At 67.5% G+C, this 56,170-nt stretch carries 49 protein-coding genes, 1 tRNA gene and 1 pseudogene (2 of these 51 running past the window's edge); 26 read left to right on the top strand and 25 right to left on the bottom strand.

Going from position 1 to position 56,170, the window contains the following annotated elements; all coding sequences use genetic code 11:
- The 4 genes from SH203_RS11030 to SH203_RS11020 all read right to left on the bottom strand — a co-directional run.
- A protein-coding gene (locus SH203_RS11030; protein WP_087120976.1) for an LON peptidase substrate-binding domain-containing protein crosses the window boundary here: on the bottom strand, positions 1–152 show its start. Its footprint begins 505 nt before the window's first position; only the first 152 of its 657 coding nucleotides appear in the window; its start codon is at positions 150–152; its stop codon lies beyond the left edge, outside the window.
- A gap of 16 nt (positions 153–168) precedes the next feature.
- Positions 169–1,071, bottom strand: a complete 903-nt coding sequence (gene trxA, locus SH203_RS11025; protein WP_087121017.1) for a thioredoxin — start codon at positions 1,069–1,071, stop codon at positions 169–171.
- Positions 1,072–1,325: 254 nt separating this feature from the next.
- On the bottom strand, positions 1,326–1,607 hold the full coding sequence (locus SH203_RS15340; RefSeq protein ID WP_143275722.1) for a hypothetical protein: 282 nt from the start codon (positions 1,605–1,607) through the stop codon (positions 1,326–1,328).
- A gap of 115 nt (positions 1,608–1,722) precedes the next feature.
- Entirely contained in the window at positions 1,723–2,235 is a 513-nt protein-coding gene (locus SH203_RS11020; protein WP_087120975.1) for a prolyl-tRNA synthetase associated domain-containing protein, read from the bottom strand.
- 37 nt (positions 2,236–2,272) lie between these two features.
- Here SH203_RS11020 and SH203_RS11015 point away from each other — a divergent pair, with 37 nt between their 5' ends.
- Positions 2,273–3,040 carry a DUF6065 family protein gene (locus tag SH203_RS11015; protein ID WP_087120974.1) on the top strand — a complete coding sequence of 256 codons (768 nt, stop codon included), beginning with the start codon at positions 2,273–2,275 and terminating at the stop codon, positions 3,038–3,040.
- A 58-nt stretch (positions 3,041–3,098) separates the two neighbouring features.
- On the opposite strand, the gene SH203_RS11010 is transcribed toward SH203_RS11015, so the two are convergent.
- From SH203_RS11010 to SH203_RS10985, 6 genes are all read right to left on the bottom strand, one after another.
- Positions 3,099–3,668 carry a hypothetical protein gene (locus SH203_RS11010; RefSeq protein WP_087121016.1) on the bottom strand — a complete coding sequence of 190 codons (570 nt, stop codon included), beginning with the start codon at positions 3,666–3,668 and terminating at the stop codon, positions 3,099–3,101.
- 100 nt (positions 3,669–3,768) lie between these two features.
- The gene (locus tag SH203_RS11005; protein ID WP_087120973.1) at positions 3,769–4,401 is read right to left on the bottom strand and encodes a LysE family translocator; all 633 of its coding nucleotides are present in this window, start codon (positions 4,399–4,401) and stop codon (positions 3,769–3,771) included.
- A gap of 46 nt (positions 4,402–4,447) precedes the next feature.
- The gene (locus tag SH203_RS11000) at positions 4,448–5,050 is read right to left on the bottom strand and encodes a hypothetical protein (protein ID WP_087120972.1); all 603 of its coding nucleotides are present in this window, start codon (positions 5,048–5,050) and stop codon (positions 4,448–4,450) included.
- Positions 5,051–5,133: 83 nt separating this feature from the next.
- Entirely contained in the window at positions 5,134–5,601 is a 468-nt protein-coding gene (locus SH203_RS10995; protein ID WP_087120971.1) for a hypothetical protein, read from the bottom strand.
- Between the two features lie 81 nt (positions 5,602–5,682).
- Positions 5,683–6,453 carry a metallophosphoesterase gene (locus SH203_RS10990; protein ID WP_087120970.1) on the bottom strand — a complete coding sequence of 257 codons (771 nt, stop codon included), beginning with the start codon at positions 6,451–6,453 and terminating at the stop codon, positions 5,683–5,685.
- Between the two features lie 13 nt (positions 6,454–6,466).
- Positions 6,467–7,255 carry a nucleotidyltransferase family protein gene (locus SH203_RS10985; protein ID WP_087120969.1) on the bottom strand — a complete coding sequence of 263 codons (789 nt, stop codon included), beginning with the start codon at positions 7,253–7,255 and terminating at the stop codon, positions 6,467–6,469.
- A gap of 291 nt (positions 7,256–7,546) precedes the next feature.
- Here SH203_RS10985 and SH203_RS10980 point away from each other — a divergent pair, with 291 nt between their 5' ends.
- Positions 7,547–8,596 (top strand): ribonucleotide-diphosphate reductase subunit beta, encoded by a 1,050-nt coding sequence (locus SH203_RS10980; RefSeq protein WP_087120968.1) that lies wholly within the window; start codon positions 7,547–7,549, stop codon positions 8,594–8,596.
- A gap of 10 nt (positions 8,597–8,606) precedes the next feature.
- Here the strand turns inward: SH203_RS10980 and SH203_RS10975 are convergent, their stop codons facing one another.
- Positions 8,607–9,095 (bottom strand): hypothetical protein, encoded by a 489-nt coding sequence (locus SH203_RS10975; RefSeq protein ID WP_087120967.1) that lies wholly within the window; start codon positions 9,093–9,095, stop codon positions 8,607–8,609.
- A gap of 153 nt (positions 9,096–9,248) precedes the next feature.
- Between SH203_RS10975 and SH203_RS10970 the strand changes: the two genes are divergently transcribed.
- Positions 9,249–9,512 (top strand): hypothetical protein, encoded by a 264-nt coding sequence (locus SH203_RS10970; protein ID WP_087120966.1) that lies wholly within the window; start codon positions 9,249–9,251, stop codon positions 9,510–9,512.
- 13 nt (positions 9,513–9,525) lie between these two features.
- Here SH203_RS10970 and SH203_RS10965 read toward each other — a convergent pair whose 3' ends face one another.
- Positions 9,526–10,998 carry a sensor histidine kinase gene (locus tag SH203_RS10965; protein ID WP_087120965.1) on the bottom strand — a complete coding sequence of 491 codons (1,473 nt, stop codon included), beginning with the start codon at positions 10,996–10,998 and terminating at the stop codon, positions 9,526–9,528.
- A complete protein-coding gene (locus SH203_RS10960; RefSeq protein WP_087120964.1) occupies positions 10,995–11,744 on the bottom strand; it encodes a TVP38/TMEM64 family protein in 750 nt (249 codons plus the stop codon). The genes SH203_RS10965 and SH203_RS10960 overlap by 4 nt, the downstream gene beginning before the upstream one ends.
- A gap of 126 nt (positions 11,745–11,870) precedes the next feature.
- On the opposite strand from SH203_RS10960, the gene rpmH reads away from it, so the two are divergent.
- The 4 genes from rpmH to yihA are packed head-to-tail and all read left to right on the top strand — an operon-like array spanning position 11,871 to position 14,884.
- Entirely contained in the window at positions 11,871–12,005 is a 135-nt protein-coding gene (gene rpmH, locus SH203_RS10955; protein ID WP_003164000.1) for a 50S ribosomal protein L34, read from the top strand.
- 31 nt (positions 12,006–12,036) lie between these two features.
- Positions 12,037–12,441 (top strand): ribonuclease P protein component, encoded by a 405-nt coding sequence (gene rnpA, locus SH203_RS10950; RefSeq protein ID WP_087120963.1) that lies wholly within the window; start codon positions 12,037–12,039, stop codon positions 12,439–12,441.
- A complete protein-coding gene (gene yidC / locus SH203_RS10945; protein ID WP_087120962.1) occupies positions 12,438–14,234 on the top strand; it encodes a membrane protein insertase YidC in 1,797 nt (598 codons plus the stop codon). The genes rnpA and yidC overlap by 4 nt, the downstream gene beginning before the upstream one ends.
- Positions 14,231–14,884, top strand: a complete 654-nt coding sequence (gene yihA / locus SH203_RS10940) for a ribosome biogenesis GTP-binding protein YihA/YsxC (protein ID WP_087120961.1) — start codon at positions 14,231–14,233, stop codon at positions 14,882–14,884. The genes yidC and yihA overlap by 4 nt, the downstream gene beginning before the upstream one ends.
- A 271-nt stretch (positions 14,885–15,155) precedes the next feature.
- On the opposite strand, the gene SH203_RS10935 is transcribed toward yihA, so the two are convergent.
- Positions 15,156–18,017 (bottom strand): pitrilysin family protein, encoded by a 2,862-nt coding sequence (locus tag SH203_RS10935; protein ID WP_087120960.1) that lies wholly within the window; start codon positions 18,015–18,017, stop codon positions 15,156–15,158.
- 205 nt (positions 18,018–18,222) lie between these two features.
- Here SH203_RS10935 and SH203_RS10930 point away from each other — a divergent pair, with 205 nt between their 5' ends.
- On the top strand, positions 18,223–19,461 hold the full coding sequence (locus SH203_RS10930; protein WP_087120959.1) for an argininosuccinate synthase: 1,239 nt from the start codon (positions 18,223–18,225) through the stop codon (positions 19,459–19,461).
- On the opposite strand, the gene SH203_RS10925 is transcribed toward SH203_RS10930, so the two are convergent.
- The 4 genes from SH203_RS10925 to SH203_RS10910 form a co-directional block, all read right to left on the bottom strand.
- Entirely contained in the window at positions 19,458–20,747 is a 1,290-nt protein-coding gene (locus SH203_RS10925) for a sorbosone dehydrogenase family protein (RefSeq protein WP_087120958.1), read from the bottom strand. The genes SH203_RS10930 and SH203_RS10925 overlap by 4 nt on opposite strands.
- 45 nt (positions 20,748–20,792) lie before the next feature.
- The gene (locus SH203_RS10920) at positions 20,793–21,596 is read right to left on the bottom strand and encodes an ABC transporter ATP-binding protein (protein WP_087120957.1); all 804 of its coding nucleotides are present in this window, start codon (positions 21,594–21,596) and stop codon (positions 20,793–20,795) included.
- Positions 21,597–21,643: 47 nt separating this feature from the next.
- Entirely contained in the window at positions 21,644–22,963 is a 1,320-nt protein-coding gene (locus SH203_RS10915) for an acetyl-CoA hydrolase/transferase family protein (RefSeq protein ID WP_087120956.1), read from the bottom strand.
- An 80-nt stretch (positions 22,964–23,043) separates the two neighbouring features.
- Positions 23,044–23,817, bottom strand: coding sequence for a phosphatase PAP2 family protein (locus SH203_RS10910; protein ID WP_200808902.1), 774 nt, complete (start codon positions 23,815–23,817; stop codon positions 23,044–23,046).
- A gap of 273 nt (positions 23,818–24,090) precedes the next feature.
- On the opposite strand from SH203_RS10910, the gene SH203_RS10905 reads away from it, so the two are divergent.
- Together SH203_RS10905 and SH203_RS10900 are read left to right on the top strand one after the other, a co-directional pair.
- Positions 24,091–25,980, top strand: a complete 1,890-nt coding sequence (locus SH203_RS10905) for a ribonucleoside-diphosphate reductase subunit alpha (RefSeq protein WP_087120955.1) — start codon at positions 24,091–24,093, stop codon at positions 25,978–25,980.
- A gap of 173 nt (positions 25,981–26,153) precedes the next feature.
- Positions 26,154–27,014, top strand: a complete 861-nt coding sequence (locus SH203_RS10900; protein WP_234989469.1) for a lipid A-modifier LpxR family protein — start codon at positions 26,154–26,156, stop codon at positions 27,012–27,014.
- Between the two features lie 7 nt (positions 27,015–27,021).
- On the opposite strand, the gene SH203_RS10895 is transcribed toward SH203_RS10900, so the two are convergent.
- Positions 27,022–28,773: a gamma-glutamyltransferase family protein gene (locus tag SH203_RS10895; protein ID WP_087120954.1), complete on the bottom strand. Its 1,752-nt coding sequence runs from the start codon at positions 28,771–28,773 to the stop codon at positions 27,022–27,024.
- A 164-nt stretch (positions 28,774–28,937) separates the two neighbouring features.
- Between SH203_RS10895 and SH203_RS10890 the strand changes: the two genes are divergently transcribed.
- Together SH203_RS10890 and SH203_RS15785 are read left to right on the top strand one after the other, a co-directional pair.
- Positions 28,938–29,014 (top strand) — tRNA-Arg (locus SH203_RS10890).
- Between the two features lie 129 nt (positions 29,015–29,143).
- Complete coding sequence (locus SH203_RS15785; RefSeq protein WP_234989468.1) at positions 29,144–29,581, top strand: hypothetical protein; 438 nt, start codon at positions 29,144–29,146, stop codon at positions 29,579–29,581.
- A gap of 12 nt (positions 29,582–29,593) precedes the next feature.
- Here SH203_RS15785 and SH203_RS15780 read toward each other — a convergent pair.
- The 3 genes and pseudogenes from SH203_RS15780 to SH203_RS10875 form a co-directional block, all read right to left on the bottom strand.
- A pseudogene (locus SH203_RS15780) lies at positions 29,594–30,652 on the bottom strand (recombinase family protein); the annotation flags it as partial.
- Positions 30,653–31,142: 490 nt separating this feature from the next.
- A complete protein-coding gene (locus tag SH203_RS15970) occupies positions 31,143–31,397 on the bottom strand; it encodes a sigma-70 family RNA polymerase sigma factor (protein WP_087120953.1) in 255 nt (84 codons plus the stop codon).
- Positions 31,394–31,798 (bottom strand): hypothetical protein, encoded by a 405-nt coding sequence (locus tag SH203_RS10875; RefSeq protein ID WP_087120952.1) that lies wholly within the window; start codon positions 31,796–31,798, stop codon positions 31,394–31,396. Before SH203_RS10875 ends, SH203_RS15970 begins: the two co-directional genes overlap by 4 nt.
- Positions 31,799–32,002: 204 nt before the next feature.
- On the opposite strand from SH203_RS10875, the gene SH203_RS10870 reads away from it, so the two are divergent.
- The 10 genes from SH203_RS10870 to SH203_RS10825 all read left to right on the top strand — a co-directional run bounded on the left by SH203_RS10870 (position 32,003) and on the right by SH203_RS10825 (position 48,374).
- Complete coding sequence (locus tag SH203_RS10870; protein ID WP_087120951.1) at positions 32,003–32,233, top strand: helix-turn-helix transcriptional regulator; 231 nt, start codon at positions 32,003–32,005, stop codon at positions 32,231–32,233.
- 216 nt (positions 32,234–32,449) lie between these two features.
- A complete protein-coding gene (locus SH203_RS10865; protein ID WP_087120950.1) occupies positions 32,450–33,793 on the top strand; it encodes a DNA cytosine methyltransferase in 1,344 nt (447 codons plus the stop codon).
- Positions 33,794–33,804: 11 nt separating this feature from the next.
- Positions 33,805–35,520, top strand: coding sequence for an AAA family ATPase (locus SH203_RS10860; protein WP_087120949.1), 1,716 nt, complete (start codon positions 33,805–33,807; stop codon positions 35,518–35,520).
- Positions 35,517–36,779, top strand: a complete 1,263-nt coding sequence (locus SH203_RS15330) for a hypothetical protein (protein WP_143275720.1) — start codon at positions 35,517–35,519, stop codon at positions 36,777–36,779. Before SH203_RS10860 ends, SH203_RS15330 begins: the two co-directional genes overlap by 4 nt.
- Before the next feature lie 389 nt (positions 36,780–37,168).
- Positions 37,169–41,926: a DUF3320 domain-containing protein gene (locus SH203_RS10850; RefSeq protein ID WP_087120947.1), complete on the top strand. Its 4,758-nt coding sequence runs from the start codon at positions 37,169–37,171 to the stop codon at positions 41,924–41,926.
- A gap of 396 nt (positions 41,927–42,322) precedes the next feature.
- Positions 42,323–43,831 (top strand): DUF4173 domain-containing protein, encoded by a 1,509-nt coding sequence (locus tag SH203_RS10845; protein ID WP_087120946.1) that lies wholly within the window; start codon positions 42,323–42,325, stop codon positions 43,829–43,831.
- Positions 43,832–43,833: 2 nt separating this feature from the next.
- Positions 43,834–44,556 (top strand): response regulator transcription factor, encoded by a 723-nt coding sequence (locus SH203_RS10840; RefSeq protein ID WP_087120945.1) that lies wholly within the window; start codon positions 43,834–43,836, stop codon positions 44,554–44,556.
- On the top strand, positions 44,553–46,127 hold the full coding sequence (locus SH203_RS10835) for a HAMP domain-containing sensor histidine kinase (protein ID WP_087120944.1): 1,575 nt from the start codon (positions 44,553–44,555) through the stop codon (positions 46,125–46,127). The genes SH203_RS10840 and SH203_RS10835 overlap by 4 nt, the downstream gene beginning before the upstream one ends.
- Before the next feature lie 160 nt (positions 46,128–46,287).
- On the top strand, positions 46,288–46,713 hold the full coding sequence (locus SH203_RS10830) for a TadE/TadG family type IV pilus assembly protein (protein ID WP_087120943.1): 426 nt from the start codon (positions 46,288–46,290) through the stop codon (positions 46,711–46,713).
- Entirely contained in the window at positions 46,710–48,374 is a 1,665-nt protein-coding gene (locus tag SH203_RS10825) for a TadG family pilus assembly protein (protein ID WP_087120942.1), read from the top strand. Before SH203_RS10830 ends, SH203_RS10825 begins: the two co-directional genes overlap by 4 nt.
- Positions 48,375–48,397: 23 nt before the next feature.
- Here the strand turns inward: SH203_RS10825 and SH203_RS10820 are convergent, their stop codons facing one another.
- The gene (locus SH203_RS10820) at positions 48,398–49,753 is read right to left on the bottom strand and encodes a M23 family metallopeptidase (protein WP_200808901.1); all 1,356 of its coding nucleotides are present in this window, start codon (positions 49,751–49,753) and stop codon (positions 48,398–48,400) included.
- Between the two features lie 322 nt (positions 49,754–50,075).
- Here SH203_RS10820 and SH203_RS10815 point away from each other — a divergent pair, with 322 nt between their 5' ends.
- The 3 genes from SH203_RS10815 to SH203_RS10805 all read left to right on the top strand — a co-directional run bounded on the left by SH203_RS10815 (position 50,076) and on the right by SH203_RS10805 (position 54,002).
- Positions 50,076–53,333: a YdbH domain-containing protein gene (locus SH203_RS10815; protein WP_087120940.1), complete on the top strand. Its 3,258-nt coding sequence runs from the start codon at positions 50,076–50,078 to the stop codon at positions 53,331–53,333.
- Between the two features lie 91 nt (positions 53,334–53,424).
- Positions 53,425–53,613 (top strand): YnbE family lipoprotein, encoded by a 189-nt coding sequence (locus SH203_RS10810; protein ID WP_087120939.1) that lies wholly within the window; start codon positions 53,425–53,427, stop codon positions 53,611–53,613.
- Positions 53,614–53,642: 29 nt separating this feature from the next.
- On the top strand, positions 53,643–54,002 hold the full coding sequence (locus tag SH203_RS10805; RefSeq protein ID WP_087120938.1) for a DUF1318 domain-containing protein: 360 nt from the start codon (positions 53,643–53,645) through the stop codon (positions 54,000–54,002).
- Positions 54,003–54,105: 103 nt separating this feature from the next.
- Here SH203_RS10805 and SH203_RS10800 read toward each other — a convergent pair whose 3' ends face one another.
- Complete coding sequence (locus SH203_RS10800; RefSeq protein WP_087120937.1) at positions 54,106–55,218, bottom strand: DNA cytosine methyltransferase; 1,113 nt, start codon at positions 55,216–55,218, stop codon at positions 54,106–54,108.
- A gap of 103 nt (positions 55,219–55,321) precedes the next feature.
- Here SH203_RS10800 and SH203_RS10795 point away from each other — a divergent pair, with 103 nt between their 5' ends.
- Positions 55,322–55,780, top strand: coding sequence for a COG3650 family protein (locus SH203_RS10795; protein ID WP_087120936.1), 459 nt, complete (start codon positions 55,322–55,324; stop codon positions 55,778–55,780).
- A gap of 4 nt (positions 55,781–55,784) precedes the next feature.
- Here the strand turns inward: SH203_RS10795 and SH203_RS10790 are convergent, their stop codons facing one another.
- Positions 55,785–56,170, bottom strand: partial view of a LytTR family DNA-binding domain-containing protein gene (locus tag SH203_RS10790; protein WP_087120935.1) — the 3' portion only. Its footprint extends 379 nt past the window's final position; only the last 386 of its 765 coding nucleotides appear in the window; its start codon lies off the right edge, out of view; its stop codon occupies positions 55,785–55,787.

Here is a 56,170-nt window from a genome sequence, read left to right as displayed (position 1 = left end):
TCGCCCGCCATGGCGTCGTCCACCATGTTCAGATAGCGCGGCTCGAAGATGTTCAGCGGCAGTTGTCCGCGCGGCAGCAGAATGGTCCCGCCCAGTGGGAAGACCGGGATCACCTGCGGCAGATCGAGCGCCCTGACATAGCCCTGCGGCATGAAGTCCCCGATTCGTTTACGAAAACAGGATGGACGACAGGCGACGCCGGCCGTCCTTGGACACGTCGGAGGTCAGGCCGGCCGCCTCGAAGATGACCAGCAGCTGTTTGCGCGCCGCCTGCTCGTTCCATTCGCGGTCGGCCTTGACGATGGCCAGCAGATTGTCGACCGCGCCCTTGAAGTCGCCGGCCGCGCTTTGCGCCTCGGCCAGGTCGAAACGGGCCTGATGGTCGTCGGGATCGGCCGCGACCCTGGCTTCAAGCTCGGCGGTCGCGCCGGAGGGCGCTTTGGACGCCAGGGCCAACTGGGCGCGCACGCTCTGGACCGCAGGCTCCTTGGAGTCCTGCGGGGCCATGGCGATGGTCTGGGCCGCCTGTTCGGGGTCGCCGCCCGCCAGATAGACCCGCGCCATGCCGGCGATGGCCTTTTCGTTCTCGGGCTCGATCGACAGGACGTGGGCGAAGGCCTGGGCCGCGCCGCCGAAATCGTTCAGGCCCAGCGATTCCTCGCCCAGTTCCAGCAGTTGCGCGGTTTCGGTCGACCCGCCCTGACCGCCCGTCAGCTTGTCGATGAACGCCTTGATCTGGCTGTCGGGAACGGCGCCCTGGAAACCGTCGACCGGCTGGCCGTTGACGAAGGCATAGACGGTCGGGATCGACTGCACGCGCAGTTGGCCCGCATAGGCCGGGTTGGCGTCCACATCGATCTTGACCATCTTCACCGCCCCCTTGGCGGCGCGCACGGCCTTCTCCAGCGCCGGCCCCAGCGTCCGGCACGGCCCGCACCAGGTCGCCCAGAAATCGACGATGACCGGCTGATGCTTCGACGCCTCGATCACGTCGGTCATGAAGGAGGCGTCCGTGCCCTCCTTGATCAGGTCGCCGGCGTCGGGGGTCAGGGTCGGGTCGAGCAGGGTCATGGCGAGGTCCGCGCAGAGATCGGTCAGGTTCAACGGTTCAGATGGCGTCGGGATGCGCCCGCATCAAGCGGCGATTTGGTCGCGCCGGGATTTCAGACGGCCGCTGCGAAAAACACCGTCTGAATCGTCTGAATAGTGCGAAATCCCCCCGCCGCTCGTCCGATGCATCGACCGTCGGTTACGAGATGGGGCGGCGGCGCTGATCGTCAAGCTGAGGTTGGGTGCTTCTGATACGGGCGCTTAGCGGTCCTTGGTCAGCTAACGCCAAGCTCTTTCGGGAAGCCGGTCTCAGTTGTGCCTGCGTTCTGGATCATCCGAGACAACGCTGATCGTGTCAGCGTGTCAGCCATATGCCGGTTGATGGTCACCAATCGGCTCCGAGCATTTCCGTCAGCGTCAAAAAGCTGGAATGCCAGACGTTCTCCCGTCGCCGCCTGAATGTGAGGCTCGCAGCTGGGGAAGTCATTTTTGAGCGTCCGCAACAATGCTGTTCGGAACTGCGGTGTCGCAACGCTCGGCGTGATCGGTAATTTCATTCGCCAATGATCTTTCAGCTTCCAAAGGTCCGCAACGGGTCGAACCACGTCATGAGCTTCACGGCTCAAGGCTGACATCGCAAATGCAGGTGGGGCGCGCCAACAGCGTTTTCGATCAGTCCAACGCCCCGAAGTCCACCACCACCGGCTCCCGCCCCAGCAGTTCCAGCACTCGCCGGAAAGCCGCCTGATCCAGCGCGGTGGTCGCCGTATTGGTCAGGGGATGGAAGTTGACGATGTCGGCATCCCACAGGCGCTGGTCCAGCACGAAGGTCACGCGGCGGTCGGTGTCGTTGATCAGGCCGAGCGCCGTGACCGAGCCTGGGCGGACGCCCAGCGTCTCCCACATCAGGGTCTCGTTGCCGAACGACAGTCGGCCAGAGCCCATGACGCCGGTCGCGCGCTTCAGGTCGATCACCGTGTCCTGACGCGCCGAGATCAGCCACAGCCGGCCCTTGTGATCCTTGAGGAACAGGTTCTTGGTGTGGGCGCCGGGCAGGTCGGCCTTGAGGTCCAGGCCCTCCTCGACGCGGAAGACGGCCCGGTGGTCGTGGGTCGTGTGGGCCACGCCGTTCGCCTTCAGCCAGTCAGTCAAGGTTTCGCGGTCGAAGGCGGGTTCGGTCGTCATGGTTGAGCCATTGGATTTGGGGCGTTAGGACAGGGTCATGGTCGATACCGTGCAGACGCGCCCGCTGGAACTGGAATGCTATCCGATGACGGCCCGGCCGCCGGATCTGGTGCCCGGCCGCCAGTCGCGCAACTGGATGGACGCCTTCATCAGCCGCCACCCCTATCGCTGCCTGCCGCTGAACATGGCCAATACCACGGGGTGGGAAATCCTGTGCCCGTTCGGCTTTTCGGCCGAGTGGAACGGCGGCCCGCGTCAGGAAGACATCGTCATCACGCCGGATCGGCCCCAGCACGATCTGGACCATTTCGTCACTTCGCACTTCTCGCGCGGGGTCATGACCATGCATCCCCAGTATCTGTTCCGCACGCCGCCGGGCTGGGGGATGATGTGTTCGGGCTCGCCCAACCATGTGAAGGACGGCATCCAGCCGCTGGTCGGCCTGATCGAGACCGACTGGCTGCCCTTCCCCTTCACGATGAACTGGATCTTCACCCGGCCGGGCCGGATCACCTTCGAGAAGGGCGAGCCCTTCTGCTTCATCAATCTGATCGAACACAAGAAGGTCGAACAGTTCCAGCCGATCATCCGCACGCTGGAATCCAACCCGGTGATGAAGGGTCAGTTCGAGGCCTGGAACCGCGCGCGCACCGACTTCAACCAGCGTCTGGCCGGCGGCGATCCCGACGCGGCCAAGGAGGCGTGGCAGCGCTATTACTTCAAGGGCGAGGTGCCGGAAAACCTGGGCGCCGCGCCGGCGACCCACTCCAACAAGCGCCGGTTGAAGTCGCCGCGGGTCGGATAGACGAAAGCCCTCTCCCACCGGGAGAGGGCTTAAAGCGTCAGGCGGTGAAACCGGTCGCTTACGAGGTCGGGCGCGTGACCTGCGGGCCCAGGTTCTGGATCACCTCGCGCGCATCGAACGCATTGGGGTCGTTGGCGGGTTTGGCGCCCCGGCCCATGACGATTTCGGCGTTGGCCTCGAAGCGATCGACCTGACGCACGTCGAAGTCGCTGGCGCCCCAGCCCCAACGGTCCCACGGGCTCCAGAAACCGCTGCGATAGTAGCGCCACGACGGACCCCAGTAGGGGCCATAGAAGCTGTTGTAGCGCGAGTAGAACGGATCGGGCGTGGCGACGTAGCGGGTGTCGCGATCCGTGGCGCGATTGACGGTGGCGAACCAGTCATAGCCGCTTTCGGCCGTCAGCTCGGCCGAGCGCAGCAGCAGGCCCATCTCGACCTGATCGCGCGAGGTGACGGAATTGCCGGCGAAGCTGACGCGGAAACGGTTGTTCTCCAGCCGCTGTTCGGCATAGCCGCCGCGCTGGCCGTTCAGGCCGGCGGGCTGGTACGGCGTCGCGGTGGCGCAGGCCGCAAGGGCCAGCCCCGCCGCCACCGTCATCGCCAGGGTCTTCAAAGGTAGGGCTTTCATGACATCAAACTCCTTGATCGCCCATTCGGGCGCGCTGACGGCTGAACGGAGCATGAACGGCGGCGTTCGTCCCTCAATCTAGGACGAAGCGGGGCGGCGTCTAGAGCCTTGCGACGATCAGGACCGCCGCCGTCATCAGAAGCCCGCCGACGAAGACGCCGAACCCCTTGCGAAAACGCGGCTGCTGCATCCGCCGCGACAGGGCCGCGCCGGACAGGGCGTAGGCGCTCATCGACATCATATCCATGCCGATGACGGCGACGGCGAACAGGGCCATCTGCGGCGCGACCGGCCGGCTGACGTCCACGAACGGCGGCAGGACGGCGGTGAAGAACAGGATGGCCTTGGGGTTGGCGATCTGGACCGCGAAACCGTCGATCAGGGCGCTGCGGCCCCGGCGAACCACGACATGGTCGGGCTGGGCGGCGGTGGCGAAGGCGCCGCGCAGGGCCTTGATCCCCAGCCAGGCGACATAGAGGGCGCCCAGGACGGCGACGACCTTGAAGGCGGCGGGAAAGGCCTTGACCAGGGCGCCCAGGCCCAGCGCCGCCGCGCCGAACCACACCAGGGTCGCCGCATTCATGCCCAGCACCCCGACCAGGGCCGAGGCGCGACCCTTCTCCACCCCGGTCGCCACGGCGAACAGATTGGCCGGGCCGGGCGTGACGGCCATCACCGCCATGACGCCCAGGAAGGTCGAATAGAGGTGCGGATCGACGGGCAGGGCGGACATGCGACGCGATGTCGCCGCTCCGCCCGCCGCGGTCAAGCCATGGGGGTCAGGCGCCCGGACGCCGGGGCGTTGCGGGCGGGGCCGCAGGCTCGGGCGGCGCCGGGGCCGCCGGCGCTTCCTGGGTGTCGACGGTGACGACATCCGCCGCCTGGTCCAGCGCATACTGGGCGATGAGGCCGTAAGTGACCATCTGCTCGGGATCGGGATTGGACCAGGCGCCGTTCTGCGCGATGCCGGTTCCGACGACGGAGCCGTAATGGGCGCCGTCTTCGATGGCCTGTTTGACCTCGGGGTCGTTCATGGCGTTCGCCACCAGGGCGTCGACGTCGATGTCCTTCAGCGCCTCGGCCGCCATTTCGCCGGCGTGCCTGGTCGTCTCGGCGGTGAAGGCGGCCACGTCGGGGGCGTATTCGCCCCACAGGGCGGCGATCCGGCTGCCGCGCTCCGCCTCGCTCAGACGGGGATCTTCGGACAGGGCCTCGGCGCGCTTGCCGAACTCTTCCATCCGCGCCTCGAAGGCGGTGGAGGCGGCTTCCAAACGGGCCTCGGCGGGGGTGGGCGACGTGTCCTGCGCCAGGGCGGCGGCGGGCGAGGCGAGGGCCAGCACGGCCAGAGGCAGGGCGGCCCCGAGGCCGAGAAGACGGATCATGGGACAGCTCCCTTGGAATGACCCGTGCAAACTCTTCTCTCGACCGCCCCGCCTCAAGTGAAATCGCGGTAAGGCGCCGTCGCCTACTGCGGCTGGGCCGGGGCGGGCGCGGCGGCGGCCTGTTCCACCTTGGACCGCACCATGGCCGGGATGGATTTGATCTGGGTCGCGGCGACGGCCATCTGGTCGGCCGGGGCGCCCTGGGCGACCGCGAAGGTCTCAAGCTCGGTGGCGAAGGTGTCGGCCTGACCCTGATAGCGGGCCTGCAGGGCGTCCAGATCGGTCTTGGCCTTGGCCTTGTCGGCCTGGGCGCCGGCGGTCTGCATTTCGGAGGCCATGGTCTCCATCGCCGTCTGGAACGCCTCGGCCTTGGCTTCGAACGCCTTTTCCTCGGGGGTTTCGGCGCGGGACTGGGCCGGCGCCGGCTGGGCGGCCGGTGCGGCCGGGGCCGGGGCCGCCGGGGTCTGGGTCGCCGGGGTCTGGGCGACGGCCAGGGCGGGTCCGCTCAGGACCAGGGCCGCCGCGACGGCGGTGCAGGACAGAAGACGCATGGGGGAAACTCCGGGTGGGGCCGCCTTGGGCCGCAGGGGGCCTGACGTCAGGCCCGGACCCCTCACCCTGAACCATAAGGTTCAGATTTCAAAGACCCTATAGGGCGTGTCGCCCAGGGTTTTCAGCACCGGCAGGGCGACATTATAGACCGGGACGCCCCGGTTGGTCCGCCCTTCCGGCCCGCCGCGATGGGCGTGGCCGTGGACCACCAGGCTGACGTTGTCGTAGCGGTCGATGGTCTCCGCCAGACGCGACGAGCCCAGGAAGGCGTGAATCTCGGGCGGCTCGCCCGTCACCGTCTCGACCACCGGCGCATAGTGCAGCAGCACCACCGAGCGTTCTGTGCGCAGCTTTCGGATCGAGTTTTCGAGCAGATTGGCGTCCTCGACCGCCTCCTGCACGAACCGCTTGATCGAGGCCTCGCCGAACGAGGAGAGCATATAGCGGCCGAAGCCGCCGACGAATCCCTTGCCGCCGGCGAAGCCCACGCCGTCGATCTCATAGGCCTCGCCGTTCAGCATCCTGACCCCCGCGTCGGTCAGCATACGCTCGACCTCCTGCGGCTGGCCGCACTCATGTTCGTGATTGCCGAGGACGCCGACCATGGGGATGGTGCAGAGCTTCAGGTCCTCCAGCAGCCGCTCCACCTCCGGCGTCTTGCCGTAGTTGGTCAGGTCGCCGCACAGGCACAGGACGTTGGCGTCATCCGACACCCGTTCGAACAGGTCTCGATAGGGGCGTTCGCTGGTCTCGCCGACATGCAGATCGCCGACGGCGGCGACGCGCATCTTGCGCGCAGGGCCGGGCTCAAGGCCGGGCTGGGGCGTCTGGGGGGCGGTGGCGTCTGTCATGCGGCCGGTCCTTTCAGTGGCCCAGGTTGACGGGATCGTGGCGTTCCTCCAGCCCCTTGCCGACCACGTCGCCAAAGCCCCATTCGGCGACGTCGGCGACATAGTCTCGCGGGCTGAACAGCCGGCCACGACACACCCTCACGCGCGGCGCCGGCAGGTCGACCTGGGCCGTCAGGCGGGCGACCAGCTCTTCCATCAGCCAGCGCGGAATCCGGTCTCGTTCGGTCGGATAGGCGAAGCGGAAGTTCAGCAGATGCGCCGCCAGCACCTCCCAATACAGGTCCATCTGGTCCAGCAGGCTCTTCCAGTCGATGGCGTCGGACTGTTTCAGGATGACGTGGTTCACGTCCGCGCCGTCATAGCGATAGCGGTCCTGGATGAAGACCTTGGACAGGATCAGGGCCGTGGGCGGGGTGATCTGCACCTGATGGCCATAGACGGTGATCCGGTCCTCGCCGAACCAGCTGTCGGACACGGCGATCGTGCCGTTGGACATGGCGAAGATCACGTCGAAGAAATGGGTCTCGTCCTTCCAGACCTTGGCGATCCACCGCTCGTCCTCGACATCGGTGCGATAGCCGTGCTTCTGGAAGAAGGCCAGGATGCGGGGGTAGTCGCCGGGCTTGCAGAAGACGTCCAGATCCTTGGTCGGGCGGCGGATGCCGGTATAGGCCGTGACCGCATAGGTGCCTGACAGCAGGAAGGGGATGCCGCTCTCCTTCAGCAGGCGCAGGCTTTCCTCGTAGAAGGCCAGGGCGTCGGCGGGCGGTTCGAACGTCGGTTCGGCGATCACGTCGGACATCGGCTGCACCCTCCTGGCGAAGGCAGGGGAACGACGACCCCCGGTCCCGGTTCCGGCCCATTCCCTGTGGCGACGACATCGGGATCGCCCGGCCCTTGCGCGTCAGGGCGGCGTCCGATCGGGCCGCCCGAATTTCGTCCCCAGCCTCCTCCCCAGGAATCTCGCGCCAAATCCACTAGATGTAGCGGGTAGGACAATTTCGACCGCAAAATAGAGCGATTTCGGCTTGGCGCCGGGGGCGGGCGGACGCATGGTGAATGCGTCTTTGGAATCGCTCTCAGGTCCAGTTCGATGAACGCTCCCGCCTCGATCATCCTCCCGGAACGCGCCGGTCTTCTGACCCCGTCCGTCGCCTACAAGCCCTTCCGCTATCCGTGGGCGTTCGACATGTGGAAGAAGCAGCAGCAGGTCCACTGGATGCCCGAAGAGGTGCCCCTGGGCGAGGACGTCAAGGACTGGGCCTCGACGCTGAACGACGGCGAACGCAATCTGCTGACCCAGATCTTCCGCTTCTTCACCCAGGCGGACATCGAGGTTCAGGACAACTACATGGAACGCTACGGCCGGGTGTTCAAACCGACCGAGGTGAAGATGATGCTGGCCGCCTTCGCCAATATGGAGACGATCCATATCGCGGCCTACGCCCTGCTGCTCGAAACCATCGGCATGCCCGAAAGCGAGTTCGGCGCCTTCATGGAATACGAGGCCATGCGGGACAAGCACGACTATATGGGTCAGTTCGGGGTCGATTCAGACGCCGACATCTGCCGGACCCTGGCCATGTTCGGCGGCTTCTCCGAAGGGGTTCAGCTGTTCGCCTCCTTCGCCATGCTGATGAACTTCCCGCGCCAGAACAAGATGAAGGGCATGGGCCAGATCGTGTCCTGGTCGGTGCGTGACGAGAGCCTGCACTGCGAGGGCATCATCAAACTGTACCACGCCTTCAACAAGGAGACGGGCGCAGTGACCCCCTCGGTGGCCGACGACATCGTCGACTGCTGCAAGACGGTGGTGAACATGGAGGACAAGTTCATCGACCTGGCCTTCGAAATGGGTTCGGTCCAGGGCATGACCCCCGAGGACATCAAACAGTACATCCGCTTCATCGCCGACTGGCGCCTGCGCCAGCTGAAGCTGCCGGAAGTCTATGGCGTGAAGGAAAACCCCCTGCCGTGGCTGCAGTCGCTGCTGTCGGGCGTCGAACACGCCAACTTCTTCGAGGCCCGCGCCACCGAATATTCCAAGGCGGCGACGCAAGGAAACTGGCACGGCGCCGACGGCGTCTGGACCGAGTTCGACCGCATGATGGCCCGTCGCGACATGAGCCTGGTCGCGGGCTGACGCTCAGGCCCTAGCGCGCCGGTCCGACCGGCGTGCCGCAGGCCGAACGCACGCCCGACTGGCACAGACGCACCTGTTCGCGCCAGGCGGCGTAGTCGCGGTCGTACTGCTCCTGGGCCGCGCGGGTGGCCTCGGCGGCGGCGCGCGCCTGTTCCTCGGCCTGACGGACGGCGATGTCGCGACGGGCCACGGCGGCGTCGTATTCCAGCCGCGCCTCGGCTTCGGTCTTGTCGGCCAGGGCGTTCCGGGCCGCGATCTCGTCGTTCAGGGCGCGGGTGGCGCGCAGCTCCTCTTCGGTCTGTTTGTCGTCGCCCGCGCGGTGATAGGCCTCGCCGCGCGCCTTCAGCAGGGCCTCGCGATCCGCCGGATCGGGCAGGGGGCGCTGGTCGCGATAGGCGTCCGGGCCGACATAGGGCTGGGTCTGAGACGCTGTCTGGGCCAATGCGGGCGACGCCGCGACGGCCAGGGCCAGAACCATCAGCGAAGGGCGAAGGGTCATCGATCGTCTCCGTATAGAAGGGCCATTGCTCCCGGCAGCTTGGCCATATCTCGTCCGATGGGACAACGCCGCACGCATGAAAAGGTGGCGCGTCCCCCCGCTTCGCGGCATGGTCCCGCCAGAGCCTTCCCGACCTTCGATCAGAGACGACGCATGATCCTCAGCACCTCGTCCGGCGACTTCCCCATTCCCGCCGAAGTCGCGCGCCTGCTGCCCAATGTGCCGGCCCTGCCGGATACGTCGGCGGCCGATGCGCGGTTGCAGATCGAGGATTTCCGTCACTGGCTGGACGCCTCGCCCGAACACGCCATCGACTATGAGCGGCTGCGGCGCTGGCATCTGGTGCAGGACGAACTGGCCGCCCAGGCCAAGGCCGAGAACCGCGCCTTCGTCGTGTCAGACGACGGACTGGAATAGGCGCCGACCGCCTTCAGGACGGCAGGCGCAGCTCGAAGACCGCGCCGGCCCCCTCCGCTTCGACCAGCCGCAGATCGCCGCCGTGCAGGGCCGCCAGCTCGCGCGAGATGGTCAGGCCCAGGCCGGTCCCGTCCGAGGTCTTGGAGCTGACGAAGGGTTCGAACAGGCGTTCGGCCAGACGCGGCGGAATGCCCGGCCCGTCGTCGGCGATGCGGATCACGCAGAAGCCGTCGTCGCCGAAGGCGCTGACGGTGATGGCGCCTCGGCCGCGCCGCTCCGGCGGGCGACCGGGGTCGGCCTCGATGGCCTGACGGGCGTTGCGCATCAGATTGACCAGGATGCGATACAGCTGGTCCGGGTCCGCCTCGACCGCGAACCGGGCGGGCAGCTGTTTGACCAGTCGCACGCCCTCGGGGTCCAGTCCGGCGTCCTCGGCCGCCAGGGTCAGGGCCTTGGTCAGGACGACGCGGGTCTTCTGCGGCACCGGCTCCTCGCTCTTGCCGTATTCCAGCACGTTGCGCGACAGGCTGGCGGCGCGGCTCAGGGCCCGTTCCAGACGCGGCAGGGCCTTGGCCACCTGGGGGTCGGCGGACGACGCCAGCCGATCCGACGCCATCTGGGCCGAGGTCAGCATATTGCGCAGGTCGTGGTTGATCTTGGCCACCGCCTCGCCCAGCGCCACCAGACGCGCGCGCGAACGCAGGGAGTGGCGCACCTCCTCCTGCATCCGGCTCAGCTCGCGCTCGACCCGGCCGATCTCGTCGTGCCGGTCCGACGGCGTCTCGGCCTCGCTTTCGGGATCGGCGGCGAACCGCTCCATCGAACGGGTCACGCGCCGCAGCGGGCGCAGCACCAGAAGCGCCAGACCGCCGTAGAGCAGCGCCCCGGCCGTCGCCGAGACCAGCAGCGACACCAGAAGGCTGTTCAGCAGAAAGGCCTTCAGCTCCAGCTTCAGCGGCTGGGCCGGGGTGACGATCTCGATGAAGTCGCCCGAGCGATAGCGCGGCTTGGCCTGGACCCGGAGCGAACGGTCGGGGTGGCCGAACAGGGTGCGCCACGGGTCGGTCAGCCGCGCCCAGCTGTCCTGCTGGCGCAGGTCGATCAGTTCGGGCGCGCGGGGCAGGTTGGGGGCCTGCAGCAGCAGGCGCCGCACCCCCTGTTCGGTCAGGGCCACGGCCTGGACCCCGCCGATCCGCATCAGCTCGGCCGCCGTGTCGTCCTCCACCGCGCTATAGGGCAGGGCCTCGACCCCGACCGAGGCCAGTTCGGCGGCCTGCAGCCGGTCGCGCAGCCAGCGTTCGTGGAAAGCCGCCAGGTTCGGCCCCATGATCAGGGCCTCGACCGCCAGGGTGAAGGCGACCGTCAGCAGCAGCAGCCGCGCCGACAGCCCGTCCGGCGCGCGGGGCGTCAGCCGCTCGCGCCAGGTCGCCGCCTGTTCGGGCGACAGGTTCAGCCGCGCGGCGATCCGGTCGAACAGGGCGCTCATGCCGGCTTCTCCGCGATCCGCCGCGCGCGGATCATCTGGAAAAGCTTGATGCCGATGGGCAGCAACAGCGACAGGAAGACCACCCCCATCAGCGGCCAGAAGAACTGATGCAGCAACAGCGGCAGGTCCGGCCGCACCCCCGCCCGCAACAGATCGCCCAGCTGCGATCCGATCCAGGTGTAGATGAAGGTGGACGGCAACAGGCCGATGAAGGTGGCGATGACGTAGGGCCTCAGCGGCACCGCCATCATCCCCGCCGTGGCGTTGACCAGGACGAAGGGGACGCTGGGGATCACGCGCAGGGTGAACAGTGTGGTGAAGGCGTTGCGGTCGATTCCCTTGGCCAGCCGGTCCATGAAGCCGGCGTCGGCCTCGAACTTGGCGCGCAGCCACGAACCGATCGAGGTGCGATAGACATAATAGATGACGACCGACCCTATGGTGGCCCCCGTCGACTGGGCCAGGGCGCCGACATAGGGGCCGAACATCATCCCGCCCAGCAGGGTCAGGAAGACGGGCCCCGGAATGGTCGAGGCGGTGGCCAGGGCATAGACGGCGACGAAGGCCACGAGCGCGATCCACCAGTGGTCCTGGGCATAGGCCTGAAGGTTCAGCCCGTGTTCGCGGATCAGGTCCATCGACAGATAGCGGTTCCAGCCCAGGGCGAAGAAGGCGACCACCAGGCCGGCGATGGCCGCGAGCGGCGCCAGCCGCAGGGCCCACTCCTTCGCCGTTCGTTTCGCCATAGGTCCGTCATTCCCGAATTGCCGACCGAGCGTTGACTCGCGCGATCATGCGACTTATACGCCCGCCCTTCCTGCGGCGGACGCCTCTTGCCCCGTCGCCCAACCTTTTAACGTCAGGAGCCGACCGTGAAGCGGACCTATCAGCCGTCGCGACTCGTGCGCAAGCGCCGTCACGGCTTCCGCAGCCGGATGGCCACCAAGAACGGCCAGAAGATCGTTGCGCGCCGTCGCGCCAAGGGCCGCAAGCGCCTGACGGCGTAAGCGGCTTATCGCGTCCCGGTCTTTCGGACGCATGAGCGACCCTTTACAGATCAAGCGTCTGTTGCGGCGGCCCCAGTTCCTGGCGGCCGCCAAAGGCGTTTCCGAGGCGCGCGGCGCCGTGGTGATCCAGCGGCTGGAACGCGGCGACGGTTCGCCGCACATCGGCCTGGGCTTCACCGCCACGAAAAAGATCGGCGGCGCCGTGGTCCGCAACCGCGCCAAGCGCCGTCTGCGCGAGGCTGCGCGGGCCATGCTGGCCCATCACGGCGTGCCCGGCAGCGACTATGTCTTCATCGCCCGCATGGGCACGACGGAGCGCGCGTGGGACCGTTTGCTTGACGACGTGAAATCCACCCTTACAAGGCTGGCGACACCCAAGGCCGACCGGCCTTCGCCCGCCCGCGCCCCCTCCGGCCAGGACCGCCAGATTCCATGAAAAACGAGAACACGCGCAACACGATCATCTTCATCGTGTGCTCGGCCCTGATCATGGGGATCTATTATTTCGCCGTCCTGCGCCCGCAGGCCGAGCGGCGGGCCATGCAGCAGGCGGCCCACGCCGAACAGTCGCAGACGGCCGAGAACGCCGCCCGCACGGCGATGAGCCCGCAGGGACCGACCTTCGTCACCGACCGCAGCCAGGCGTTGAGCAGCGCCGCGCGGGTGCCGATCCAGTCGGGCACGCTGAAGGGGTCGCTGTCGCTGCAGGGCGGGCGCATCGACGACCTGTTCCTGACCGACTATCGCGAGGTTCAGGACAAGCCCCAGCCGGTGGAGCTGTTCCGCCCGCAGGGGATGCAGAACGCCTATTTCGCCCAGTTCGGCTGGACCGGCCCGAACGTGGCCGGCGGCGTGCCGGGACCGAACACGGTGTGGCGCCTGACCAACGGCTCGACCCTGACCCCGACCACGCCGATCACCCTGACCTGGGACAATGGACAGGGCCTGCGCTTCACCCGGGTCATGTCGGTGGACGACAAATACGTCTTCTCGATCCAGGACACGGTCCAGAACCTGGGGACGCAGCCCATCACCATCGCCCCCTACGGCAGCGTCCAGCGCCAGGGCGTGCCGCCCGCGGCCGGTTCGTCCCACATCGTCCACGAGGGCGCCATCGGCACCTTCGGCAAGCCGGGCGACTACCGGACCGAGCAGAAGAAGTACAAGGACTGGCTGAAGGAGCCGCGCATCGAGAACGCCTCGACCGGCGGCTGGCTGGGCATCACCGACAAATACTGGCTGGCGGCCCTGCTGCCCCAGCAGAACGAGGCGGTCGAGACCGAATTCCGCGTGCGCGGCGAGGGCGCGGCCCAGCAGCTGGAAGCCAATCTCCTGGGCACGACCCGCACGGTCCAGCCGGGCGCAACCGCGACCGAGACCCAGCGCCTGTTCGCCGGGGTCAAGCGGGCCGAGGTGCTGAAATCCTATGAGCAGAGCCTGAACCTGCCGCGCTTCGTCTATGCGATCGACTGGGGCATGTTCTGGTTCCTGACGCGGCCGATCTTCTGGATTCTGGAAAATGTCTATGGGCTGGTCGGCAGCTTCGGCGTGGCCATCCTGGCGCTGACCGTCATCGTCAAACTGGTCATGTTCCCGCTGGCCAACAACGCCTACGCCTCGATGTCCAAGATGCGGAACCTCCAGCCCAAGATGGAGGAGATCAAGAAGAAGTTCAAAGACGACCCGCAGAAGCAGCAGCAGGAAACCATGGCGCTGTATCAGCGGGAGAAGATCAATCCGGTCGCCGGCTGTCTTCCGCTGGTGCTGCAGATTCCGGTCTTCTACGCCCTGTACAAGGTGCTGACAGTCACCATCGAAATGCGCCACCAGCCGTTCCTGGGCTTCATCCACGACCTGTCGGCGCGCGATCCGTCGTCGATCTGGAACCTGTTCGGCCTGATCCCGTGGGACCCGGCGGCGGCGCCGCTGATCGGCGGCCTGCTGGCCGGTCCGCTGCACCTGGGCCTCCTGGCCATCGCCTACGGCCTGACCATGTGGCTGCAGACGGCGATGAACCCGCCGGCGGCCGATCCGGTCCAGCGTCAGATTTTCCAGTTCATGCCGCTGATCTTCACCTTCATCATGGCGCCGTTCGCGGCGGGCCTTTTGATCTACTGGGCCTGGTCCAACGTCCTGACCATCCTGCAGCAGTACGTCATCATGCACCGCTACAAGGCCGAGAACCCCATCGACGCCTTCTTCGCCCGCTTCAAGAAATCGCCGGCGTGATCGAAGAGACCGAGTTCACGCCCGAGGACATCGAGGCCGCGCGCATCCTGTTCGCGCGGCCCGCGACCTTCGTCATGGGCGCGGCCAAGATCGAGCAGCTGCCCGATCCCGACCTGCCCGAAATCGCCTTCGCCGGTCGCTCCAACGTGGGCAAGTCCAGCCTGATCAACGGGCTGGTGGGGATGCACAAGCTGGCCCGCGCGTCGAACGAGCCGGGCCGCACGCGCGAGGTCAACTTCTTCGATCTGGACGGCCGGATGCGTCTGGTCGACCTGCCCGGCTATGGCTGGGCCAAGGCGTCCAAGACCACGGTCAAGAAGTTCCAGGACCTTGGCCGCGACTATCTGCGCGGGCGGGTGACGTTGAAGCGGGTCTATCTGCTGATTGACAGCCGCCACGGGCTGAAGAACGTGGACGCCGAGGCGCTGGACGCCCTGGACATGGCCGCCGTCAGCTATCAGATCGTCCTGACCAAGGCCGACAAGCTGAAGAAGGGCGAGGGCGAGAAGGTGCAGGAGGCCACGCTGAAGGCCATCTCCAAACGCCCCGCCGCCTTTCCCGTGGTCGCACTGACCTCGTCGGAAAAGGGTCTGGGCCTGCCCGAACTGCGCGCCGAGATCATGCGCACGACCGACGCGACGCTGGACTGAACCCTTCCGCCGTCATGGCGTGACCAGCCGCCTGCGGCGGCAAGATGTCTTTCATCACAACGGGCACGGCGATCGCACGACGCACACGACGGGCGTCTGGTTTCGTCGTGCCCGCCGTGCATCCGTTGTGATCGTCGTGATGAACCCGGCCACAGCCAAAGCCCGCTGACGCGGGAAACGCTGAATCGGTCGCCGCCGCCTGACGCCATAGACAAATGAAAAGGCCCGGAGATCGCGCTCCGGGCCTTCGTCGTTTCCGGCTGTCCGCGCCCTATTGTGCGGCGGGCGCGGCCGAGCGGACCTCGACCGGGATGCCAAGGGCGTCCAGCTGCGGCTTGACCACCGAGGCGTCGCCGACCACCACCCAGACGAAGCGGGACGGGTCGATGGCGGCCTTGGCGGCGGCGTCCAGTTGGGCGGCCGTCAGGGCGTTGGTGCGCGCCGCGACCGTCTCGGGATAGTCGTCGGGACGACCCAGGAGGGCGTTCTGGCGCATGGCCCCCAGCACGGCCGACGAGGTCTCGTAGCTGCCCGCCAGACGGCGCGTATTGCCGTTGATCGTGCGTTGCAGCTCCTCGGGCGTCACGCCCTTGCCGCCCGACAGGAAGTCGTTGAACTGCTGGTTCAGGGCTTCGATGGCCGGGCCGGTCTTGTCGGCCTGGACCGGGGCGGTGACCAGATAGGGCACGCGACCGGCGAACGAATTGACCGAGGCGTTGACGCCGTAGGACCAGCTCTTGGTCTCGCGCAGGTCCGAGTTGATGCGCGAGAGGAAGTCGTTGCCCAGCACATTGTTGGCCGCGTTCAGCACCAACAGATCGTCCGTGCCCGAAACGCCCAGAACCTCGCCGCCCATGATGTAGGACTGGGGCGATTGCGGACGGTCGATCAGCACGATCTTGGGCGTTGCGGCCGGGATGGGGGCCGAGAAGTCCTTGACCGGCTTGGCCGCTGCAGGCGGCACCCACTGGCCGAAGGCGGCGTCCAGAATCGGGGTGATCTCGGCCAGCGGCTTGTCCGAGACGACGAACAGCTTGGCGTTGTCGGGGCGAATCCACTTGGCGTGATCGGCGCGGATGTCGGCGTCGGTGATCGCCTTGACGCTGGCCTCGTCGCCCGCGCCGCTGAACGGACGGCCGTAGGGGCTGGCCGTTCCATAGATCAGTTCCGGCAGGGCGCGGCTGGCCAGGGCGGCCGGCTGGGTGCGTTCGGCGGCGATGCGCGACAGGCGGCTGGCGCGCAGCCGCTCCAGCTCCGCCGGGGCGAAGGTCGGGCGTCGCACCACATCGGCCATCAGCGCCACCGACGGCTGAAGGTTCGGCGTCAGGGCCGACAGCTGGATCACCGAACTGTCCATCGTGGCGCCGGTGGTGATGGTGGCGCCCAGGGCTTCCTGCGCCTCGGCCAGCTGCGTGGCGTTCCGGCCGCCGGCGCCCTCGTCCATCAGGTCCAGCATCAGGGTCTGCAGGCCCAGTTTGGAGCGGTCGTCGGCCGCCAGACCCGCGTCGAAGTCGAGCGCGATCCGGGTCGTCGGCGTGGCGTCGCGACGGGCGTAGATCACCTCCATCCCGTTCGACAGGCGGGTGCGCTCGACGGCCGGGAAGTCGACGTTGGCGACCTGGCCGATCTCGGGCCGGGCCATGCGCGTCTTGCGCTGGATCTCCGGCGCCGGCGTGTGGTTCGCGCCCGACGGGGCGGCCGCCGCCTCCTGATAGGCCTCGCGCTCGCCCGGCAGGGTCGTCAGCGTATAGGCCGGACGGGTCAGCCACTTCTGCATGGCGGCCTTGACCTGGGCCGGCGTGACGGCGGCGTAGGCGGCCAGCTGCTTCTTGTAGAAGTCGGGATCGCCGGCATAGAGCTGGCCCTCGGCCAGCGCCGTGGCCTTGCCGCCGAAGCCGCCGACCTGTTCCAGGCCCTGGATGCGGCGCGACGCATATTGGGTGACGACGCGGTCGATCTCGTCCTGGGTCGGGCCGTCGGCGATCAGGCCGTTCAGGATTTCACGCATCCGCGCCTCGACGGCGGCCGGGTCTTCGCCCGGCTTGACCATGGCGCTCATCTCGAAGATGCCGACGCGATGGAAGGCGCTGTTGCCGGCGCTGACCGAAACGGCCGTCTGCTCGCCGCGCACCAGTTCGTTGTCCAGGCGCGACGACGCCAGGCCGCCCAGGACCGAGGCGGCGACGCTGAGCGGCACGGAGTCCGCGTCCAGCATTCCCGGCACGGCCCAGCTGACCTCGACCTGGGCGTTGGACACGCGGTCGCGGGTGGTTTCGTTCAGCGGCGCGGCCAGGGTCGGCACGGGCGCCTGGGCCGGATTGTTGACGGGACCGCGCGCGATGGGGCCGAAATATTTGTCGGTCAGCTCACGCGCCCTGGCGGGCGTGATGTCGCCGGCCAGCACCAACACGGCGTTGTTCGGGCCGTAGTTGGAGGTGAACCAGTCGCGCACCGTCTGCATGGACGCGGCGTCCAGATCGGCCATCGAGCCGATGGTCGAGTGGCGATAGGGGTGGCCTTCGGGGAACAGGGCCTCCAGCTGCTTGTACTGGTTCAGGCCATAGGGCTGGTTGTCGCCCTGACGCTTCTCGTTCTGGACGACACCGCGTTGCAGATCCAGCGTCTGCTGGCTGATGGCGCCCAGCATATAGCCCATCCGGTCGCTTTCCATGAACAGGGCCTGTTCAAGCGCGGGGACCGGCACGGTCTCGAAATAGTTGGTGCGGTCGAAATAGGTGGTCCCGTTCATGTCGGTCGCGCCCATGTTTCGCATCGGCGTGAAATAGCTGCCGGGCGCATTTTCCGAGCCGCCGAACATCAGGTGTTCGAACAGGTGGGCGAAGCCGGTCTTACCCGCCGGCTCGTCCTTGGAGCCGACGTTGTACCAGACCGAAACGGCGACGACCGGGGCCTTGTGGTCCTCGTGGACCAGCACGGTCAGGCCGTTGTCCAGGGTGAACTTCGTGTAGGGAATATCCACGGCGGCGAGCAGGTCGGCGACCGGCGCGGCGCGGGGCGCAGCCGGAGCTGTCGGGGCGGTTTGGGCGGCGGGCGTGGGCGCGACGGAGGCCCAGACGGGGGTGGACGCCGCCAGAAGGGCGGCGGCGGCGACGAAAGAGCCGGTGCGGCGCATGGATCATCCTCGGATTGCAGGTGCCGGGACCATAACGCGGGTCAATCGGCTGGCAACGCGACGGAATGAAACATGACCAAAGCTTCATCTTGAGCGGCGAACGGCCAAGCCGCGCGCGAGCTTAAGGGTTGCATCGCCGGACCCCCGGTCTTATGCGCGCGTCAACTCCCCGACCGTCGCGCCACTTGTTTTCGAAAGAGCCGCCATGTCCGCCCCCGCCGACAAGCCCGTCAAGAAAGTCGTCCTCGCCTATTCCGGCGGCCTGGACACCTCGATCATCCTGAAGTGGCTGCAAACCGAATATAACGCCGAGGTCGTGACCTTCACCGCCGACCTGGGCCAGGGCGAGGAGCTTGGCCCGGCGCGCGAGAAGGCGCTGAAGCTGGGCATCAAGCCCGAAAACATCTTCATCGACGACCTGCGCGAAGAGTTCGTGCGCGACTTCGTCTTCCCCATGTTCCGCGCCAATGCGCAGTACGAGGGCGACTATCTGCTGGGCACCTCCATCGCCCGCCCGCTGATCTCCAAGCGCCAGATCGAGATCGCGCGTCAGGTCGGGGCCGACGCCGTCTGTCACGGCGCGACCGGCAAGGGCAACGATCAGGTCCGGTTCGAACTGGGCTATTATGCGCTGGAGCCCGACATCCGCGTCATCGCCCCCTGGCGCGAGTGGGCGTTCCGCAGCCGCGAGGCGCTGCTGGACTTCGCCGAGAAGAACCAGATCCCGATTTCCAAGGACAAGCGTGGCGAGGCGCCGTTCAGCGTCGACGCCAACCTTCTGCACTCTTCCTCCGAGGGCAAGGTGCTGGAAGATCCGGCGGTCGGGGCCCCCGAGTTCGTCCACCAGCGCACCATCAGCCCCGAAGACGCGCCGGACGTGGCGACGGTCATCGAGATCGGCTTCGAAAAGGGCGACCCCGTCTCGATCAACGGCGAGGCCATGTCGCCCGCCACGCTCCTGACCGCCCTGAACCAGTACGGCCACGACAACGGGATCGGCCGTCTGGACCTGGTCGAGAACCGCTTCGTCGGCATGAAGTCGCGCGGCGTCTATGAGACCCCCGGCGGGACCATCCTGATCGCGGCCCACCGCGGCATCGAAAGCATCACCCTGGACGGCGGCTCCATGCACCTGAAGGACCAGCTGATGCCGAAATACGCCGAGCTGATCTACAACGGCTTCTGGTTCTCGCCCGAGCGCGAGATGCTGCAGGCCGCCATCGACAAGTCGCAGGAAAAGGTCTCCGGCGCGGTCAAGGTCAAGCTGTACAAGGGCAATGTCTCGGTCGTCGGCCGCGAAAGCCCCAACAGCCTGTACGATCAGGACCTCGTCACCTTCGAGGAAGGCGTCCAGGCCTACGACCACAAGGACGCCGCCGGCTTTATCAAGCTGAACGCGCTTCGCCTGCGCGTCCTGGCCAAGCGCGAGGCGCGCGAGGGCTAATCCGTCGGCCGGGCGATCCTCAGGATCGCCCGGCTGCGGTCGTCCGTGACCCAGATCGCGCCGTCGGCGGCGACGGCCATCACCACCGGCGATCCGCTCGGCTGGCGGCCCGCGACCGCATCCCAGCCGGGCGTCAACACCTTGCCGCGCACGCTGGGCGCGCCTGTCGGATAGGGCGCCGAACCGCGTGGATACAGGGCGTAGCGGCCGCCGACGTCGGTCAGGGGGCGTCCCCGGTCGTCCGTCTCGGCCGCCACGATCCGTCCGCCCGTGCGGCGATAGCCGTGCCAGCTCATCAGCAGCCGGCCGCGCAGTTCCGGGAACATCGTCCCCTCGTAATAGATCAGGTCCAGCGGCGCGGCGTGCGGCGGCAGCAGCGCCACGGGCCGGACGCGCTGTCCGCACCGCGCCTGGACCGCGCTCCAGCCCGGCAGGGGCGTGGCCAGATCGACGCAATAGGGCCAGCCGTAATCGCCGCCCCGGCGCAGGACGTTGATCTCGTCATAGGGATGGTCGGGCGTGGTCAGATCGACCGAATTCTCGCCCTGCAGGATCGTGCCCGACGGATGCCGAACCAGGGCGATGGAGTTCCGAAGGCCCGAGGCGAAGACCGTGCTGTCTTCGGCCCAGCGGCCGTTCCCCAGATAGGCGTGACGCCGCACCTGGGCCGTCTCGGCGCTGTCGACGCAGGCGCCCGAGGCCGTCGTCTGCGGTCGGCCCCTGGCGTCCACGCAGCGGTCGCTGGGCGCGCCGACATTGACCAGCAGAGCGCCGTCGCCGTCGAAGACGAAGCTGGACAGCGGGTGGCGATTGTCGTGCAGCCGGTTGTCGGGCAGGCCGCCGATCACCGTCCGCACCGTCGCCGCCGGATCGGCCGCGTCGGGGTCCAGCGTCAGGATGCGGTTCATCTCGGACACATAGACGCGCCCGTCCGGCCCGCGCGCCACGGTGTGGGGCATGGACAGGCCCTGGGCCAGCCTGCGCCAGCGCGCCGAGCCGTCCGGGGCGAACGACAGCCGCCAGACCGAGCCCCGTCCCGCCTGCCAGCCGCCCAGGTCCGTGACCAGCCAGTCGCCGCCCGATAGCGCCAACAGGCCGCGCGGCATTCGCGGCCCGTCCGCCCCTTGGCCCTGCCACACCAATCCCAGACAATAGCCGGGCGCCATCCGCACCGTCGTCATCGGCCGCCCGCCGCACAGGCCTTGCGTCGCATAGGCCCGCTGGGCCGCGTTAGCGCCGACGGGCGCAGCGATCAGGGCCAGGATCAGGAGAAGAGGGCGCAGCATCAGGGGTCCAGCTTCTTCCTTTCCCCATCCTGCGGCAAGCCGGCCTCAGTCCAGATGCGCCCAGAACCAGTCGCCGCGCCGCTCGACCGTGACGGGCAGGCCGAACAAGTCGCTGAGGACCGGGCGGGTCAGGAGGGCGTCCTTGGTCCCGTCCGCCAGCACCCGACCCTCGCGCAGCAGGACCAGATGGTCGATCTCGGGCAGGATTTCCTCGATGTGATGGGTGATCAGCACCAGGGTCATGCCCGACCGCGCCACGTCGCGCAGCGCCTCCAGAAACTGCCGCCGCGTCGCCGGGTCCAGTCCGCCGCAGGGTTCGTCCAGCAGCAGGGCGCGGGGCTTGTGGACCAGGGCGCGGGCGATCAGCACCCGACGCGCCTCGCCGGTCGACAGGGTGGCCATCCTGCGTCCGATCAGATGGGCCACGCCCATCCGCTCCAGCGCCTCGCGGCTGGCGCGGCGCATCGCCTCCGTCACCCTGTGGTTCCACACCCCGCGCGCGGCGAAGAAGCCGGACACGACCGCGTCGAACACCTCCAGCCCCTCGTCGCTGGTGAAGTCGGACTGGACGGCGGGCGACACCACGCCCAGCAGGCGGCGCAGTTCGAACACGTCCCAGTGGGCGCGGCCCAGGATGCGGACCTCGCCCGGGCCGCCGTCGCCCTCTGCGCCGACGGTCGGATAGATCTGGCGGGTGATCAGCTGGACCAGGGTGGACTTGCCCGATCCGTTGCGGCCCAGGATGGCGGTGTGGCGCCCCTCGGGCAGGGTCAGGCTGACGCTGTTCAACAGGGCGCGGTCGCCGCGCGCGACGCTGACGCGGTCGATCGACAGAAGGGGCGGGGTCATGGGCGAAAGCCTAGCCGTGAGCCGCACGAGACGGAACCCGTGCGGCGTCAGATCAGGCCCTGGTCGCGGGCCTCGCGCCTCAGGCCCTCGCGGAACTCGGGCGCGGCCAGGGCGATCAGGGCCATCGCCCGTTCGCTGGTCGATTTTCCCTTCAGGTCGGTCCAGCCGTGTTCGGTGACGACGATGTGGGTGTCGTTGCGCGGCGTCGTCACCGGCCCGTCCAGCCGCGCCACGATGCGCGAGGCCGTCCCCTTCGCCGCCGTGGAATGGCAGGCGATGATCGACTTGCCGCCCTCCGATCCATAGGCTCCGCGCACGAAGTCCAGCTGGCCGCCCGAGGCCGTGAACTGGCGTCCGTTCAGATATTCCGAACAGCAGGCGCCGCTCAGATCGACCTGGAGCGTGGCGTTGACCGAGATCATCTTCGCATTGCGGGCGATCACCGCCGGATCGTTCACATAGGAGACCGGATGGGCCTCCAGCCCGCGATTGCCGTCCAGGAAGTCGTAGGTGTTCTGGTCCCCCATCGAAAAGGCGAAGACGCCGACGCCGGGATGCAGGGTCTTGCGGGAATGATCGGCCGCCCCCGCCTGCATCAGCTCGACCAGGCCGGGCGTCAGCATCTCGGTATGGACGCCTATGTGGCGGTGGTCCTTCAGAGCGTCGCAGACGGCGTTGGGCAGGGCTCCGATGCCCATCTGAAGCGTCGAGCCGTCCTCGACCAGATCGGCGATGGTCCGGCCGATGATCCGATCCGCCGGCTGGGGCTGGGCCCTAGGCACGACCAGAAGCGGGGCGGCGTGTTCGACGACGGCCGCGACCCGCGACACATGGACGGCGCAGTCGCCGAACACGCGCGGCATGTGCGGATTGACCTCGACGATCACCGTGCGCGCCGTCTCGGACACCGGCTTGGCGTAGTCGGTGTTGGTCCCGAACGAGAAGAAGCCGTCCTCATCCATCGGCGACACGGTGCAGATCAGCGTATCCACCCCGACCTCGCGGCACAGCAGGCGCGGCGACTGCTGGAAGCCGGTGGGGATGAACTGGACCGGATTGGGCCGGCCCGCGTCGCGCGCCCTCTGCTCCAGCCCGCGTTCGATGGCCGTATGGAACAGGCTCCACGGTCGGATGCGCCCCATCAGTTCGTCGCGCAGCACCGTCTGGCCGGCGATGGCGGTGCTGAGCAGATAGTAGAGGTTGACGTCCTCGACCTCGCCGCGCTCGGCCCGGTCGGCCAGGGCCTTGAGCAGGGCCGGCGGCTGGGACGCGCCCAGGCCCATGGCGACCTTGGCTCCCGAGGCGATCAGGGCGGCGGCCTGGTCGGGGGTCTTCAGCCGTTCGGCATAGAGGCTGGCGGCGTCCATGGCGTCTCTCCGTCTTGCGCCCCTCTCGCGATCCCGGGGCGTCCAGGCCCACTATCCTCTCCCGAAAGCGGCGCGCGCTGCTAGACTTTCGTCGCGGCCTGCGTTCGTTCCTGCGTCTCGTGGTCCTGCAGCGCGGCGTGGCGACCCTTCTGCATCCGGGCGACGCCATAGGCGACCAGCCACAGCGCCATGGCCCAGGCCGCGCCCACCGCCCATCCGGCCAGCACGTCCGAGGCCCAGTGCGCGCCCAGATAGATGCGCGTCAGTCCGACCAGCAGGGCCATCAGCATCCCCACCCCCAGGACGAAGACCTTGAACCGGCGCCGGGGAAAGGCGCGGGTCAGCATGACGGCGACGGACAGATAGAAGACGGTGGACAGAAGCGCGTGGCCCGAGGGGAAGCTGGCGTTGATCGTCTCCACCGCCTGCATGGCGACGGGCGGGCGTTCGCGCTCGAACACCGCCTTCAACCCCTCGCTCAGCGCCACCCCGCCCGCCAGGCCCAGCACCAGCAGCAGCGACGACAACCATTTCTTCTGGCTCAGCAGGAAGACGATCACGATCAGGGCGAACAGGCCCAGCACCGAGATGCCGCCCAAGGAGGTGATGTCGGCCGCCGCCTCCTTCAGCCACCACGGCCCCCACGGCCGCCCAGGATCGTCGGCGTAGGGCCGCATCAGGGCCAGGACGTGCTGGTCGAAGGCCTGGCCGTCCGCCTCGGTCATGTCGTCGGCGATCTCGATGAAGCTCAGCACCCCGCCGGCCATGACCAGCAGGGCGGTCAGGGCCGCGATCTCGGTGCGGGCGACGGTCAGGACACGTCTCAAAACGACGCGAATATCGGCGAGTGTCATGGGCAGCCGAACGGCCAAGCTGGACGGATGTTCCGATCACGCGGTCGTGATCGCGGTGCGTGCGGACGGCGCCGGGGACGCGATGGCTTGCTTTGGGGCTTTTCCCCAGCCGGGAACGACTTGTCCGACCGATTCGCCCACAAAGCCTCCGTCAAGCCCGTTGACGGGTTATTAGGCATGTGCGCCCTATATGTGGGCTCGGGGAGCGCAGAGGCCACTAGATGATGTGGTCGCGGCGCGGGCGGCTCAAACGATTTTTTGTTCAGGACGCGGATGACCATGGCTGGCGGCGAGGCATTGAAGACGACGGAATTCCAAGGCGTTGCGGGAACGCCGACGCCTGAACGCCCCCATCTGACCGTGGTGAAATCGGTCCAGGTGGACCGGTCGCGCGACGATCTGCTGACCGATTTCGGCAAGAAGACGCTGGAAGACCGCTATCTGCTGCCGGGCGAAAGCTATCAGGACATGTTCGCCCGCGTCTCGACCGCCTTCTCGGACGACGCCGAACACGCCCAGCGCCTGTACGACTACATGAGCCGCCTGTGGTTCATGCCCGCCACCCCGGTCCTGTCGAACGGCGGCGCGGATCGCGGCCTGCCCATCTCCTGCTTCCTGAACGCGGTGGGCGACAGCCTGGACGGCATCCAGAACGTCTGGAACGAGAACGTGGCCCTCGCCTCGAACGGCGGCGGCATCGGCACCTATTGGGGCGGCGTCCGCTCCATCGGCGAGAAGGTCAAGGGCGCGGGCAAGACCTCGGGCATCATCCCCTTCATCCGCGTGATGGACAGTCTGACCCTGGCGATTTCGCAAGGCTCGCTGCGTCGCGGTTCGGCCGCCGTCTATCTGGACATCCACCACCCGGAGATCGAGGAGTTCCTGGAGATCCGCAAACCCTCGGGCGACTTCAACCGCAAGTCCCTGAACCTGCATCACGGCATCAACGTCACCGACGAATTCATGGAGGCGGTCAAGGTCGGCGGAACCTTCGACCTGAAGTCGCCCAAGGACGGCGCGGTCATGAAGACCGTCGACGCCCGCTCGCTGTGGACCAAGCTGCTCGACATCCGCATGCAGACGGGCGAGCCCTATCTGATCTTCTCGGACACGGTGAACCGCCAGATGGCGCCGCACCAGCGCGACCTGGGCCTGAAGGTCAAACAGTCGAACCTGTGCGCCGAGATCATGCTGCACACCGGCCGCGACCACCTGGGCGTGGACCGCACCGCCGTCTGCTGCCTGTCGTCGGTCAACGCCGAGACCTTCCTGGAATGGCGCGAGGAGCCGCGCTTCGTCGAGGACCTGATGCGGTTCCTGGACAATGTGCTGGAGGACTTCATCCGCCGCGCCCCGCCCGCCATGGCCGCCGCCGTCTATTCGGCCAAGCGCGAGCGTTCGGTGGGTCTGGGCCTGATGGGCTTCCACTCCTTCCTGCAGGGGCAGGGCGTGGCCTTCGAAAGCGCCATGGCCAAGTCGTGGAACATGCGCCTGTTCAAACACCTGCGCCGCGAGGCCGACAAGGCCAGCCGCACCCTGGCCGAAGAGAAGGGCCCCTGCCTCGACGCCGAGGAGCGCGGCGTGATGGAGCGGTTCAGCCACAAGCTGGCCATCGCCCCCACCGCCTCCATCTCGATCATCTGCGGCGGCACCTCGGCCGGCATCGAGCCGATCCCGGCCAACATCTACACCCACAAGACCCTGTCGGGCTCGTTCGCGGTCAAGAACCCCTATCTGGAGCGGCTGCTCGACGAAAAGGGCATCAACACCGAGGCCGTCTGGAACTCGATTCTTGAGAACGAAGGCTCGGTCCAGCATCTTGATGCCCTGAACGAGGACGAGAAGGGCGTGTTCAAGACCGCCTTCGAACTGGACCAGCGCTGGGTGGTCGAACTGGCCGCCGACCGCGCGCCGGAAATCTGCCAGGCCCAATCGCTGAACCTGTTCATCCCCGGCGACGTCAACAAATGGGACCTGCACATGCTGCACTGGTCGGCGTGGGAGCGCGGCGTGAAGTCGCTGTACTATCTGCGCTCCAAGTCGGTTCAGCGCGCGGCCTTCGCCGGCGCCGAGGACAAGCCCGAGGCCGAGATCGATCCGAACCAGCCCGATCTCTTCTCCATGCCCAAGACCGACTACGACGAGTGCCTGGCCTGTCAGTAAGGCCGCCGCCCGACCGTCTGGAAAAGGCCCTGCGATCGCAGGGCCTTTTTTCGTTCTGGAACCCATCGCCGCGCACCGCCGTTTGAAAAACGACAAAACCGTGTCGAAACTCCGTTGGACTCCTGCGTCTCTTGGTTGCAGGGTGATCGCCAGCGGATCGGTGGGGAGACCGAATGCGTTCCAGGGCGATGATGATGGGGGCTTGCGGCGTCCTGGCTTCGGTCGGGATGGGCGCCGACATCGCCTGCGCCCAGACCTGGGCGCCCAACGCCTTCGACACGCCCGCCGACAACGCCGTCGCCCGCCTGACCGACCAGACCCGATTCCGCGTCGCGCCCGACGCCCGGTTCGGCGGGGACATCGAACTGCCGCCCGCCTTCCAGCACGAGGATCGTTCGGGGCTGGAGGCGACCAATCGCCGCGACGTCTGGATCGACCGCGCCGCCTTCTCCGACCGCGTCACGCTGGAGACCGCCGGACGCCTGCGCCGCGCCGACGGCTCGCCCCTGCCGGTCACGCCCGTCGACCGGGCGGAACTGTCCCCCGACGCCTACGACCTGCGTTACGTGCGCGGTTTCCGGGGCGCCCACGGCCGCACCGCCTCGGGCCTTGAGGTCAGCCTGACGCCCCATGCGGGGCTGGGCGTCGGCAGCGACGGCCGCTCGGCCGAGGCCGGCGTCACCCTAAAGATCGGCGAGGGGCTGGAGCGTCTGGCCCCCAACGGCGCCGAACGCTTCGGCGAGCGCCCGCGCTGGTATGTGTACGCCGCCGGTTCGGGTCGGGCCGTCGGCTATAATTTCGCCCGCACCCGCGACGGCGACTACGCCAGGTCCGGCTACACCCAGGACAAGGGCGCCTTCCTCGGCGACGCCTCGATCGGCGTGGCCTATCGCAAGGGCGACATGCAGACCTCGATCGGCGTCGTCTATCGCGAGATCGACGCCGGCAAGGGGCTTCGCGGCATGAACGGCCTGGACACCGACGTCAGCGAGGGGCTGCTGGCCTTCCAGCTGTCGATCCGCCCCAGCCGCTGAAGCCGCCTCAGCGGACCTCCGAGATCGCCACGCCCTCGCGACGCGGATCGGCCCCGGCATCCCACCGTCCATCGCGCCAGATCGCGCCGTGCAGGCCGGACGTCTCGGTCGCGTTCGGCCGCAACGGCATCCCCGCCGCGCCCAGAGCGTCGCGGATCTGCGGCGTCATCATCTGGGTGTCGGCCCCGACCATCTCGCCCCGCACCACCAGATTGGGCAGGGCGATGGCGTCCTGCATCGACAGGTTCCACTCCAGAGTCCCGACCAGGGCCTTGGCCACATAGGCCAGGATGCTGGACCCGCCGGGCGAGCCGATGGCCCCGACCAGCCGCCCCTGACGATCCAGGATCAGCACCGGGGTCATCGACGACCGGGGCCGCTTGCCCGCCGCCACCGCATTGGCCGCCGGATGGCCGTCCTCGGTCGGGGTGAAGGAAAAGTCCGTGAGCTGGTTGTTCAGGAAGAAGCCGTCCACCATCCGCCCATTGCCGAACAGGCTCTCGACCGTGGTGGTCATGCTGACCGCATCGCCCCAGGCGTCCACGACGACGAAGTGGGAGGTGCCGCCCGGCTCGGCCGTCCGGTCCGCGCCGCGCGGGGGCGATCCCGTCGGGGCGCCGGCCTCGACCGGCCCGTTGACCTGCGGCGCCAGGGCCGCGCGTCGGGCCATATAGTCGGGGTCCAGCAGGCCCGCGATGGGCACGCCGACGAAGTCGTTGTCGCCGACATAGCGATCGCGATCCGCATACATCAGCCGCTGCAGACGCCCGAACGCCACCCAGGCCTCCGGGCTCTGCGCGCCCTTGTCCAGATCGGGCGTCTTCTCCGCCATCCCCAGAAACTGCAGCAGGGCCAGGCCGCTGGACGGCGGCGGCGGCACGCAGATCACATAGGCCTGATAGGGCCGGCACAGGGCGTCGCGGCGCAAGGGACGATAGCCGGCGATGTCCGCCTCGCTCAGCCCGCCCGGACGCGGCCCCTCCTGCACCGCCGCCGCGATCCGGCGACCGATGGGCCCGCCGTACAGGACGCCCGGCCCCTGCGCCGCCAGCTGCGCCACCGTCTCGGCATAGGCGGGGTTCTTCAGCGTGTCTCCGGCCTGATAGCGCCGTCCGTCGGGCCGGGTGAAATAGGCCGTCGCCCAGCGGGTCCGCGCCTGGGGACCGCCGCCGTTGATCATGCCGGCCAGACGCGGGCTGACCGTGAAACCGTCACGGGCCAGGCGTTCGGCGTCCCCGAACAGGTCGCGCCAGGCCAGCTTGCCGTGATCCTTCTGCGCCATGGCCAGCATGGCCACCGCCCCCGGCGCCCCGGTCGAGCGGCCCGACAGCACCGCATCGACGAAGGGCAGGGGCTTGCCGTCTTCGTAGAACAGCTCCGGCGTGGCCGACGCCGGCGCCGTCTCGCGCCCGTCATAGGCCGTCACCGCGCCGGTCTGGGCGTCATAGGCCATCAGGAAGGCGCCGCCGCCCAGACCCGACGACTGCGGCTCGACCAGCCCCAGCACCGCCTGTATGGCCACCGCCGCATCCACCGCCGACCCGCCGCGCCGCAGCACCGCCATCCCCGCCTCGGCCGCCAAGGGATTGGCCGCCGCCACGAACGGCCCCCGCGCCGCGCCGCGGCTCGCCTGAACGCCCTCCGCCCCGGCCCCGACCACGGGCGCCGCCGCGACCGGGCCGCCAGCCGTCGCCGTCTGGCACCCGGCCAGAACCACGGGAATGAGCAGGGCGGCCAATCGATGGCGAAGCGGGCGCATGGGGGTATCCAGGACGAGACGAAAGGGATCGAACGCACAGGCGTCGCCCCACGCCTAGGCGGTCCTCGCCCCCGCGCCAACCATTCGATGCGCAGAAACTGCATTCCCCCGCTTGCGTCCGGCCGATCCACCCGCTAAAGACCCGCCCTCGCCGCAAGGCAGCCGCACCCGTAGCTCAGCTGGATAGAGCATCAGACTACGAATCTGAGGGTCGGGCGTTCGAATCGCTCCGGGTGCGCCACTTCCGTTCAAAACTGAGAACTCCGCCTAAGGCGGCGTAACTCCCACCATCGCTGGACGCCAAGGCTCGCAGAAGCTCGGTTCGTGAGCCGATGATGCGTGCTTCGGTCTTGCTGATGACCTCCACCCGTTGCGTCAGCGCGCGCAGGTGATCCCGCCGATAGCCGCTGGTGCGATCCCGCAGCTTGCGCCGTGCGGCGGTGGCGAACCGCGCCAAGGCGTCCGGCGTAATCGTCGGCGCCAAGCGATCCACGGACGCACTGATCCGCTCCGCGTCCGCCCTGGCCTGATCGCGGGTGCCGGAAAGTTCGGCGACCCGATCTTTCAGCGAAGCGTCATCCGGCGCCAGCAGACCGTTCTCGATAGCCTCAAAGAGCCGATTGAGCTTGGCCTCGGCTTCCGTGGCACGTTTGCGCATCTCCGCAATGTGGCCGCGTCGCTGCTCGGCCCATTCCTCCCGACGATCCAGAAGCTGTTCCATCAGGGCCGAGAGGCGGTCCAGATCGAGCAGTCGGGTTTCGAGATGGTCGATGATCGCGTCGTCGAGCTTGTGCATGGGGACAGCTAGGCCGGTGCAGCCGGTTTCGCCCATGCGAGCCTTGGTCGAACATGCGTAGTAGCGATACTGGCCGCCAGCGCTGCCCCTCCCAGTCCTGAGCGTCATCGCGCCGCCGCAGACGCCACAGAAGCAGATGCCCGTCAGCAGGTTCGGCCCCGTCGAGACACGCGGCGGGGTCCACTTGGGGTTTCGCGACTTCAACCGCGCCCGAACAGCCTCATAGTCCGCCTTCGAGACGATAGGCGGCACAGCCATGACGGCGTGCTCGGACTCAGGCTTCGGCGTCTTGGTCTTGTGGTCTCGCGTGTTGAACCGATGCTCGCCCATGTAGGTCGAACGGGTCAGAACCTGATGGACCGTGCCGATCCCCCACCGCCCGCCGTCTCGGGTGCGGATGTTCCGGTCGTTCAGCCGCGTGGCGATGGTCTTCAGCCCCATCGGCCCCTGCGAGCCGTCGCCGGTCAGCGCCCAACGATAGATGGTGCGGACCGTCTCGGCCTGGAGCGGGTCGATCTCCAGCGTCTTCTTGATCTTGGCCCCGCGCTGTTCGGCCGCGACGATGCGGTAGCCGATGGGCGGTCGGGCACCGTTCCAGAAGCCCTGGCGGGCGTTCTCCTTCATAGCTCGCAGGGTGTGTTTGGCATTCTCGCGGGATTGGTACTCGTCGAAGAGCGTCATGATCTGACGCATCATCACGCTCATAGGGTCGTCGCCCAACTCTTGGGTGATCGAGACCAGACGCACTCCGTTCTTCGCCAGCTTGCGGACGTAGAACTCGAACTGAAACTGGTCGCGGAAGAACCGCGAGAAGCTATGCACCACGATCACGTCGAAGGCGGGCGGCTTGATCAACGCCGCTTCGATCATGGACTGGAAGGAGGGGCGCCGGTCGTCGGTGGCCGTATTGCCCGGCTCGACATATTCCGCCGTCGCCTCCCAGCCCTTAGCCTCGCAATAGGCTTCAAGCTGACGGCGCTGGTCAGGGATCGACAGATCGTTGACGGCCTGTCGTCCGGTCGAGACGCGGAGATAGAGGGCGGCGCGGGTCTGAACGCCCGTAGTGACGGCTTTGCGGTTCATGTCCTGCTCCTATCAGAGGCGCGGACCCAAAACCTCGTCGAGCACCTCGCCAAGCCACGCCTCCACCGCCAGAAGCTCGGCCGGACTGATCGGGAGATCATCAGGCCAGGTGTCGGTGACGCGGACGGCCGAATGTACGCCAACCCGCCGGGCTTGCGGAGTCCGGCGCCGACGCACCTCCGGCTCTGATGACGGCTGGACATACATGCCCGCCAAGCTGATCGCCCTAAGACTGTGCGCATACTCGTAACCCTCCCCTCGGAAATCTCCGGTCGCCGCTTTCTCGCAAAGCGGATCGATCCATCGATCCATGCCAAGCCGCCAGCGGCGGCGGACGACCGGGTCAACGCCTGCGGCACCGGCCGCAGCCCGCAGGGCGCGAAGCGGGGTTGAAGCGGGCGGACGGCGCTGCTCACCACCACGCAATGAGGGTCGATACGGCTCCGCTTGTCAGACAATGCTGGCGCAAAGCCTATCCTGCCCTAGATCCTCACAAGCCATCAGAAGCCCCTCGACCGTCCGCTTCATCGACGGCTCGGCTCAACCGAACGAGCGCCTCCGCCAAACGCGCTTCGACCGCTCTATTCTCGACGCCCAAGTGCTCCGCGATCTGCTCCAGAGGCATTCCTGCGAAGCGATGGAGGACGAAGACATCCCGGTAGCGCCGGGGCAGTTGCTGGATCGCCCAAATAAGAAGCTGCCGCTCCCGGTCTTCCTCAGCGGACTGCGATGGCGGACCGCTCATCGATCTATCCTGCTGTCGATCCTTATCGCAGCCTCCACGGCGCTCAGGAGGTCACAGATGGCGTGATCGGCGACTTCGGGCGGAAGCGGGAGGTCCGGCTTCATGCCGGTTCGCAGCGCCCCTGAGCCATAAAGTGGGCCGAGCACATCGGCCAGTTCGGCGATGCCGTCAGGGACGCCTTCGAACCCCAACATCCGAACGCAGCGGAGCGCCTTGCCCAGATCATGGCGGAGCCAGACGCGAGTCCAGTCGTCAGAGAAGCCCCGATGCAGGATGTATGCTTTGAGGCCCAGTTCGATGGCGATGGCGGAGTGATAGGCTGACTGGGCGCCGACGCGGTCATCGTCTGTCCAAGCCATCGCGTGGAAGCCTCGGGCGTTATGGGCAAAGGCAATGGCCAAGCGGCGCGCCGGAGGGCATCGCCTCCACTTCCTCTGCCTAGCCAGTAGTCCCTGATCCTTAGGCATGCGTGACCTCCCGCGCAGCCGCCCGGTCGCTCAGAACATGCTGAACGGTGGAGTTTCGGAGTATTTCAGTTAGAGTTCAGCGGAATTCGCCGACTTAGTCAACGGAATTCCGCAACTAGTCGGAGGTTTTCTCTAACAATGATCACTCCCTCTCAAATTCGGATGGCTCGCGCAGGCCTCGGAATAAGCGTTCGAGTGCTGGCTGAACGCTCCCGCGTGGCTGAATCGACCATCCACCGCTTTGAGGCTGGGCGAGGAGGAATGCAGACAGGAACCCTCGAACGCCTACAATCCGTTCTGGAAGACGGCGGCGCCATTTTCATCGCGGCCGACGCCGCCGGTGGGGCTGGCGTGCGATTGAAAACTTGAGCGTTCCTCAATCCAACGGCGTTCTTTGGGGGGGGGGCGTAGCCGACAAATAAGTCACCCAAGTAAAGTTGGAAAACCTCAAGGCTTGGGTCGGAGGACGTCAAACTTTCGGTTACGTTGTCCGGTGCAGGCTACCGAATCAGCCCGCGTGCATTGCCAACGCGCGCATGTTCTTGTAATGTTCTCGGCCGCCACGTGGTGCGTCTAGGGGGTTTTATGGCCGATAAGCAAAAGAATACGACCACAGCCCCCACGGTTCTCGACCTATTTTCCGGCGCGGGCGGAATCGCCCACGGGTTTGCTCAAGCTGGTTATCGCGTCATCGGCGGCCTGGACCATTTCCAAGCCGCACTGAACTCGTTCGAGGCAAATATAGCGGGCTCGCGTGGGATGATGCGCGACTTGAGAGACCCCGATCTGACCGACGTTCGGGAGTTCGTCGGCAACAGCGGCGTCGACGTCATCGTCGGCGGCCCTAGCTGCCAAGGTTTCTCTACTTCTGGTGGCCTGAGTCGTTCGTCTGGTCGCGATGAGGAGGACCCTCGGAACCGTCTGTTCCTGAACTATCTCGGCATGGTCGAGGAACTGCGCCCGAGTTGGATTGTGTTCGAGAACGTGCCCGGCCTCCTGCTTTACAATCAGGGCCGGGTCGCTATCGACATCGTTCGGGCGTTCCGGGAAATCGGCTATAACGTCGCCCCGATGATCCTGCTGGCGGCGGATTTCGGCGTTCCGCAACTGCGGCGCCGTCTCGTGTTCGTCGGCAACCGAACGGGCTCTGATATTGCTTTCCCGGCCGCGACACACGGAAACGCCGATCTGTGGCGAAACTTCGCCCTGCCCTTCGCCCACCTTTCACGGATCGGCCACGGCGGCGGCGATGAAGTTCTGCCGCACGTGTCTTTCGCCGACGCCTGTTCCGACCTCCCGCCAGTGGCGGAAGGCCACGAGATCGACGGCGTCAAATATCCGGGTCGGGCTCGCACTGCCTATCAACGCATCATGCGGGACGGCTCAAAGCTTGTTCGTCAACATGCCGCTGCCGATCTGGCGGCCTTAGACCGCTTGGCCGCAACCCGGCTCAAACCCGGTCAGAACTGGCGGGACATCCCGTTGGAGCACCTGCCCGAACGCTTCAAAAAAATCCGGCGCTACGATGCGACGACTATCCTCAAGAGGCTTCAGAACGACGCGCCTGCCTATACGATCACGACCAAATTCAACGAGGGCACGACAGGCGCCTTCATTCATCCGGATCAGAACCGCACTCTGACGCTTCGCGAGGCGGCTCGACTCCAATCATTCCCAGATACCTTCATATTCGACGGCAGCGCCGCCCAAATCCGACAGCAGATCGGCAACGCGGTGCCTCCGCTTCTCGCGCGCGCACTGGCGGAGGCCATCCTTCCGATGGTGAGCCGTGATGTGCACGGCCAGGCGGTCGAGGCTGTCCGCGATGTCGTCTTGGTCGAAAATCGGCTGGGCGATGCGGACATTTTGAAGTTGCGCGCACCGCGCCGGGTCCGCGAAGACGACTACGCATTCGACGACGCGGCGTAAGGGGCTCGTAGGTGCCTTACCTCACCACCGATCACGTCGCCGCCGCTCTCGATTATTTTGCCGAGAACACTCACCCGGCTCTGCTGAGTGTGCTGGCGATGCTCCGTCACGGAGTGCCGTCGAGCGCCGATCCTGAGGAATCGGTGAGGTTCGGCAGCACTGTCGAACTCCAGCTTCTCAGCGACTATTTTCGGCCGACTGGAGGCCCCGAGGCCCGGCCATATTTCTCTGTGTTTGGGCCGGGCTACGGCTACAGTCACTGGCGCGACCGAAACTACCCGGGCCGGACGCTACAAGTGCAGCGCGATAAGAATGCGCTTTTTCAGAAGCACCCGACCGATAACAAGCGCTGGACGCTAGCACCCGATCTAGGGGCCGTGATCGCCGACACTCCTGCGGAGGATGTGGTAGGTAAGGTGCCGATTAGCGTGCCCCACCTGGTTGCGTGGTTTTACCGCGACCGGGAAATCGAATCTTGGAAGGCGGCCGTCGACGCTTTTGACGAAGAGTTCCGCCTGACAGCCTACGGGTTGGTCCCGGACATTTTTACGAAGACTCCGGTCCCAGAGCTGGCCGCTATTCCCTTTTCATCAGATCCGATTGATCCGGGCGAGCTGCTTATGCTGTTGCAAGCTCTGGAGCCGGAGCAATCTTCTACTATTCCTGCCGATCCACCGGAGGCCGAAGCACCGACAGGCCCTGTAGCCTTGGTCCACATTCCCACCGCCGCCCCCGGCGATTGGTCGATAGAACTCAGCAGTCTCGGCTCGCTATGCGGCCTCAAGGGTCTGGAAGAGCCAGCCACGCGCGCACTTGCTGCGTTGGCGGCAGGCATGCACGTGATCTTCACCGGACCGCCCGGCTGCGGAAAGACAAAGCTGGCGGCATGCATCTGCGAGAAGGCGGGTTTCCCTGCTTGGACGGTTCCCGCGACCGACCAATGGACCACTTTTGAGACGATTGGCGGCTACTTCCCCGCGCCATCTGCCGATGGTTCGGGGGATCGGCTGGACTTCCTTCCCGGTGCTGTCGTCGACTCGATTGAGAAGGCTCACTGCCTCATCATCGATGAGATCAACCGGGCTGACATCGACAAGGCGTTCGGAGAGCTGTTCACGCTCCTAAGCGGTAACAGCGTGACGCTGCCTTATAGGCGTCGGTCGGAGGACGGCGACTTCCGACGCGTTCGGCTACAGGTCGGTTTAGCAATCATCGACGATCAAACCGCCGATGTGGTCATGGTGCCGGAGTGGTGGCGTCTGATCGGGTCGATGAATGACGCCGACAAGGCCAGCCTGAAGCGACTGTCGATGGCCTTTGTTCGTCGCTTTGCCTTCATCCCGATCGATCTGCCTTCAGCGGACATTTACGAGGCGATGATCCGGGAGGCAGGGGCACAGGCGGGTTTTGACGCCAGCCAATTGGCCGAGGTGCTTGTCGGGCTATTCGCGAAGGACGGCGAGGGACTGTCCGGCATCGGCCTCCCCCTTGGTCCTGCATTCCCGCTCACGATCATCAAACACGCCGAGAGCGAAGCCCGTCTCGATCCGGAAAGATCGCTTGAAGCGATCTTGTCGTCAGCTCTGGAGCTGTATGTCGTTCCGCAGTTTCAAGGGCGCCATGATCTCCACGAGGCCGCAGCCGATCTCTTCTCCGGGCTGGTGCCTTCGCACGCGGAAGCGATGGCCCGTCATCTGGCGGTCTGGACCGGCTATGTAGTGGAATGAGCCGCGAGGTCTGGCGCGACTTCGTATGTGCGCCTGACCGGGCAGGACGTCACCTATCCGCGATTGGACGGGGGGTTGTCGGCGCAAAATCCGAAGCGATTGACCTCGCGGTGCTCCAAGCGTTCCTGGACCGCCTGCACGGTGCTTCGGACGATGTCGAGTTGCTTGGCTCCGTCATCGATCTGGTAGCTGGCGGCTACGCTGATTTTGCCGAAAAGACGCTGCCGACGATTCTTGACGCGCTTTCGAACGAAGTCCTGTCGCTAGAACAGATCGTAGGGCCTGCCATGCGAGGGAACCCCAGATGGGACCGAACGATTATCGGACGCCTATCGGGAGCCATTTCCCCGGTTCAGTATGTAAGCAGGACCTCACACCGATCTTTCGAACTGCCCGAAAACCAACTCCTAGCTTGGCTCGTCCATGACCTGCGAGAAGCGGTGACGGAGATAGAACGTCGCGTCGGCACGACAGGCCTGCATCCTGATTTGGTCCGAATAAGAGATGGGTGCGACGCCGCTCGCCGCCATCACTGGTTCGGCGATCTGACCGTCCCATTGAGAGTATCGGAAACGATGATCGCCGCCGCACTGCGTCATCGCCGGCCGGAGTATCGCATCGCCGCAAAGCTCGTCCGCAGGCGCCTTGAGATTGAGACCCGGAACGAACAGGCACGCTGGTATAGCATATTAGCTCTATTGGCGGTGAACTGGCTGGAACCGATCAGCGACGATGATCTATTCGAGCTTTATATTCTGGTCCTGACGCTCGACGTTCTCACAGACGAACTTGGTTTCGGTGAACCTGTCGAATATGGACTCGTAACCAAGGGCCGTGGCCATGTGGCGATGTTCAAGGACGAAAGTAGGAAAGTTCAGGTTTTCTTCGATCAGACGCCTGCGGCCGTGCTCAACCTCAAAACGCGCTACGCCTCAGTCGTCGGTGCCCATCGCGGCTTATCAGGAGGGCAGAGGCGTCCCGACATCATGCTGGTCGCTGATATCGACGGCAGGCAGCTAATCACGCTAGTGGAAATGAAGAAATCCGACCACGGCCGGTATCTCAGCGACAGCGTCTACAAGGTATTCGGCTATCTCTTCGACTTCGGCGAATCACTGGCTGAGAGCCTCCGCGCAATTCTAGTCGTGCCAACTGGGATTTCGGTCACGGCGACGGTGCCTAATCCCCCGATTATTGTAGCTTCGGGGGACAATCGCGCTGCCGTCGCTCAAGCAATCCGGGAAGCATTGACCGTTTGAGCAAAACACATCGGCGGGCTGCGCCTCTCAATGAGGCCGCTACAAACGCCAGAGTCTGGAGGCATCGCCAACGTCAGCAGCTGGTAAATTCTCACCGTCAGCCAGCCAGCTCTATGCTCGCACAATAGTTCTCAGCATCGTCCAAGGCGGCGCGCCATCTATTTTCACTGACATGATCTGCCCAAGTCAGCTGTCCTTCACTGGATTGCCTGAGGGCGATAGATTCACGCGGCAGGCGCGCGCTCCTGCTCAAGCTGCGCCATATCGACTGGCTGGTTTCCGAAGCTGCAGATGCGGGATGCCGCTGCTTTGGTGAGGCGATCTGCGCTGGCGAAACCTCTCGCAATGATTATAGGGTTGTTTCTTCGCAACTCTGGAGGGCGGGCGGCATGGCCGACGGCGAAGCCATTATTTCTATCCGCGACAGATTGCTGAAGGAGCGCAATGCGCTTCTCGATCTCTCCACCCGCAATCGCCTTCTGAACACACCGCTTCGGACGAAGAACAACCGGGCTATTGAAATCGTCGATGAAAAATCGACCGAGGTGTTCCGGCTGCTGACCTCGAACAAGGCGCTCAGTTTCCTGCCGGGAACCCAGTTAAGCGAAGCCGACCGCGCCGAACTCGACCCGGATGACGATATCACGGGCGGCATTCCTCAACCCGGTGACGACGCCATCGATGAACGCGGCGTCGCGTCTCGTCACAGCGACACCCGGCTTCAGACGCGCCTGACATCCGAGGGCCTTCAGAAACGACTGTTCGACGTCTGGTATGACGCCCAGACGCTGGAGCAGGAGCAGGGCGTCAACATCCTCTATCTGGCGATCGGCCTGCTGCGCTGGTTCGACAGCGACACGTCCGACATCGCCCGGCACGCGCCCCTGGTGTTATTGCCCGTGAAGCTGGAGCGCACCAGCGCGGCCGACAAGTTCAAGCTGCGTTGGCGCGACGAGCCGCCGTCCCCGAACCTGACGCTTCAGGCCAAGATGAAGGCCGAGTTCGCCCTGACCATCGAGGACTTCAAGGACGAGGACGAGGTCGATCTGGCGGGCTACTGCGCCCGGATCGCTGAGACGGTGTCCAACAACAAGCGCTGGGAAGTCCTGCCCGACGCCATGGTGCTGGGCTTCTTCTCCTTCTCGAAATTCCTGATGTACCGGGATCTGGACCCCGACAACTGGCCGACCGACGCCGCCATCGACACCCGTGAGATGATCGGCGCCCTGCTGCGCGACGGCTTCCCCGAGAGCGCCCCTCTCGTCGGCGAACATGACGCCATCGACGATGTCATCAAGCCGCTCGAACTCCATCACGTCGTCGACGCCGACAGTTCGCAGACGGTGGTCATCGCCGAGGCCGCCGGCGGCCGTTCCCTGGTGGTCAAGGGACCGCCCGGCACGGGCAAGTCGCAAACCATCACCAACATCATCGCCGCCGCCGTTGCGCGCGGGAAGAAGGTCCTGTTCGTCGCCGAGAAGATGGCGGCCCTGGACGTCGTCCACCGTCGCCTGCGTCAGGTGGGACTCGGGCCGCTGACGCTGGAACTGCATTCGAACAAGGTCAACAAGCGCACGGTTCTGGAAGAACTCAAACGAACCCGCGATGCGCAACACAGGCCGGCGCGCGGCGACTTGAGCGTCATCGACAAGCTGGGCGAGACCAGCGGTTTTCTGAACACATTCGCCAGACGCCTGCATGACCCCCTCAAGCCCAGCGGTCTCACGCCCCAGGCCATTCTCGGCTTGCTGGCGCGGTCGCAGGAATCGACGGCGCCTTCCGGTTATTCGCTGGCGGGCGCGGATCAGTGGACTCGTGAAGACCTGACCGCGCGACGGGCCGTCATCGCCGATGTATCCGAGCGTTCTCGCGCCCTGGGTCCGGCGCCCGAAAATGTGTGGCGCGGCGTCCGTCGCGATGCCCTCGATCCTGTCGAGCGGCAGGCGCTGGGAGAGCGCATCCGGGGGCTGGCCGCTGCGCAGACCGAGGCCGACCGGCACGCCGGCGTCGCCACGGACCTCCTGGGCGCCGAGGCCCCCAGGACCATCGGCGACTTGAAACGGTCGATGGCCTGTCTGTCGGTGACGCCCTTGCCGTCCGGTCTTGATCGTTCGGCGCTGACTTCGACGCCGTGGAGCGACCTCGACGGGCTTCAGCGTTTGATCGAAGCCGGGCGCGCCCATAGGGCCGCCTGGGCGGATGCCGAGCAGGCGTTCAACGAAGCCGGTCGAATCGCCGACTTCGGCGTCATCCGCACCTCGATCATCACCAAGGGCGCGGGTCTGTTCCGCTTCCTCGACGGCGGATACCGCGCCCAGATCGCGCTTCTCCGCTCCTACCTGACCGCGCCCCTGCCGAAGACGCCGCCCGAGCGGGTCGCGTTGATCGACCGCATGACGGCCGCCCAGAATGCGAAGGCCGCCTTCGTCGCCGCCGAGCAGGCCGGCGCCGCCTTCGGGTCCGCCTGGAAGGGCGAGCGATCGGACTGGAGCCAACTCGACGCGATCCTGGCCTGGCGACGCGCTCACGCGGCCTTGCCGTCCGACATCTGGACGCGGCTATCGGACGTCGCAGACATCGCGCCGATCGAGAAGGCGCGGCTCGGTCTCGCCGAGGCCCTGCCGGACCTGGAAGCGCGGCTGGACGCCATGGTCGCAGACCTCGACCTCGATCTCGAACGGGCCTTCGGCGTCACCGCAGGTTCGGCCCTTGCGCTCGATGTTCTCGCCAGCCGTCTGACGGAATGGCTCGGGGATCTGGAAGGGATCAGCCGCTTCATCGCCTTCGCATCCCGCGCCAGAGCCTTGGACGCTCTCGGCGCCGGCAGCCTGGTCGAGGGGCTTCACGACGGCCGACTCGATCACAAGACCCTCGGCCCGGCCTTCGAACGCGCCTATGCGGAAGTCCTGCGCGTCACGCTCTTCAACGCCTGGCCGGAACTGCGCGGCTTCGACGGTGACGGTCACAACAATCAGGTCGCCGCGTTCCAGCGGCTCGACAAGGCGCGCATCGATCTGGCCCAGGAGCAGATCGTCGCCGCCCACGCCGAAGGGCGTCCGCGCGGTGCAGCAGGGATCGGTCCTCTCGGCGTCCTGAACGCCGAGATCGCCCGCAAACGCGGCCACAAGCCCATCCGCGTTCTGCTGGAACAGGCCGGGCCTGCGATCCAGCAACTCAAGCCCGTCTTCATGATGAGCCCTCTATCCGTCGCCCAGTTCCTGAAGCCGGGGGGCATGCAGTTCGACCTTCTGGTCATGGACGAAGCCAGCCAGATCGAGCCGGTGGATTCCCTGGGCGCCATCGCCCGCGTCAACCAGATCGTCGTCGTCGGCGACGAGCGCCAACTGCCGCCGACCGCCTTCTTCAGGAAGCTGACGGGAGAGGAGGACCCCGAGGAAGGCGACGACGGGATCACCATCCAGGCCAAGGACGCCGAGAGCATCCTTGAACTCTGTCTGGCCAAGGGTGTCCCCCATCGGATGCTGAGTTGGCACTACCGCTCCAAGCACCAGTCCCTGATCGCGGTCTCGAACCGGGAGTTCTACGAGAACAAGCTGTTCATCGTGCCAAGCCCCTATGACGCCGTCGCGGGCATGGGGTTGAAGTTCAACCTGATGAAGGACACCGCCTATGACAGGGGCGGCACGCGGACGAATCCCAAGGAAGCCAGGGCGGTCGCCGAGGCCGTCATCCACCACGCCCGGACCAGCCCGGAACAGACCCTGGGCGTCGCCACCTTCTCGGTCTCGCAACGACAGGCGGTGTTGAAGGAACTGGAACTGCTGCGGCGGGCCAACCCCGACGTCGAGGACTTCTTCAGCGGCGCGTCCAACGAGCCCTTCTTCGTCAAGAACCTGGAAAACATCCAGGGCGACGAGCGCGACGTCATCTTCATCTCGGTGGGCTATGGCAAGACCGAGCAGGGCTATCTGGCCCACGCCTTTGGTCCGCTGAGCGGAGAAGGCGGCGAGCGCCGGCTGAACGTCTTGATCTCGCGGGCGAAGCTGCGATGCGAGGTCTTCTGCAACTTCACCGGCGCCGACATCGACCTCGAAAGGACCAGGGCCAGAGGCGTCGCGGCGCTCAAATTGTTCCTGACCTTCGCCGAGACGGGCCATTTCGGTCTGGGCGAAGTCACCGGCGAGGATTTCGACAGCGAGTTCGAAGTCCAGGTCTGCGAACGGCTCCAGGCTCTGGGCTATGACGTCAAGCGCCAGATCGGCGCGTCGGGCTTCCGCGTCGATCTGGCGGTCTCGGACCCTGACAAGCCGGGCCGCTTCACTCTCGGCATCGAGTGCGACGGCGCCCAGTTCCATTCGTCACGGTCGGCGCGGGACCGGGACCGTCTGCGTCAGCAAGTTCTGGAAGCCCATGGTTGGATCATCCATCGGGTCTGGAGCGCCGACTGGTATTTGCGTCCGCAGGCCGAACTGAAGAAGATCGAGGACGCTATCGCCGCTGCAAGGGCCGAGTGGGCGGCGCGCGACGAGGACGGTTATAAGCCCGCCCGCGCCGTGCCGGTCTCGTTCGAGGCGGAACGGGTCGATGACTATGAGGTCGTCACGGCGGTGATGGAGGCCGGCTCGGCCTTCGTGTCGGATCGCAATCTGTATGTCGAAGCCGATTTCCCGGTGAACCGCGCGGTCGAGCCTCACGAAACTTCTCTGGCTCAAATGGCCGCCTATGTGGTCAAGGTCGTCCAGGTCGAAGGCCCGATCCATCTCGACGAAATCACGGCCCGCATCCGTATCCTCTGGGGCCTCGGTCGGGCGGGTTCACGCATCCGGGCGGCCGTCGAGCGGGCCGTGACGGCGGCGGTCCAGCACGGGCTGATCCAGGGCGGCCCCTTCTACTCCGCGCCGGATCAAGCCGTCGTCGGCCGGGATCGCTCGATGGTGACGTCGCTATCGTTGCGCAAACCCGAAGCCCTGCCGCCGGCCGAGATCGATCAGGTGCTTCTGACCATCATCGACGCCAACTACGGCGCGGGCCGTGACGACCTCGTCCAGGCTGCGTCGCGGGCGTTCGGCTTTTCGGCCACCAGCGGCCAGTTGAAGGACGTCCTGCAAGCCGGCGTCGGCCGCCTCGAAGCGACCGGCATGGTGACGATCAAGGGAGACCTGATCGTGCGCAAGGTCGCAACATGAGTTGGGTGAGCCTGAATCATTTCGTGACGGTCAAGGCCGCACTCGGGGCACAGGCCGCCGCGACCCGATTTCTGAATGTCGGCGGTAAGGCTTCGGCCGCCGACGCCGAGGACAGTGTCGAGACCATCTCGTCGGGCGACGATAGCCGATGCGTTGGGCGTTCCAGTGTCATTATCGAAGACATGTCGGGCCGCCGCCCTCGAACGATCCGACCTGGAGGTGATCGGCATCGGAGACCACCCCAATCGGCATGCTGAGACGAATGAGGAGCGATGCCTGTCTGGTCTGAAGGCTGTCTGCATCGAACCTGCACAGCGCCTGCGCTGACAATCCTTTGGCGGCGCAAACCGACTCGATGGCGATAGCGGAGAAGTCCTCCCCGAAAGGGAGGTCTCAATGTTTCACATATCCGCTCTGCCGCGCGCGTCGTTCTGGGTCAGGATCGCGGTCTGCGCCGTCCTGGTCGGTCTGGCCGACCTGCTGTTCTTCGCCCATGCGCCTGGAACGAGCCTTGGCCTGTTCGCTCTCGCGGTTCTGGGGGGCGCGCTGCTTGGTCGGAAAGATCTGCTGCGAGATCGTCGGGGCCTGGGGTTCGTTGTGGTCGGCGTCGCCTTCGCCCTGGTCCTGGCGGATCGGCCTGGGGTGTTGGCCTGGGGTCTGTTCGGCGTCTCGATGAGCGTGGCGGCCCTGTCCAGCCGGGTGAGGTCGAGCGAGACCGCATGGGGTTGGGCCCAAAGACTGGCGCTGCAGGGGGTCTTGGCGACGTTCGGTCCCTTGATCGACCTGATCAAGGTCTCGCGTCTGAGGCGCAGGCGCGGCGGACTGTCCGCCCTGGCCCTGCTCGGCCTCCTCGTTATGCCGGTGGTCGGCGGCGTGGTCTTCCTCGCCCTGTTCTCGGCGGCGAATCCGCTGATCTCGGACACTCTCGCCGGGTTTTCGCTGCCTTCGCTGTCGCCGGAGACCATCGTTCGCCTCCTGTTCTGGAGCGTCGTCTTCGTCGGGGTTCTGGGTCTGCTGCGGCCGCGCTGGCGCAAGCCCTTGATCGCCCTGCCTGAGCGAAAAATCGGAAAGCCTTCGGCCTTCCTGACGACCTCGATCACCCTGTCCCTGATCGTCTTCAATGCGGTCTTCGCGCTTCAGAACGGTCTGGATATCGCCTTCCTGTGGAGCGGCGCGCCGCTTCCGGGCGACATGAGCCTGGCCGAATACGCACATCGCGGCGCCTATCCCCTGATCGTCACCGCCCTGCTCGCCGGACTGTTCGTGCTGGTGGCGCTCCAGCCGGGTTCCGACACGGCGAGCAAGCCGCTGGTCCGGCGTCTGGTGGTCGTCTGGATCGCCCAGAACATGATCCTGGTCGCGTCCAGCCTGTTGCGCACCGCCGACTATGTCGAGGCCTACGCCCTGACCCGGTTCCGCATCGCCGCCATGATCTGGATGGTGCTGGTCGGGGTCGGACTGGCGCTGATCTGCTGGCGAATGCTGGCCGATAAGTCGGCGCACTGGCTGATCAACGCCAATGTCACGGCGACCCTGAGCGTTCTGGCCGTCCTCAGCACGGTCGATCTCGGCGCCGTGGTCGCGGGCTGGAACGTGCGTCACGCCAAGGAGGTCGGAGGACGCGGGGTCGAGCTGGACCTCGGCTATCTGCAGACGTTGGGAGCGCCGGCCCTGGTTTCCCTGGTCCAGTTGGAAACCACCACCCGGGACGCCGCCCTGCGCGACCGCGTCGGCGCCGTTCGCCGGGACATCGAGTTAAACCTGCGCCGCCGCCAGGGCGAATGGCGCGGCTGGACCTGGCGCGGCCAGCGTCGCCTGGCGCGTGTCGACGCCGTGCGACGCAGCCGCGCGCTGTCGGCCTCCGCCGTCTCGCACCCGCCGTTGACCTCGCGAACGGAAGGCTGAACATGGCCATCATGCAAAGCACCGTCCTGGTGGTCGACGACGACCCGCACATTCGCGACCTCTTGACCTTCGCGCTGCAGAAGGCGGGTCTGGCGACGCGGGAGGCCGCTGACGGCGAGGCGGCCTTGGCCGACATCGCCGCGTTCACGCCGAACCTGATCGTGCTGGACATCAACATGCCGCGCATGGACGGGATCGAGGTCTGCCGCCGCATTCGTGCCCAGGGCGATCTGCCGGTGCTGTTCCTGTCGTCGCGCGACGACGAGATCGACCGCATCCTGGGCATGGAGCTTGGGGCCGACGACTATGTGACCAAGCCCTTCAGCCCGCGCGAGGTGGTGGCGCGGGTCGCGGCCATCCTGCGTCGGGTTGCACGCAACCCGCCCCCGCCGACGCCGGGCCGCTTCGCCCTGGGCGGCCTGGGTCTGGATGCGGACGGCTGGCGCGCGACATGGCGCGATGTCGAGGTGCCGCTGACGGTGACGGAGTTCAGCATCGTGCGCACCCTGGCCGACGCGCCACGCCGGGTCTTCACGCGCGACGCCATCATCGACCGGGTCCACGGTCCCGGCTTCGCCATGACCGACCGCACCATCGACAGCCATGTGCGGAACCTGCGCGCCAAGTTCGCCGTGGTGGGCGGCGCCGACGTGATCGAGACGCGCGCGGGGCTCGGTTACCAGCTCGGTCCCTGTCTGGGGGCGCCGGGAGCGACAGGAGCGTGATCGCGCGCCTCCGCGCCTTCGTCCGTCGTCACTGGCCGGCGCTCAGGCTTCGGACGATTCTGCTGTCGGTGCTGATCTTCGCCGGCGTCCTGCCGGGGCTCAGCGCCATCTTCCTGCGGGTCTATGAGAACACCCTGGTACGCCAGACAGAGGCGGAACTGGTCGCCCAGGCCGTCGCCCTGTCGGCCGTGGCCGCCTCGGATTGGCCCGGCGCCGTCGTGGTCCCGCTCGATCCCGCCCGACGCGACGACCCGGGCTATTACAGGCCCGAACCCGCGACGATCGACCTGGGATCGACGCCGGTCCTGCCGGCGCGCCCCGCGCCGCGCGCCGCCGCCGCGCCCGATGCGGAGGCGGTTTCGGTCGCGGCCCGGCTGGCGCCCGTCATCGACCGGACCAGCCGCACCACCCTGGCCTCCATCCTCCTGCTGGATCGCAACGGGACGATCGTCGCGGGCTATGGCCAGGGCGGTGGCCTCGCCGATCTGACCGAGGTGCGTTCGGCCCTTGCGGGGCGGCCCCAGACGGTGCTGCGCCGCAACGACGACTATCATCCGCGCTATTCCATGGAATGGCTCAGCCGTGCGGCGGGACTGCGTATCCACCATGCGCGCCCCGTCGTGGTGAACGGGCGGGTCGAGGGGGTGATCGTCGCGTCCCGCTCGCCCCGCGCCCTGTTCAAGGGGCTGTATCAGGACCGGATCAAGATCGGTCTGGGCGTCGTCGGAACCCTGGGGGTGATCGCCCTTCTGGCGGTGCTGGTCTCGCGCGGCATCGCCCGTCCGATCGAGGCGCTCAGCCGGGCGACGCGCGACGTGGCCGGCGGCGGGGAGGGCGCCATACCGCCGCCGCCCGCGACCGCCGCCGTGGAAATCCGCACCCTGTACGAAGACTTCGGCCGGATGGCCCAGGCGGTCGACCGCCGCTCCCGCTACCTGCGCGATTTCGCCGCCGCCGTCAGCCATGAGTTCAAGACGCCCCTGTCCGGCATCCAGGGCGCGGTCGAACTGCTGCAGGACCACGAGATGGCGCCCGGCCAGCGTCGGCGTTTCCTCGACAACATCGACGCCGACGCCCGCCGCCTGTCCGCGCTCGTGACCCGCCTGCTCGATCTGGCGCGCGCCGACATGGCGCGTCCCGAACTCGGGCTTTCGGTCGATGTGCGTCCGCCGATCGCCAAGGCGGTCGATGCGAGGTCAAGCCTGCTGGCGATCTCGGTCATGTTCGATGGCGAACCGCCGAGGGTCGCCGTTCCGGCTTCCACCATCGAAATGGTGGTCTCGACCCTCTTGGAAAACAGCCGCCAGGCCGGCGCCTCAGCCGTCAGGATCAGCGCGGAAACCTCGCCCGAACGCCTCGTCGTCACCCTGGAGGACGACGGCCCGGGCGTCGCGCCGGCCGACGCGGGGCGCGTGTTCGCACCCTTCTTCACCACGCGGCGCGGCGAAGGCGGCGCCGGCCTGGGCCTCTCCATCGCGCGCGCCCTGCTGGCCGCCAACGACGCCACCCTGGACCTGTTGCCCACGGTCGAGGGGGCCGTTTTCGAACTGGTCCTGCCGCTCGCCGAGTAAAGTGTTCGACGTCGCGGCCGGGAGCTGAAGCGGCGTTGAAATCGCTCCGCGCGCGCCTGTCCGCGACCCGGGAATTCGCCGCATTCCAGTGATACGTCAGGACACGAACCTTTAACGAGTATCGCATACAACTAAAGCGTTCAGTCTCGGGGTCGAGATAATGCTGCGGGTTGTTGTCGGCGAACGAAAGCGTGGGGCGCGCGAGGGGGCGGCGGCGGTGGAGTTCGCCCTGGTGGGGCCGATCCTGATCGCGCTGCTGATGGGCATCGTCGTCTATGGCGGATGGTTTCTGACGGCCCAGACGGTTCAGGCGGTGGCGTCCGAGGGGGCGCGGGCCGCCATCGGGGGGCTGGATGCGGGCGAGCGCGAGGCCTTGGTGAGGGGCGAGATTTCCCACACGGTGCGCGGCGTCGCGCTCGATCCCCAACGCACCACGGTCGCGATCGCCGAAGAGGCCGGTCGGCTGCGCGTCGTGGTGGCCTATGACGCCAGCGACAGTCCTTTGATGCTGATGGGCGGCATGTTGCCCCGGCCGCCGGCGGTCATCCGCCGCACCGCCGTCATCCAGGTCGGCGATCCGTCATGACCCGTCTCGCCGCCCGTTTCGCTCAGGATCGGCGCGGCGCGGTTGCGGTGATGGCGGCGGTCGCCGGTGGGCTTCTGTGCCTGGTCGCCGCCGCCTCGGTCGATCTCGGGATTTTGGTCCTGCACACGCGCCGCGTCCAGGGGGCGGCCGATCTGGCGGCCCTGTCGGCGGTGCGGATTCTGGATCGCGGCGAGACGGCGGCGCAAAGCGTGGCGGAACAGACGGTTCAGGCCAATGTCTCGCCCGAGGCCGTTGTCGCCGTCTCCACCACCCTGGGCGTCTATACCCCCCATGCCGGAACCCCGCGCGAACAGCGTTTCCAGCCGGGCGGGCCGGCCAACGCCGCGCGGGTCGAGGCCGTCAGTCCCGCGCCGATGTTCTTCGTCCCCCTGCTGCTGGGCCGCGACAAGGTCGTCGTCACCCGCCGCGCTGTCGCGGCGCGCGTGGGCGGGGCGCCGCCCAAGGCGATGATCGCCATCGGCTCGCGTCTGGCGCGCGTGGACGGCGGGGTGGCGAACCAGCTGTTGAGCGGGCTGACCGGCTCCAAGGTGTCGCTCAGCGTCATGGATTACCGCCGGCTGATCGATCTGGACGTCAATCTGCTGGGCTTCACCGACGCCCTGGCGACCGAGCTGGGGATCGAGGTCGGCGACTATGACCGGCTGCTGGCGATCCAGGTGGACGCCGGGCGCGCGCTCAAGGTTCTGGAACGGCTGGCGGGCGGCGCCGACGGCGGGGCGCTGGGCCGGCTGGCCTCGGCCGCGGCGGGAACCAAGGTCCGGCTGGGCGATCTGATCGGGATCGACGCCCAGGCGCCCGACGGCGTTCGCCAGGGACTGGACGCCTCGGTCGCAGCCATGGACCTGATCATGGCGATGCTGGAGGCGGGCGGCGGCCAGCGCCAGGTCGCCCTGGACCTGGGCGTGCCGGCCGGTCTGGCGGACCTGAGGACCAGCCTGGCCATCGGCGAGCGTCCCCATCGTTCGCCGTGGCTGACGGTGACGGCCAATGGCCAGCCGATGATCCGCACGGCCCAGGCTCGCCTCTATGTCCGCGCCCGGACGGCCCAGTCTCTGTCGGGGCTGGCGCGGGTCGAACTGCCGATCCTGATCGATCTGGCGCCGTCGGAGGCGCGGCTGAAATCCCTGTCCTGCAATCCCGCGCGGACGGTGGAGGTCGATGTGCGCCCCGGTCTGGCGCGCGCCGCCATCGGCGCGGTTGATGAGACGCGGCTGCACGACTTCAAGAGCCCGCTCGCGCCGCGTCACGCGACCCTGCTGTCTGTGCTGGGGCTGGTCTCGATCACCGGCAAGGCGGATGTGGAGGCGGCCGACGTCGGGTTCCGCCCCCTGCGGTTCGACGCCGGCGACATCGAGGCGCAGCGGATCAAGACCCTGACCTCGCGCAGCCTGGGCCACGGCCTGGTCTCCAGCCTGCTGCAGCGGATGGACGTGACGGTGGACGTGATCGGCCTGGGGTTGGGCCTGGGCGATCTGACCCGCGCCCTGGGTCAGCTGCTGACGCCGCTGGGTCCGGTGCTGGACGGGGTGCTGAACCCGGTCCTCGACCTTCTGGGGCTGAAGCTGGGTGAGGCGGACGTCGCCGTCCACGGCCTGTCCTGCCCGGACCAGCAGAAATCGACGCCGCGTCTTGTCGGCTGAGGCCGGGTTTTAGGAAACGGTCCTTAGCCGCGCGCGGGGCGCAGACCCTCGGCCGAGGCCTGTTGCAGGGCCGGGCGCTTCTGACCGCCCGAGGCGATGATGCGGTCGATGCGGCTCTTTTCGGCGCGGAAGGCGGCCAGATCGGCGCCGGCCAGTTCGGTGCCTTCCTGGGTGCGCACGCCCGCCGGATTGATCCGCTGGCCGTTGCGCCACAGCTCATAGTGCAGGTGCGGCCCGGTCGAGGCGCCGGTCGAACCGACATAGGCCACGATCTGGCCCTGACTGACCCGCTGGCCGGCGCGAACGCCCGAGCCGTAGCGCGACAGGTGGCCATAGCCGCTTTCCAGACCGTTGTTGTGGCGGATGCGCAGCCAGTTGCCATAGCCGCCCCAGCGGCGGGCCTCGACCACCACCCCGTCGGCGGGGGCCACGACCGGGGTGCCGGTGGTGGCGGCGAAGTCGATGCCCTGGTGCATCTTCTTGTAGCCCGAGATCGGATGGGTGCGGAAACCGAAGGTCGAGGAGACCCGGCGGAAGCTTTGCAGCGGGGTGCGCATCATGGCCGAGCGCAGGTTCTTGCCGTTGGCGTCGAAGAACTGGGGCTCCTTCGCCCCCGCCGGCTTGAAGCGATAGAAGGTCACGCCGCGCAGTTCGGCGTACATCAGGTCGCCCACGTTCACCGTGCGGCCGGCCTCGGTCACGTCGCGGTCGAAGACCATGGTGAATTCGTCGGTGGCGCGGATGTCGCGCTGCATGTCGAACTTGGTGGCGAACAGGCGGCTGGCCGAGCGCACGATGGAGGCGGTGGCGCCCAGTTCGCGGGCGCTGGCCGACAGGCTGCGTTCCACGTCGCCCTTCAGCACCACGGTCTCGTGCGTGACCTTTTCCTCAAGCGAGCGCAGGCGCAGGGCGCCGTCGAAGCTGCGCGAGACGGTCAGCTGCGACGCCGGGCCGGTGCGCATGGTCAGGCCGATCAGGCGGGCGTCGCCGCGGCCGTCGCGGGGGCGGGCGATGGCGGTCTCGAACTTCAGGCCGGCGCGCAGGTCGGCCAGGTCGAAGGCATTGGCGACGGTGGCGGCGACGGCGCTGGCTTCGGCCGGGGCGACGCCGGTGCGGGCCACGGCCTGTTCGAAGGTTTCGCCGCTGCGGATCTGGACGGGAACGGCCTCGGGCGCGGTCAGGCCGGCGGGGGCGTTGGCGGCGGCGAAGGCCTTGGCTTCCATGGCGGCCATCTGGGCCGAACTCATGGCGGGAACTTCTTGCGCCTGCGCGGGTTGATAGGCTTTGCCGGCGATCATCGCCACCGTGATGGCGGCTGCGGCGGTAAGCGCGTGCGGCGCCAGACGCATAGGCTGGCGGCGTGGGTCGAACTGAGCCATCGGTCCCCGTCGTATTGCGACGCCAAAGGCGCCAAAGCTTTACTCGTTCTCGAAGTTCGCGCCCATCGCCCGTGGCGCGAAAGGCGGTCCTATAGCCTGCTCGACTCATTTTGGGAAGCAGACCGTTACAAACCGTTAACGCCGCGCTTACCATGTAGGGATCGGGCGGAGGGTTGTGGACCGCGCTGCGCCCCTTTCTCGCCCAGCTTGGCGGCCATGCATCGCCCGGTTTCGACCCCCGGTCGCGCTTTGATCTTGTGCTTGGGATCAGGATGACGAAGGTGGTCGAAACGCCGTTCTCAAAAGCTGCCGATCGACCCGTTTGACCGACGCCACGACATCCTCCGCCGATCCCTCGCCCCAGCCGGCCGCCAAGCGCGGGCCCTCGCCGCGTCGTCCGCGCCGGGCCGCGCGCGTCGCCGCGACCGTGGCGCTGATCCTGGTCCTGCTGATCGGCGCGGCGGCGGCCCTTCTGTATCTGAACCGCCGGGCGGTGGCCCGCGACGTTCTGGTCGGTTGGCTGGACCAGCGCGGCATCCCCGCCGACGTCGAGGTGGAACGGGTCGAGCTGGACGGTTTCGTCGGCCGCATCCGCATCGGCGATCCGAACAATCCCGATGTGACGGTGGAGCGGGCCGAGGTCGACTACGCCGTCGCCATGCCCTGGTCGAAGGCGGGCCTTGGGGTCACGCCCAGCCGCATCCGCCTGGTCCGCCCGGTGGTCCGCGCCAGCTGGAAGGACGGCAAGCTGTCGCTGGGGTCGCTGGACCCCTTGGTCGAGGAATTCACCGGCGGTCCGCCGCGCCCGGATCAGCGCAGTCCCCTGGTCATCGTCGAGGGCGGGCGCGGGCGGCTGACCACCGAATACGGAACCGTCGACATTCTGGCCGACGCGCGAATGGATGACGGCAAGCTGATGCGTCTGGCCGCCCGCCTGCCGGCCGGCGCGCTGAAAAGCGGGGATGTCGAGGCCTCGGGCCTGACCGCCGCCCTGGACGTGACCACCACGGGCGACCGGGTCGCGATGCGGCTGAACGCGACCGCCGATCGGTTCCGCACCCCGGCGGCGCAGGGGCAGGGGGCCGCCCTGACCCTGACCGGCGATCTGCCCTATCCCGATCTGAAGACCCGGCGCGGCGAAGGTCGGGTGGTGCTGGACGCGCATCTGAGCGGCGACGTTCTGGGCGCGCCGTCGGCCCGCGCGCGGGGCGCCGATCTGACCGCCCGGTTCGAGGGCGCCGTCTCGGGCTGGATCGAGACCTTCCGTCTGGAGGGCGCCGCCGATGCGCGCCTGAACGCCCGCGGGGTCGAGGGGGCGGTCCTCGGCGCGGGGGCCATTTCGGCGACGGCGCGGGGGGCGAAGGTCACGATCTCGCGCGACGAGGCCGTGCGCTGGAGCGTCCAGACGCCGCTGTCGCTGATCGCCGCCTTGGCCCGCACGGGCGAGACCCAGGTCCAGAATCTGAGCCTGTCGTCGGGCGGCCTGACCCTGGGCGGCAAGGATGCGGCCTTCGAGGCGACCGGCCCGCTGAGCGCCGCCTTCGACCGTTTCGGCTTCGGCGACCTGGCCCTGAAGCGCGGCCGCGCCGATCTTGACCTGGATGTCGTCAGCGACGGGGCCGTTCATATCGACGCGCAAGGATCGCTGCGGGCCGCCGACGGCGCCTGGCCCCTGTTCGGCCCGGCCGCCCGCGACGACATCGTGGAGTTGGGCGAGATGAAGCGCGCCCTGTCCGCCTTCGCCCTGAACGCCCCGTCCGTCCGGTTCTCGACCGGCTCGGGGGGAACCACGGTCGTCCTGCCGCGTCCGGTCACGTTGTCGCCCGCCAACGGCGGGGTGCTGACGGTCGCCCAGGCCGGTCAGGGCGTCTATCTGGCCGAGCCGGGCCAGCTTGGCGGCGGCGCCCTGACCCTGACGGCGACGCGCGGCAAGGGCCTGCCCGAACTGGCGGTCGCCGTGCCGGACTGGCGCCTGACGCCGGGCGGATTCGAGGCGACGCTGGACGGCCGGGCGCGGCTGGACTTCGACCTGGCGCGGGGCATCGACGCCCGCACGCGCGGCGTCCTGGCCCTGGCCGACGGCCGCCTGACCTATGTGGCCGGGGATTGCGTGGACCTGACCGTCGAACGTCTGGAGATGGAAGAGAACGACGTGCATCAGGTCGCGGGCCGGCTGTGCCCCGACGCCGGGCCGTTGCTGACGTCGAAAGACGGGGTCTGGCGCGTCTCGGCCGGGTTCGACCGGCTGTCGGCCCAGGCGCCCTTCCTGGGGATGCGGTTCGCCGACGCCGCCGGCCGCCTGACGGTGGACGGGGCCAAGTCGGGCGTGGGCCTCAGGGCCAGCGTCGCGGACGGGCGGGTGATCGACGCCGAGACGCCCGAACGGTTCGAGCCTCTGGCCGCCAGCGGCGAAGTCGCCCTGGCGAACGAACGCTGGAGCGGCGCCTTCGACCTGAAGGGGACGGGCCGCGCCGCCGCCTATGGGCTGGGGCGTCTGACCCTGGCGCACGACGGTCGCACCGGCGCGGGCGGCATCGTCATTTCGGCGCCGGACGTAGCCTTCGCCGAACACGCGCTTCAGCCCGCCATGCTCAGCCCTCTGGTCGCCGACTTCATCCAGTCGCCGGTTCAGGGCTCGGTCGCATTCCAGGGCCGTTTCGACTGGACCAAGGACGCCGAGCCGACCTCCAGCGGTCGGCTGACCACCCTCGGCCTGGATTTCGTCAGCCCCGCCGGCGCGGTGAAGGGTCTGAAGGGCGACATCGTTTTCACCAGCCTGACGCCCCTGGTCACGGCGCCGAACCAGCATCTGACCGCCGACAGTCTGTCGGTCGGCGCCCAGGTCACGGCCCTGAACCTGAACTTCTCCATCGACAAGGCGGGCGTGATCATCGACGGCGCGCAGATCGTCGCCGGGGGCGGGACCATCTCGATCGAGCCCCTGACCATCCCGCTGGACGCGACCCAGTCCTACAGCGGCGTGATCGTGCTGGACCGGGTGCAGCTGGGCGACGTGATCGCCGACACCGGCTTCGACGACAAGGTGCTGCTGGACGCCGTGGTCTCGGGCCGTCTGCCCTTCATCATGGACCCCAAACGCGGGCTGAAGATCACCGCCGGCAAGCTGGAGGCCGTCCAGCCCGGCCGTCTGTCGATCAAGCGCGAAGTCCTGACCGACGTGGCGGCCAGCGGCGGCGGTCAGGAGGTGTCGGAAAACATGGTCGAGGACCTGGCCTATCAGGCGATGGAGAACCTGTCCTTCGACCAGCTCAGCGCCGATGTGAACAGTCTGGACGGCGGGCGGATGGCGGTGCTGTTCCACATTCGCGGTCGCCACGATCCGCCCCGGCGCCAGGAACTGCGCCTGACCGTGTCCGAACTGATCAGCCGCAGCTTCCTGAACCGCAAACTGCCGCTGCCGTCCAACACCCAGATCGACCTGACGCTGGACACGACCCTGAACGCCAACCAGCTGATCTCGGACCTGATGGCGGTCAATCGCGCCCGTCAGGGGCAGAAGGAAGAGGCCGCGCCCGCGCCGCAGGCCGCCTCCGCGCCCGTTCCGACGGGGCGGCCATGATCGTGCGTCGGGATCGTCGCCATTCAGCGCGCGTTCACCCCTTGGCGTGCTATTCAGCTTCATCAACCTTGGCCGAACCGGAGCCTATGTCATGATCAACAAGCGCCAGTTGGCGGGCCTTGGCTTTGGAGCCGCCGTCGTCGCCGTATCGGCCTGCGCCCCCACCATCCGTTTGGAGGTCGCGCCGATTCAGATCTACGCCAAGCTGGACGCCGACGTGCGCGTCCGCCTGGATCAGGAGCTGCAGCAACTGCTGCAGCAGAACCCCAACCTCTTCTGATCGCCGCTTTCTTGAAAGGACAGGCTGACATGACCTTCCGCAAAATCTTCGTCGTCGGGGCCGCCCTGGCCGCCCTCGGTTTCGCCGGCGCCGCCATCGCCCAGACCAGCGCCCAGAAGGCCCAGATCGATCAGGCCAAGGCCGCCGGCGTCGTGGGCGAACAGGCCGACGGCTATCTGGGCTTCCGCACCTCGACCTCGGACGCCGGCCTGCGCGCCGCCGTGGACGCCACCAACGCCGGCCGCCGCGCCGCCTACGCCCGTAGCGCCGCCGACGCCGGCACCTCGGCCGACGTGGCCGGCGCCCGGATGTTCGAGGCCCAACTGCTGCCGCGCATCTCGTCCGGCCAATGGTATCGCAACGCCCAGGGTCAGTGGGTCCAGCGCTAGGTTGAACCCCGTCGCCCTCGGGCGCGTCCCGAGGGGCCGACGATCCCTCTTCTCCCGCTCGTCCCGGCTTTCGCCGGGATGAGCGGGAGACCGTGCGCCTCGGTCAGGCCGCCGCCCGACGTCCCGCCAGCGCAGGCAGCAGCAGCCCCTCGGTCAAGGCGCGCACCACCGGCACGGCCACCGCATCGCCCATCAGCTTCAGCGCCGCGCTCTCGCTGGCCGGCAGGCGATAGGCGTTCGACACCCCCATCAGCCGCGCCGCCTCGCGCCCGGTCAGCCGCCGCACCCTGACCCGGCCTTGATCGCACACCACCACATATTGCCGCGACGATCCGCCCGCCGGGGTCCGCAGGCATCCGGCCAGGCCGTCGAAACGAATCTCCAGCCTCTGGACCTTGCGCCCGTGCTCGATGCGAACCCGGCGATAGGCGGCGCCGACCGTGCGCTGGCCCGACCCCAGGGCGGCTGCAATCCGCGCCTGATGCAGCGGCGCCGCCAGCGCCAGGATCGCCTCGGGATCGTCCAGCCAGGCGACCGCCGCGTCCGGCTCCAGCACGGCGGCCAGATCCAGGTTGCGACGGGGGGGCTGGGGCAGGGACCACCAGGCCCAGGCCGCCTTGACCGCCTCGGGCAGGCGGGCGTGGGCGGCGATAAGGCGTGCGGAATGAAAGGGGGCGCTCGGCCCGTCGGCGCGCGGGGCTTCGCCCTTTACGGCCGCCACGAACAGGCGAGGCCGCGACTGGGGCAGCCAATGGGCCGCGTCCATCTCCAGCGCCCCGACCGCATAGCCGGCCTCGGCCATGGCCGTGCAGACGGCGGCGAAATCCCGCCCCTGCCCGGAGGTCAAAAGGCCGATCACGTTCTCCAGCACCACGACGCGCGGCCCGCGCCCCTCGGCCTCCAGCCCCTGCATCAGCCGCCAGAAGCCCCAGAAGGCCCCCGACCGCCCGGCCTCCAGCCCGCCGCGCGCCCCCGCCAGGCTGACGTCCTGACAGGGCGACGAGGCCCAGGCCAGGTCGGGCCGTCCCGGCAAATCCTCGACCGTCAGGCCCCAGACGTCGACCTGCCGGAACGGCGTCCCCGGATGGTTGGCGACGAAGGCCCGCGCCTTGGCCGCATCCATGTCGTTGGCGAAGATGGTGTCGAGGCCGGCCATGCCCAGGCCCGCCAGGCCGCCCCCGGCGAAGAACTCGTATGCGGTCGGGCGAATCGACATGGCGGCACCATAACCCAGCGGCGCCCCTTGACCGAGGCCGTCCGGCCCCTCACCTGCGGCCTGAGACCTGTCCAATCCCCCGCCGTGCGTCGAGGAGACCGTCATGCGCCCCATCCCGCTCGCCCTCGCCGCGTCCGCCGCCGTCGCCGGCCTGTCCCTGGCAGGTTGCTACGACCGCGACGACGCCAAGCCCAAGACCGCGCCGGAGCCTCAGGCCGCCGCCGTTTTGGGCGGGGTCGATCTGGGCAAGCCGGTTCGCGCGCTCGGCACCGAACCCTTCTGGGGGGTGGAGATCACGCCCGACGCCCTGATCTACACCCGCGTCGATCAACCGACCCAGCGGGCGCCCAATCATGGGGCCACGGTCCAGGGCACGGTCGCGACCTTCGCCAGTTCGACCGACCTGAACAAGGCGATGAACGTCACCCTGATCGCCACCGAATGTTCGGACGGCATGAGCGACCGCACCTATCCGCTGACCGCGCGGGTCGAAATCGGCGACGACACCCTGACCGGCTGCGCGGCCCCCGCCGCCATGCTGACGGCCCAGCCCGCGCCCTGATCCTTCACCACCAGTCGGCGTCGCGCAGCATCCGGGCGTAGCGCCGGCTGACCGGCGCCGACAGGCCGCCGTCCAGCATCAGGGTGGCCCGGCCGTCGCCGCGTTCGACCCCGCGCACGGCGTCCCTGGCCACCCACCAGCTTCGGTGCGTCTGGGCGCCTTCCAGCCCCTCCAGCTCCTCCACCGCGTCCGACAGCCGCATCAGGATCAGGTCCGATCCCCGGTCGGTGTGGATGCGCAGATAATGGTCCTCGGCCTGGACCGCGCGGATCGCGGCGCCCCTCAGCTTCAGGGGCAGGCGATCCAGGAACTTCACGGGCCGCGCCGTCTCCGCCTTGACCGGCGCATGGGTCTGGACCGGCCTCGCCCGCCCCAGAAACACGTTCAGCG

Source organism: Brevundimonas sp. SH203 (assembly GCF_002157625.1).
Taxonomy (GTDB): Bacteria; Pseudomonadota; Alphaproteobacteria; order Caulobacterales; family Caulobacteraceae; genus Brevundimonas.
Note: the sequence above shows the minus strand (reverse complement) of the source record. Positions and strands in the feature narration are given on the sequence as shown.

Excerpts from the sequence above, each read along its gene's own strand:
- SH203_RS10870 (WP_087120951.1), top strand. The coding sequence starts at position 32,003 with ATGATCACTCCCTCTCAAATTCGGATGGCTCGCGCAGGCCTCGGAATA.
- SH203_RS10995 (WP_087120971.1), bottom strand. The coding sequence starts at position 5,601 with ATGCGTCTTCTGTCCTGCACCGCCGTCGCGGCGGCCCTGGTCCTGAGC.
- SH203_RS11005 (WP_087120973.1), bottom strand. The coding sequence starts at position 4,401 with ATGTCCGCCCTGCCCGTCGATCCGCACCTCTATTCGACCTTCCTGGGC.
- SH203_RS10895 (WP_087120954.1), bottom strand. The coding sequence starts at position 28,773 with ATGCGCCCGCTTCGCCATCGATTGGCCGCCCTGCTCATTCCCGTGGTT.
- SH203_RS11010 (WP_087121016.1), bottom strand. The coding sequence starts at position 3,668 with ATGAAAGCCCTACCTTTGAAGACCCTGGCGATGACGGTGGCGGCGGGG.
- SH203_RS10985 (WP_087120969.1), bottom strand. The coding sequence starts at position 7,255 with ATGTCCGACGTGATCGCCGAACCGACGTTCGAACCGCCCGCCGACGCC.
- yidC (WP_087120962.1), top strand. The coding sequence starts at position 12,438 with ATGAAAAACGAGAACACGCGCAACACGATCATCTTCATCGTGTGCTCG.
- SH203_RS11020 (WP_087120975.1), bottom strand. The coding sequence starts at position 2,235 with ATGACGACCGAACCCGCCTTCGACCGCGAAACCTTGACTGACTGGCTG.
- SH203_RS10800 (WP_087120937.1), bottom strand. The coding sequence starts at position 55,218 with ATGTCGATTCGCCCGACCGCATACGAGTTCTTCGCCGGGGGCGGCCTG.
- SH203_RS15330 (WP_143275720.1), top strand. The coding sequence starts at position 35,517 with ATGAGCCGCGAGGTCTGGCGCGACTTCGTATGTGCGCCTGACCGGGCA.
- SH203_RS10845 (WP_087120946.1), top strand. The coding sequence starts at position 42,323 with ATGTTTCACATATCCGCTCTGCCGCGCGCGTCGTTCTGGGTCAGGATC.
- SH203_RS10825 (WP_087120942.1), top strand. The coding sequence starts at position 46,710 with ATGACCCGTCTCGCCGCCCGTTTCGCTCAGGATCGGCGCGGCGCGGTT.
- SH203_RS11015 (WP_087120974.1), top strand. The coding sequence starts at position 2,273 with ATGGTCGATACCGTGCAGACGCGCCCGCTGGAACTGGAATGCTATCCG.
- SH203_RS10795 (WP_087120936.1), top strand. The coding sequence starts at position 55,322 with ATGCGCCCCATCCCGCTCGCCCTCGCCGCGTCCGCCGCCGTCGCCGGC.
- SH203_RS10960 (WP_087120964.1), bottom strand. The coding sequence starts at position 11,744 with ATGGCGAAACGAACGGCGAAGGAGTGGGCCCTGCGGCTGGCGCCGCTC.
- SH203_RS10905 (WP_087120955.1), top strand. The coding sequence starts at position 24,091 with ATGACCATGGCTGGCGGCGAGGCATTGAAGACGACGGAATTCCAAGGC.
- SH203_RS15340 (WP_143275722.1), bottom strand. The coding sequence starts at position 1,607 with ATGAAATTACCGATCACGCCGAGCGTTGCGACACCGCAGTTCCGAACA.
- SH203_RS10980 (WP_087120968.1), top strand. The coding sequence starts at position 7,547 with ATGAACGCTCCCGCCTCGATCATCCTCCCGGAACGCGCCGGTCTTCTG.
- SH203_RS10850 (WP_087120947.1), top strand. The coding sequence starts at position 37,169 with ATGGCCGACGGCGAAGCCATTATTTCTATCCGCGACAGATTGCTGAAG.
- SH203_RS10900 (WP_234989469.1), top strand. The coding sequence starts at position 26,154 with ATGCGTTCCAGGGCGATGATGATGGGGGCTTGCGGCGTCCTGGCTTCG.
- SH203_RS10840 (WP_087120945.1), top strand. The coding sequence starts at position 43,834 with ATGGCCATCATGCAAAGCACCGTCCTGGTGGTCGACGACGACCCGCAC.
- SH203_RS10925 (WP_087120958.1), bottom strand. The coding sequence starts at position 20,747 with ATGCTGCGCCCTCTTCTCCTGATCCTGGCCCTGATCGCTGCGCCCGTC.
- SH203_RS10910 (WP_200808902.1), bottom strand. The coding sequence starts at position 23,817 with ATGACACTCGCCGATATTCGCGTCGTTTTGAGACGTGTCCTGACCGTC.
- SH203_RS15970 (WP_087120953.1), bottom strand. The coding sequence starts at position 31,397 with ATGAGCGGTCCGCCATCGCAGTCCGCTGAGGAAGACCGGGAGCGGCAG.
- SH203_RS10810 (WP_087120939.1), top strand. The coding sequence starts at position 53,425 with ATGATCAACAAGCGCCAGTTGGCGGGCCTTGGCTTTGGAGCCGCCGTC.
- SH203_RS10915 (WP_087120956.1), bottom strand. The coding sequence starts at position 22,963 with ATGGACGCCGCCAGCCTCTATGCCGAACGGCTGAAGACCCCCGACCAG.
- SH203_RS10965 (WP_087120965.1), bottom strand. The coding sequence starts at position 10,998 with ATGAGCGCCCTGTTCGACCGGATCGCCGCGCGGCTGAACCTGTCGCCC.
- rnpA (WP_087120963.1), top strand. The coding sequence starts at position 12,037 with ATGAGCGACCCTTTACAGATCAAGCGTCTGTTGCGGCGGCCCCAGTTC.
- SH203_RS10935 (WP_087120960.1), bottom strand. The coding sequence starts at position 18,017 with ATGCGCCGCACCGGCTCTTTCGTCGCCGCCGCCGCCCTTCTGGCGGCG.
- trxA (WP_087121017.1), bottom strand. The coding sequence starts at position 1,071 with ATGACCCTGCTCGACCCGACCCTGACCCCCGACGCCGGCGACCTGATC.
- SH203_RS10990 (WP_087120970.1), bottom strand. The coding sequence starts at position 6,453 with ATGACAGACGCCACCGCCCCCCAGACGCCCCAGCCCGGCCTTGAGCCC.
- SH203_RS10830 (WP_087120943.1), top strand. The coding sequence starts at position 46,288 with ATGCTGCGGGTTGTTGTCGGCGAACGAAAGCGTGGGGCGCGCGAGGGG.
- SH203_RS10805 (WP_087120938.1), top strand. The coding sequence starts at position 53,643 with ATGACCTTCCGCAAAATCTTCGTCGTCGGGGCCGCCCTGGCCGCCCTC.
- SH203_RS10930 (WP_087120959.1), top strand. The coding sequence starts at position 18,223 with ATGTCCGCCCCCGCCGACAAGCCCGTCAAGAAAGTCGTCCTCGCCTAT.
- SH203_RS10820 (WP_200808901.1), bottom strand. The coding sequence starts at position 49,753 with ATGGCTCAGTTCGACCCACGCCGCCAGCCTATGCGTCTGGCGCCGCAC.
- SH203_RS10975 (WP_087120967.1), bottom strand. The coding sequence starts at position 9,095 with ATGACCCTTCGCCCTTCGCTGATGGTTCTGGCCCTGGCCGTCGCGGCG.
- SH203_RS10970 (WP_087120966.1), top strand. The coding sequence starts at position 9,249 with ATGATCCTCAGCACCTCGTCCGGCGACTTCCCCATTCCCGCCGAAGTC.
- SH203_RS10865 (WP_087120950.1), top strand. The coding sequence starts at position 32,450 with ATGGCCGATAAGCAAAAGAATACGACCACAGCCCCCACGGTTCTCGAC.
- SH203_RS11000 (WP_087120972.1), bottom strand. The coding sequence starts at position 5,050 with ATGATCCGTCTTCTCGGCCTCGGGGCCGCCCTGCCTCTGGCCGTGCTG.
- SH203_RS10920 (WP_087120957.1), bottom strand. The coding sequence starts at position 21,596 with ATGACCCCGCCCCTTCTGTCGATCGACCGCGTCAGCGTCGCGCGCGGC.